Raw genomic sequence first — 56,904 nt, forward strand, 5'->3', positions numbered from 1 at the left:
CTCCCCAGTCCTCCAGCACGGCCCGCACCTCCTGGTGCACCGCCTGCCGGTCCTCCTCGCTGCCGCCGGGCCCGCGGTCGGGGGCGGGCCGCAGAAGCGGCGAGTCCGGGTCGAGCAGCACCCGCAGCATGTCGGACTTGGTCAGGGCGACCGCGACCGGTGTCGTCACCTGGCCGCGGTCCTCGCCGCGCCGGTGGCTGCGCAACTGGACGGCGAGATCCGCGGCGATCTGCTCGGGCGCGGTCTCGCGGGCCGGGAGCAGCGCGCCGGTGTCGGCCAGCCGGTCCCGGACGGGGCGCAGCTGGAGCGGGTCGACGAGCAGGAGGACGCCGTCGGCCGCCGCGAGGTAGGCGGTGTAGCGGTTCATCGCCTCGGCGTTGGCCAGGTCCTCGCCGGCCGCGTCGAAGAAGACCAGCATGGTGTGCCGGCTGCCGCCGCGCCGCCCTGGTATGCCGCGCCGCGGGGTGCTCAGCCGGAAGAGCAGCGGGTCGTTGAGCCGAAGCGCGGCGGGCTGGGTCGGTCCGGGCAGCAGCAACTGGTCGTACAGGGCGCTCTCCATCGCGGTGAAGCGGTCCTGGGTGTGGGCGCCGACGGGGGTGAACGAGCTGCGGTCGGTGCCCGCGCGCTGCTGCATCTCGTGGGCGAGGACGGTCACGTACGTGCTCTTGCCGGCGGTCTTCGGGCCGATGAGGGCGATGATGCGGCTGCCCTGCGCGCAGTATTCGCCGGGCAGATCGGTGTGGCAGTTGCGGCACACCCGTACGGACGTCGCCACACCGCAGTCGGGGCAGGGCACACGGGTGCCGTGCCCCGCGCGGCGCGGCGGGTCGAAGCACGGGCCGCGCAGCGCGGCGCGGGCGGTCGGCGCCAGACCGGTGAAGCGCGCCCACGTCTCGTCCGGGCTCGCCGGGCAGGGCGCCGTTCCGCGCACCCCCGTGGTGGACATCTGGCAGCGGTAGGGAAACGTCCGGGCGGGCGCGGAGGCGAAGCAGAAGGGGCAGACGACCGACGGCATGTCAGCGCACCACCAGGGTGTCGGGCGCGGGGTGGTCGAGCTGCGCGGCCACGGGGTGCGGGCCGAGCAGGAAACCGCGCAGCAGATACGGGCGGGGGCGGTCCCCGAGGTGGAGCTGAACGCGGACGAGCTCGCCCGTGGCGAGCCGCGCGCCCGACAGCCTGACCTCCGCCAGGCCCTGGTCCGGGAGCAGCGGGACCAGGGATTTCCGGCCGACCAGCAGGAAGTCGGGACAGTCCGGCTGCCCGTCGGCCCCGTCCCCCGACGCGGGCACGGCCTGCACCTCCAGCGTCCGGCGGTCGCCGGGCCGCAGGCCGGGGCGGAGCAGCCGGTAGCGGACGAGGACCTGTGGCGGCAGCACGACCCGGGCGCCTTCTCCCAGCACCAGGTCGGCGGTGGTGTCGGCCATCGGCCGGACGGTCACGGTGCAGGCCGCGCCGGACAGCGGCAGGCGCAGCCGGTCCCGCAGGTAGCCGCTGCGGGTCAGCCGCCGTTCGGTGCGCGTCCCGCCCTGGTCCGCGCGCACCTCGACGGCGTGGACGCCGTCCGGCCAGTCGAAGACGACGTCGGCCCCGCCGTCCGGCAGCCGCTCCGCCGTCAGCCTGGTGACGGCCGGCGGCGCGTGAACGACCAGGGACGGCCCGGCGACCGCCCGCCGACCCAGCACGGTGACCGCCGTGACGCGTACCGCCGGCCCCGGCGGTACGGCGAGCCGCACCACGGCGGGCAGCTCGCCGGTGCCGGGCGGTGCGTCGGGCAGGTCGGCGTCGAGCGCGCTGCCGGGCTCGCGCGCCGCCGCTGCCGCGGCGGGCTCGACCAGCAGGCGCACGCCGCCGCGGACGGGTGTGTCCCAGCTGAACTCCGCCTTCTCCCCGTCGGCCCGCACGTCCAGCCGCCGCACGGCCACCGGCCACTCCTCGACGGTGACCGTCCGGCACACCCCGGGTGACGCCACGACCGTTCCGTCCGGTGCGCGGTAGCCGCAGCTGACGCGGTAGGTGTACGTGCCGGGGCCGGGCGCGTCGTCGGTGAAGTGCCCGCTGCCGCACTCCACCTCGCACGTGGCGCCGACGCTGCCGGGGGTGTCGGAGGCGGGGCCTGCGCCTTCCTGCGCTCCGCCGCGGAGATCGGTCCGCGCGCGGGTCACCCGGACGGACACCGCGTCCCGCGGGGTGCGCCAGAGGCCGGAGACCGTGGTGCGGTCCACCGTGAGGGCGACCCCGGCGGGCTCGGGCGCGATGAGCAGGGGGCCGCCGGTCAGCGGCGGGCCCGCGACATGGCTGCCACGGACCGGCAGGGCGGCGTAGCGGACCCGGGTGCCCGGCGGCGGGTCGGGGTCGAGCAGGCCGCGGCCGTCGGCGGCCACGCCTATCCGCACACGCCCTTCGGGGTGCCCCTCGGCGTACCGCACGACGTGGAAGCGGTGGGCTCCGGCGGCCGGGCGCCACGCGGGGGCCGGGGCGGTCTCGCCCCGGCCTATGCCGTCCCAGGGGAAGGTGTCACCGCTGCCGTCCTCGGCGTCGGCCCAGGTGAGCCGGACGCCGTCGCCGTCCGGTGTGATGTGCAGGGCGCCGCCGGGCGGGGCGGCCCGCAGCAGGCCGGTGATGGGACGGGGGTCGTCGGAGACGAGGGCCGCGGCCCGCAGGTAGTGGTGCGCGGCGGGCGCGGGGCGCCCCGTGGCGAGCAGCCGGTCGCCCTCGGCGCGGAGCGCTTCGGCGTCGGTGCGGGCGGCGGCGACCAGGCCGAGGAGGCGGCGCAGCAACGGGTCGCCGCCTGTGGCGGGGAGCCGCCCGGCGAGGTCGGTGGCCAGCCGTAGCCGCCCGCGCTCCCAGGCACCCTGGATGCCCTCGGCGGCCTCGCGGTCGAGTCCGCCGGCCGGCAGGGCCGCGGTGACGGAGGCAGCGAGCGCGGTGGCTTCGGAGGGGTCGACTCCGAGTGCTTCGGCGGCGGTGGCCCGCTCACCGGGTGCGTGCTGCTGGAGCAGCACGGCCAGCTCGTACAGGGTGACACGGCGTACCGCCATGGGGTCGGCGGCGAGTGCGGCGTCGACCCGGTCGGCGAAGTCGGCGGCGGCACGGCCCCTGCCGCGCCGCCACTCGGCGACGTACGGGCGGTCGAGGCGTTGCCAGCGGGTGCCGCGGCCGCGGAACCAGATCCCGTCGAGGACCCGGAAGGTGCCCTCGTCACCGGCCGGGGCGAGCGCCTCGGCGGTGTGCCGTGCGCCGATGCCGCGCAGCTCCGCGGCCCACTGCGGGTAGCTGCCGAGGGCGGGGAACAGCGGCATGCCCGGCACGGCCGCGTCGCCCGTGTCCTGGGGTGCGGAGTCCTTTCCCCCCTGCGGCCCCGCAGGGGGCCGCCCGTCGTGTGCCACTGCCTCCCCCACTTCCCCCGAGAGCCCGTGGCTTTCCCCCCGAAAGCCCGCCGTGCGGGCGACCATTCCACCAGACGAGGTCGGGTGCGGGCCGAGTTTTCGCCAACCCGCGCCCGCCCCGGGCCCCGGGGCGGGCGTCCGAGCGCCGTCCACGGGACCCCGAGCAGCCTACGCACCCTGGCCCCAATCATTCTCATATGACTGTTTTGCGATATTTTGATCACGCGCGTGAGGGCGCGCCGGGCCTCCGAACGCGAGAGCCCCCTGCCGAGGGGCCGAGCGAGACGCGGCCGCGTCAAGAGCACGTCAATGGCGCCGTCGCCCGCGCAAGGGAAGCGTCAACGCAGGCGTCCGCACACCTCCGTGGGGGTGACCGTATGGGCGGGGCCCCGACCGGGGCCCCTGTGCCGTCCTCGGCCGTCATCACGACTGTCACCACCTGGGGTGCCGCGGAAAATGTCCGATCTCGTATTCATCGCCGTGACGATCGCGGTCTTCGCCGTGCTCGCGCTTGTCGCCAAGGGGGTCGGGCGGCTGTGAGCGCAGACAACATCATCGGGCTCGTCGTCGCCGCAGCCCTGCTCGGGTACCTCGTGCTGGCCCTGGTCTTTCCGGAGAAGTTCTAGATGAACGACACTCTCGCGGGCTGGCTCCAGATCACCGTCCTGGTCGCGGCCCTGGCCCTCACCTACCGCCCGCTGGGCGACTACATGGCCCGCATTCTTAACCCGGGCAAGCACCTCGCGGTCGAGAAGGGCCTCTACCGCCTCGGCGGCGTGGACCCGGACGCCGACCAGCAGTGGGGCACGTACCTGCGCAGTGTGCTGGCCTTCTCGGCGGTCTCGCTGCTCCTGCTCTACGGGATGCAGCGGCTCCAGAACCACCTGCTGCTGTCGCTGGGCTTCCCGCCGGTCAAGGCGGACCAGGCGTTCAACACCGCGGCCTCCTTCGTCACCAACACCAACTGGCAGTCGTACAGCGGCGAGGTCACGATGGGCCATCTGGTCCAGATGGCCGGGCTCGCCGTGCAGAACTTCGTGTCCGCGGCCGTCGGCATCGCCGTGGTGGCCGCGCTGATCCGCGGCTTCACCCGCAAGCGCACCGACCGGATCGGCAACTTCTGGGTGGACCTCACCCGGATCGTCGTACGGCTGCTGGTGCCGATGGCGTTCGTCTTCGCGGTCGTGCTGGTTGCGCTGGGCGCGGTGCAGAACTTCCACGGCATCCACGAGATCGGCACGCTGATCGGCGACAAGCAGTCGCTCACCGGCGGACCGGTGGCCTCGCAGGAGGCCATCAAGGAGCTGGGCACCAACGGCGGCGGCTTCTACAACGCCAACTCCGCCCACCCCTTCGAGAACCCGGACGGCACCAGCAACCTCATCGAGATCTACCTGCTGCTGGTCATCTCCTTCTCGCTGCCGCGCACCTTCGGCCGGATGGTCGGCGACAACCGGCAGGGCTACGCCGTCCTCGCCGTCATGGGCCTGATCTGGGCCGTCTCGGTCGCCCTCATCACCGTCAACGAGCTGCACAGCGTCAGCAGCACCGCGGGCCACACCGCGGGCGGGATGCTGGAGGGCAAGGAGCAGCGGTTCGGCATCTGGGCCTCCGCGCTCTTCGCCGCCTCCACCACGCTGACCTCGACCGGCGCGGTGAACTCCTTCCACGACTCCTTCTCGCCCGGCGGCGGCGGGATGACGATCTTCAACATGATGCTGGGCGAGATCGCGCCCGGCGGTACGGGATCGGGCCTGTACGGCATTCTCATCCTGGCGATCATCGCGGTCTTCGTGGCCGGGCTGATGGTCGGCCGGACCCCGGAGTACCTGGGCAAGAAGCTCGGGGCGCGGGAGATGAAGTTCGCCTCCCTCTACATCCTGGCGACCCCCGCCGTGGTGCTCATCGGCACCGGCGCGGCGATGTCGCTCAAGGGCGAGCGCGCCGCGATGCTCAACAGCGGCCCGCACGGCTTCTCCGAGGTGCTGTACGCGTTCACGTCCGCGGCCAACAACAACGGATCGGCCTTCGCGGGCCTGGGCGTCAACACCCACTGGTACAACACCGCGCTGGGCCTGGCGATGCTCTTCGGCCGCTTCCTGCCGATGATCTTCGTCCTGGCGCTGGCCGGATCGCTGGCCAGACAGCAGCCGGTCCCCGTCACCGCGGGCACCCTGCCCACCCACCGGCCGCAGTTCGTCGGCCTGCTCACCGGCGTCATCGTGATCGTCGTGGGCCTCACCTACTTCCCCGCGCTCGCGCTGGGTCCGCTCGCGGAAGGTCTGCACTGATGTCCCTGTCCACCGGCCGGCAGCAGCCGGCCCCGTCCGGCGGCCACGGAGCAGGCGCCGCCCCCGGAAAGCAGGAGCAGCGCCGGATATCGGGCGGGCTGCTGGATCCCAAGCAGCTGCTGGTGTCGCTGCCCGACGCGGCGCGCAAGCTGCACCCGCGGGTCATGGCGAAGAACCCCGTCATGTTCGTCGTCGAGGTCGGCGCGGTGCTGACGACCTTCTCCGCGATCAAGGACCCGGGCGTCTTCGCCTGGGTGATCACCGTGTGGCTGTGGCTGACGGTGGTCTTCGCCAACCTCGCGGAGGCCGTCGCCGAGGGCCGCGGAAAGGCGCAGGCCGAGACGCTGCGCAAGACCAGGACCGAGACCGTCGCCCGCCGGCTGACCGACTGGCGGCACGGCGACAGCACGCTGACGGAGGAGAGCGTCCCGGCGGCGAACCTGCGGCTCGGCGACCACGTGGTGGTCGAGGCCGGGCAGGTCGTGCCCGGTGACGGCGATGTCGTCGAGGGCATCGCCTCGGTCGACGAGTCGGCGATCACCGGCGAGTCCGCGCCCGTCATCCGCGAGTCCGGCGGCGACCGCAGCGCGGTGACCGGCGGCACGAAGGTGCTCTCCGACCGGATCGTCGTCAAGATCACCTCCAAGCCCGGCGAGACCTTCATCGACCGGATGATCGCCCTGGTCGAGGGCGCCGCCCGGCAGAAGACCCCCAACGAGATCGCGCTCAACATCCTGCTCGCCTCGCTCACCGTGGTCTTCCTGCTGGCCGTCGTCACCCTCCAGCCGATGGCGATCTACGCGGGCGCCGAGCAGTCCCTCGTCGTGCTGGTCGCGCTCGTCGTGGCGCTCATCCCGACGACGATCGGCGCGCTGCTGTCCGCGATCGGCATCGCCGGCATGGACCGGCTGGTGCAGCGCAACGTGCTCGCGATGTCCGGGCGCGCGGTCGAGGCGGCCGGTGACGTCAACACGCTGCTGCTCGACAAGACCGGCACCATCACCCTCGGCAACCGCGAGGCGGCGGAGTTCCTGCCGGTCGGCGGGATCTCCCTCGACGAGCTGGCGGACGCCGCCCAGCTGTCGTCGCTGTCGGACGAGACGCCCGAGGGCCGCTCCGTCGTCGTGCTGGCCAAGGAGAAGTACGGGCTGCGCGGCCGTGAGCTGGGCAGCCAGGCCGAATTCGTGCCCTTCACGGCGCAGAGCCGGATGAGCGGCGTCAACCTCACCGAGGACGGCGACCGGCGCGAACTGCGCAAGGGCGCGGCCAGCGCGGTCATGCACTGGATCCGGGAGAACGGCGGCCACCCGGTCGAGGAGGTCGGTCCGATGACCGACGCGATCTCCGCGAGCGGCGGCACCCCGCTGGTCGTCGGCGAGGTCGTGCACCACGCCGACGGCGGCACGACCGCGGTGGTGCTCGGCGTCGTCCACCTCAAGGACGTCGTCAAGGCGGGCATGCGCGAGCGCTTCGACGAGCTGCGCCGGATGGGCATCCGCACGGTGATGATCACCGGCGACAACCCGCTGACGGCCAAGGCCATCGCGGCCGAGGCGGGCGTCGACGACTTCCTCGCCGAGGCCACGCCCGAGGACAAGATGGCGCTCATCAAGCGCGAGCAGGCGGGCGGCAAGCTCGTCGCGATGACCGGCGACGGCACCAACGACGCGCCCGCGCTCGCGCAGGCCGACGTGGGCGTGGCCATGAACACCGGCACCTCGGCCGCCAAGGAGGCCGGGAACATGGTGGACCTGGACTCCAACCCCACCAAGCTCATCGAGATCGTGGAGATCGGCAAGCAGCTGCTCATCACCCGCGGCGCGCTCACGACCTTCTCGATCGCCAACGACGTGGCCAAGTACTTCGCGATCATCCCCGCGATGTTCGCGATCGCCTACCCGGGCCTGGACACGCTCAACATCATGCGGCTGCACAGCCCGACGTCGGCCATCGCCTCCGCGATCATCTTCAACGCGCTGATCATCATCGCGCTGATCCCGCTCGCGCTGCGCGGTGTGCGCTACCGCCCGTCGTCGGCGGGGGCGCTGCTCGGCCGCAACATCCGGATCTACGGCCTCGGCGGGCTCGTCCTGCCCTTCATCGGCATCAAGGTCATCGACCTGGTCGTCCAGTTCATCCCCGGCCTGCGCTGACCGGCGGACCGCACCGAAAGGAGACACACACCATGGCCAACCACCTCCCCACCCCCGTCCGCCGACACCTCGCGGCGCTGCGCATGCTGCTGGTGCTCACCGTGATCACCGGCGTGATCTACCCGCTCGCCGTCACCGGTGTCGCGCAGGCCGCCTTCCACCACCAGGCCAACGGCTCGGTCGTGAAACAGGACGGCAGGACGGTCGGCTCCAGCCTGCTGGGCCAGAGCTTCGACCTGCCGAAGAAGAACCCCGACGACCCCGACGAGGCCGCCCGCCCCGACCCGAAGTTCTTCCAGCCGCGCCCCTCGGCGGGCTCCTACGACCCGCTGGCCTCCGGCGCGTCCAACCTCGGGCCCAACGACCCCGACCTGGTCAAGGCGATCGAGCAGCGCCGCAAGGACGTCGCCGCCTTCGACGGGGTCGATCCCAAGGACGTCCCCGCCGACGCCCTGACCGCCTCCGGCTCCGGTCTCGACCCGGACATCTCGCCCGCCTACGCCTACGAGCAGGCCGACCGGGTCGCCAAGGCCCGCGGCCTCGCCCCGGCGGCGGTCCACGACCTGGTCGCCGCCCATGTGCACGGCCGCGACCTGGGCTTCCTCGGCGAGCCGCGCGTCAACGTCCTGGACCTGAACAGGGCGCTGGAGACGCTCGGACACTGAGGAGCACGCCCCCGGTCCCGCCCGCTCGCCGAACGGGCGGGGCCGGGGGCTCCGGCACGGGCGGCGACGTAGCATCGCTGGCATGGAACAGCGTGTACTGGGCAGGACCGGCCGACCCGTCTCCGTCGTCGGCCTCGGGACGTGGCAGCTCGGCTCCGACTGGGGCGACGTCAAGGAGGCCGACGCCCTCGCGGTGCTGGACGCCGCCGTCGAGTCCGGCGTGACCTTCTTCGACACCGCCGACGTCTACGGCGACGGCCGCAGCGAGCAGCTCATCGGCCGCTACCTCAAGGAGCGCCCCGACGCCGGGATCTTCGTCGCCACGAAGATGGGCCGCCGCGCCGAGCAGCTCCCGGAGAACTACAGCCTCGCCAACTTCCGCGCCTGGAACGACCGCTCACGCGCCAACCTCGGCGTCGACACCCTCGACCTGGTGCAGCTGCACTGCCCGCCCACCGCCGTCTACACCTCCGACGCCCTCTACGACGCGCTCGACACGCTCGTCGAGGAGCAGCGCGTCGCCGCGTACGCGGTCAGCGTCGAGACGTGCGACGAGGCGCTCGCCGCGATCGCCCGGCCGGGCGTGGCCAGCGTGCAGATCATCTTCAACCCCTTCCGGCTCAAGCCGCTGGAGAAGGTGCTGCCCGCCGCTCAGGCCGCGGGCGTCGGCATCATCGCGCGCGTCCCGCTCGCCTCCGGCCTGCTCAGCGGCAAGTACACCCGCGAGACGGTCTTCGCCGAGAACGACCACCGCGCCTACAACCGGCACGGCGAGGCCTTCGACCAGGGCGAGACCTTCTCCGGCGTCGACTACGAGACCGGCCTGGAGGCCGCCGTCGAGTTCGCCGCGCTCGCCCCCGAGGGCGCGACCCCGGCGCAGACCGCGCTGCGCTGGATCGTCCAGCAGCCCGGCGTCACCTCCGTCATCCCCGGCGCCCGCAACGTCGAGCAGGCCCGCGCGAACGCCGCCGCGGCCGGACTGCCCGCGCTGCCGCAGCCGGTGCTGGACGGCGTGCGCGACCTGTACGACCGGCGCATCCGCGCCCAGGTGCACGACCGCTGGTGAGCGCCTGACGGCAGGGCCGTGACGCGGCCCGGGGGCGGCCGATACGGTCATCCGGGTGACGACCTTCACCGACAGCGACAGCCACGCCGAATTCCCCGGGGCCAGTGGCCCCTACCGCACCACGCAGGCGGATCCGAAGGACGTGGGCCGGGTGCGTACCGAATACGCCCCGGTCCACGACGGCGACCCCGACCCGGGCGAGATCGTCTGGACCTGGGTGCCCTACGAGGAGAACGACGGCCGCGGCAAGGACCGGCCCGTCCTCGTCGTCGCCCGCGAGGCGGCCGGCACGCTGCTCGCCGTGCGGCTCTCCAGCAAGCGCCACGACCACGACCGCGAGTGGATCGCGATAGGCGCCGGCCCCTGGGACCGCGAGGGCCGCGACTCCTGGATCGACGTCGACCGCGTCCTGCGCCTGCACGAACAGGGCATGCGCCGCGAGGCCTGCGCCCTGGACCGCGGCCGCTTCAACCTCGTGGTGAACCGGCTCAAGGAGCTGTACGGCTGGAGCTGAGCGGTTCCGGGGGGCCGTAAGGGAAGCGTCAGGACGGGCGCGGGCGCCGTCAGGGGGGTGTCAACGGGGGTCCGGGCGTGCCACGCGGTGCCTAGCGTCGGAGGTGTGCAGCGCGGATACCTTCCCCCGACGGTCCGCCGCCCCTCCTCCCCCGGGCGCGGCGCGGGACCGGTGCGCGGCCTCGACCGCGACCGGCCCGCCCGGCTGCGGCTCGCGGCCGCCCTCTCCGGCGGCATGCTCGCCGCCGCCCTCGTCCTCGGCGCCGTCACCGGCGGGCTCACCTGGCCCGCGGCGCTGCTGTGGGCGGCGGCCGCGGCCGTCCTGTTCGCCGTGCTGGCCCCGCCGCGGATCACCGCGGACGGCGGCGAGCTGACCGTCCGCACCCTGCTGCGGTCGCACCGGGTGCGGCTGGACCGGCTGGCCGCCGCCCGCGTCGAAGGGCACACCGCACAACGGGTGCTGCTGCGGGACACCGCCGGGCGGCGCGCCGAGCTGGACACCTTCCTGCTGGCCGAATGCCCGCTGCTGCGCCACGCGCTCGACACGGGGGTGCGCCGCTCGCACACCGCGGGCCTGCTGCCCGCCGCCGACGCGGGCGCCGTACGGGACCTGGTGGCGGCCGCGGACGCGCGGGACGTGGCGCGGGCCTACCCGACGTGGACGCGGGGCCGCCTGGAGCGGTCCGGCTCGGCCTCGCGCAGCACCTCACGGGTGACCGGCGCGACCTCGCCGTGGCCGAAGAGGAAGAAGCGCAGGAAGTTCGCGAAGGGGCTGCCCTCGGTCCACTCGAAGTAGATGTGCGGCTTGCAGCCGGTGGCGTCCCGTACGTGCAGCAGCAGCGCGGCCAGCGCGTTCGCCACCGACGCGCTCTCCATCGACAGCACCCGGTAGCGCCCGTGCAGCACCTGCCCGTGCACGCTCAGCGCCGACTCGAACTCCGAGGCGTCCGGCACCGTCACCTCCACCAGCACCAGGTCGTCCTCGGCGGGGATGTCGTTGTCCAGCCGGATCTGCTGGAGCTTCTCGCGGTATTCGGTGGCGTCCCGCAGCCCCGGCTCGTTCGCGACGAAGCGCACCTTGCGGGTCGCGATGTCGCGCACGAAGCGCTCGGCGAGCGGATCCAGCTCCACGCTCGTGACGCGCAGCTCGAAGGCCCGCGCGAGCCGGGACAGGATCGACACCAGGATGATCCCGGCGATGAAGCACGCACCGATCTTCACACCGTCGGGCCGCTCGGTGACGTTGACGACCGTCGTGTAGAGGAAGACCAGCGCGATGACCCCGAAGATCACCGTCCAGCGCCGCTGCCCCGCCCGCCGGGCCGCGATCGTCACGGCGATCGCCGCGGAGCTGATGAGCACCAGCACACCGGTCGCGTACGCGCCGCCCTGTTTGTCGACGTTCGCGTCGAAGATCCACGTGACCAGGAAGGCGACCAGGGTGAAGACCAGCACCATCGGCCGCACCGCGCGCGCCCAGTGCGGCGCCATCCCGTAGCGGGGCAGGAAGCGCGGCATCAGGTTGAGCAGGCCCGCCATCGCGGAGGCGCCGGCGAACCACAGGATCGCGATCGTCGAGAAGTCGTAGACCGTGCCGAAGCCGGAGCCCAGGTTCTCGTGCGCGAGATACGCCAGCGCGCGGCCGTTCGCCGGACCGCCCGTCTTGAAGTCGTCCTTCGGGATCAGGACGGTGGTGATGAAGCTCGTCGCGATCAGGAACGCGCTCATGATCAGCGCCGCCGTCGTCAGCAGCTTCTTGGTGTCCCGGATCCGCCCGGCGGGCCGGTCCTCGGTGTCGTCCGGGTCGCCCTTCACATGCGGCATGACCGCCACGCCCGTCTCGAAACCGGACAGGCCCAGCGCCAGCTTGGGGAAGATCAGCAGCGAGACGCCGATCATGACGAAGACGTTGCCGCGCTCGGCCGTCAGCCCGCTCGTCCAGTCCGTGACCAGGTGCCCGGCCGTCACCACGTGCCACAGGCCGTTCACCACCACGACGACGTTCAGCGCCAGATAGACCCCGACGAGCACGACCGCGACGCTCACCGCCTCCAGGAAGCCCTTGAGGAAGACCGCGCCCAGCAGCGCCACCAGCACCAGCGTGATGAGCATCTGGTGGCTGTGCAGCGCCGACGAGAAGTGCGGATTCTCCACCAGGTGGGTGGAGGCGTCGGCCGCCGAGAGCGTGATCGTGATGAGGAAGTCCGTCGCCGCGAAGCCCAGCAGGGCGAGCACGAAGAGCTTGCCCTTCCAGAACGACAGCAGCCGCTCCAGCATCGCGATCGAGCCCGCGCCGTGCGGGCTCTCCTCCGCCACCCGGCGGTAGACGGGCAGCGCGCCCGCGAGCGTCACGATCACCAGGACGACGGTCGCGACGGGGGAGAGCAGACCGGCCGCGAGCGCGGCGATACCCGGCTGGTAGCCGAGAGTGGAGAAGTAGTCCACGCCGGTCAGGCACATGACCCGCCACCAGGGCTGGCCGTGCGCCTGCGGCTTCTCCTCCGGGGCGGGGGCGGCCTTCCGGCCCGCGGGCTCGTCCTTGGCCATGTCGGACAGGCCTTCGAGCATCCAGGCGCGCAGACGTGTCCGATGCGGGTGCGCGTCCTGATCCTTCGCCCCGACGGTGGTGGACATGGTGACCGGGCTCCTAGAGGTGCAGCGCCGTCGTGGGGCGACAGGGCGTGGTGAGGCGGGTCATCGGTGGGATGACCTGGTCATTTACGCAGTCTGGTCGCCGTCGACCGTGCGCGCCACCGCGCGCGCCGCGGGCCGGTGGGGCCGCGGCGCGTACGGAAGCCTCGGTCAGAGTGCGGTGCCCGCGCGGCTCGTGGGGAGCCGCGCGGGGTTTCCATACGCGTTCTTAACGCGTGCGGGAGGGATCTTGACGCCGTACGGGCTTGCCGGACGGCGGTGGTTCATGCGGTGCGCTTGCCGCGGGGCTTGGCCGACTTGGCGGGCTTGGCGGGCTTGAGGGGCTTGTCGGCCGTGAGGCCGGAGGCGGGGGTCTCGTCCGCGGTCGCGGTCTCGGGCTCGGCGTCTGCGGTCGCCTCGGTGTCGGCTTCGGGGTCGGTGTCGGCTTCCGCCGTCTCCGTCTCCGCCGTGGTGTCCGTGTCCGTGTCCGTGGTCTCGGTCTCCGTCGCCTCGGGCTCCTCGGCCGTCTCGACCTCGGTCTCAGCCTCGGCTTCGACCTCGGCCTTGGCGTCCGGGTCCTCGAAGTGCTCGTCGAGGACGGCGTCCAGCTCGGCCGTCCAGGTCTTGAGCAGGCCGCGGGACTTGGCCTCGACGTGCGCCTCGAACCACCGGCGCGGGCCGGTGTAGACGGTCACCTTGAACCGCTTGCCGAAACGCGGCGTGTCGATCTCGACGGCGCCGATCTCGTCCCAGGTGAAGTCCGCTTCCTCCTCGTCGAGGCGGAAGACGATGCCCACCTTGTCGGCGAGGATCGTGGCGCGGCGGTCCGAGACCTCGAACAGCGGCTCGCCGCGGTCCTGTTCCTCGTCCGTCTCCACGTCGTCGGCGTCCTCGGCCGCGGCCGGTTCCTCGGCCGCCTCCGCCTCGGGCTGCTCCTCGGGCACGGCGGACGCGGCGCCCGCGGAGGCGTCCTCCGCCGCCGGCGCCGTGGTGCCCTCCGGCGCATCCGTGTCGGCCGCTTCCGGGGCCGACTCCTCGGCCGCGTCGGAACGCGGGGGCAGGAGACCTGGCACGAATGCCGGATCGGTCCCTGCGGGGTGTATCGCCGGTGTGATCGAACCTGTGCGCTGCTCCACGGCGGGCAGTATTGCCGATAAACCTGTGCTGTCAACAGCCGGGCACGCTTATGGGGGACGCGCACGCGGGCGCCGTACGCTTTTATACGACCTTGCGCCGCACCAGCGCGCCCAGCATCACCGCTGCGGGCAGCGCGGGGAGCCACGCGGTGATGATCCGGTAGCCCAGCACCGCCGAGGTCGCCGTTGCGGCTGGCGCCCCCGCGGCGACCAGCGCGACGCCGAGCGCCGCGTCCACCGAGCCCATGCCGCCGGGCGTCGGCACACCCGCCGCCAGGCATGTCGCGGCCAGGTACGCGATGGCCACGTGCGCGGCCGGTACGGGCAGCGCGAGGGCGTGCGCCACCGCGACCAGCGCGGCCGCCTGGAGCGCCGGGAAGGCCAGCGACCCGCCCCACAGCGCGAGCGCCCGCGCGGGCCGCAGATGCAGCGAGCGCGCGTCCGCCAGCGCGGTGGCCAGGAAGCCGCGCAGCAGCCGCCGCAGCGGGCGTACGGCCACGGCGGTGACCACGGCGAGCACGGCGGCGGCCGCGGTCGCCGCGACGACCACCAGGACCGTGCCGCCCGTCGGGACCAGCCCGTGCACCCGCAGCGCGTGCGGGAAGGCCAGCAGCAGCGTCGCGAGCAGCGTCACCCGGGCGACGGACTCCGCGAGCGAGTACAGCGCGAGCGCGGCGGAGGTACGGCCCAGGGGCAGGCCGCAGCCGCGCAGGAAGCGCAGGTTCACCGCTCCGGCGCCGATGCCCGCGGGGGTGAGCTGGTTCGCGGCCTGCGCGGCGAACTGCGTCGCGAGCAGGCGCCCGGCGGGCAGCGGCTCCAGCACGGTGCCCTGTCGCGCGAGTGCGACGGCGACCCAGCCGAGCGCGGTCGCCGCGAGTGCCGCGCACAGCCAGGCCCGGTCCGCCGCGACGAGGTCCCGCCACCCGGTGGCGAGCAGCGCGCGGTGCGCGAGGGCCCAGCCGCCGAGGGCGGCCCCCGGTACGAGTGCGGCGGCGGCCCGCCAACCCTTTCCCACGGCCGTCACTCTCGTGCCCGCGTACGACGCGGGGGCGTCCGCGGGGCGACCCGGAGGTGACGTCTCCTCTGCGGAGGGCGGCGCCCCGCGCCCCCGGGGTTGCCCGGTGGGGCGGGGGCGCCCCAGGCAAAAGGGGTGCCCCGCAGGGGGGAGGCATAAGGTCAGGTCAGCGAAGGGAGAACGTCAATGTCTGAGCCCACCACGCCAGTGGCCCTGGCGTCCGGGAGTTTTCTGCTGGGCGGGGATCTGCCCGTCACCCGTCTGGGGTACGGGACGATGCAGCTGACCGGGCCGGGGGTGTGGGGGGACCCCGCGGATCCGGACGAGGCGGTGCGGGTCCTGCGGCGTACCGCGGAGCTGGGCGTCAACTTCATCGACACCGCGGACGCGTACGGGCCCTTCACCGCGGACCTGCTGCTGCGCAAGGCGCTGCACCCTTACGCGGACGACCTGGTCATCGCGACGAAGGCGGGCTTCACCCGGCCCGCGCCGGGGGTGTGGGTGCCGGTGGGGCGGCCGGAGTACCTGCGGCAGCAGGTCGAGCTGAGCCTGCGGCACCTCGGGGTCGAGCGCATCGACCTGCTCCAGCTGCACCGCATCGACCCGAAGCTGCCGGTCGCCGAGCAGGTCGGGGAGCTGGCGGCGCTCCAGTCGGAGGGCAAGATCCGGCACATCGGGCTGAGCGAGGTGACGGTCGCGGAGATCGAGGAGGCGAGCCGCACGGCGACGATCGTGTCCGTGCAGAACCGTTTCAACCTGGCCGACCGCGCCTCCGAGGACGTCCTGGACCACTGCGAGGCCCGCGGTCTGGGCTTCATCCCGTGGTTCCCGCTGGCGACGGGCGCCCTCGCGGGCACCGACAGCCCGCTGACCCGCATCGCGATCGAGCACGACGCGGCCCCCTCGCAGCTGGCCCTCGCCTGGCTGCTGCGCCGCTCCCCCGCCATGCTCCCGATCCCGGGCACCTCGTCGGTCGCGCACCTGGAGGAGAACACCGCGGCGGCGGGCATCCAGCTCACCGACGAGCAGTTCCAGGCCCTGGAGGCGGCTGCCTCCTGAGCGCGGGCCACCTCACCGGGGCCGGGCCGAGCCCGGCGTGACGAGGCCGGACTCGTAGGCGGCCACCACCGCCTGGGCGCGGTCGCGCAGGCCGAGTTTGGAGAGGATGCGGGTCACGTGGGTCTTGACCGTCGCCTCGCTCACGCCCAGGCCCGCGGCCAGTTCCGCGTTGCTGAGGCCGCCCGCGAGATGGCGGAGGACCTCGGATTCGCGCGGGGTCAGCGCCGCGAGGTCGCGGTGGACGGGGGAGGCCCCGCCGGGGTTCGCGGCGAAGCGTTCGACGAGGCGGCGGGTGATGGCGGGGGCGAGGAGGGCGTCGCCGGAGCGGACGAGGCGCACGGCGGCGACCAGGTACTCGGGGGTGACGTCCTTGAGCAGGAAGCCGCTGGCCCCGGCGGCGAGGGCGGCGTAGACGTAGCGGTCCAGGTCGAAGGTCGTGAGGATCAGGACCTGCGGGTCGTCGGGGGCGCCGCCGAGGATGCGGCGGGTGGCCTCCAGGCCGTCGAGTCCGGGCATGCGGATGTCCATGAGGACGATGTCCGGGCGGGTGCGGCGCACCGCCGCCACCGCCTCCTCGCCGTCGGCGGCCTCGGCGACGACCTCGATGCCGGCGGCGGTGAGGATCATCCGGAAGCCGGTGCGCACCAGGCCCTGGTCGTCGGCGATGACGACCCGCAGGGGCCCTTCCGCTGCTGCGTTCACGCGTCCCCCACCGGGATGACGGCCCGGACCCGGTAGCCGCCGGATATGCGGCGTCCGGCGTCGAGGGTCCCACCGTAGACGGCGAGGCGTTCGCGCAGGCCCAGCAGTCCCCGGCCGTTGCCGGTGGAGGCGGCCGGGGAGGGGGCGCCGCCGGTGTCGGCCACCTCGACCTGCACCTCGCCGGGGCGGTAGGCGATGCTCACGGTGACGCTCGCGCCCGACGCGTGCTTGACGGTGTTGGTGAGCGCCTCCTGCGCCACCCGGTAGGCCGCCAGGTCCACGCCCGCGGGCAGCGGGACGGGGGTGCCGGTCACGGTGAAGGCGACGGCCACGCCCGTGCCGCGCACCCGGTCGGCGAGCGCCCCGACCTGCCCGAGTCCTGGCTGCGGGGCCAGCTCCGCCTCGGGCACGGTGCCGGATCCGGCTGCGCCGGGGGTGTCCGGCGCGGTGGTCGTCATCGACAGCAGGCCCATGACGTGCCGCAGTTCGGCCATCGCGGCGCGACCGGCGGCCTCGACAGCGAGCAGCGCCTCGCGGGCCATCTCGGGCTCCTTGTCCAGTACCGTGCGGGCGGCTCCGGCCTGCACGGTCATCATGCTGACGTTGTGCGTCACGACGTCGTGCAGCTCGCGGGCGATCCTGGCCCGTTCGTGCTCGACGGCGAGCTGTGTGGCGGCGGCCTGCTCGGTCTGCATGGTGCGCATCCGCTGGCGCCAGATGTGCACGGTGTTGGCGGCGAGGCCGAGCGGCAGCAGCAGCATGAAGGGCAGGAAGCTCGGTGAGACGGACGGCAGGGCCTGCTGGCGGGCTATCAGCAGCACGACGCCGCCGGTGAGCAGCGCGCCGATCGCGCGCCGCCGGTAGGGGCTGTGCAGGGCGGCGGCGTAGGCGGCGAGCACCGTCGAGACGAAGGTGAAGAAGGTCGCCGGATCCTCCACCCCGTTGACCGCCCAGGAGTGCGCGGTCAGCGCGTGGAAGAGCAGCGAGGAGCAGAGCACCGCGGTGAAGGCGCTCAGCGGCCACCGGCGGCGTACCGCGAGCGGCAGTGCGGTGAGCGCCCCCAGGACGATCAGCCACAGCGCGGGCTCCGGCGCGCTGTGGACGAGCGTGTGCGGATCCACCAGCAGCAGGCGCTTGCCGGGGTGCGGCGGCGGGACGGGCACGGGGGGCACGCCCGGGGGTGCGGGGGAGAACTGTGCGCCGGAGCGGATGGGGCCGTCGCCCGTCGCGCCGTTGGCCGTGGCGTACGCGGTGGCGGCGGCCAGCACGACGGCGGCGATCACGTCCGCCGTCCAGGCCCAGCGCGACAGCGGCTGCGGCGGCGACCGGCGGGCGGTCGGCCCCGGGCCCAGCAGCTCGGCCAGGGCGGCCCTGACGCGGGCTGCCCCGGCGGCGACGCCCTGCGGCGTCCTGCTGACCGGCCTCACCGGCTCCGACGTGCTCACGCGTTCAGTGTGCCGGGCTCCCACCGCCCCCCACATCCCCCCTCCGTCGCGTCCCGCACCCCCGTTGTACGACCGGCCGCGTACACCCCCGGGATGACGCCGAACGGGGTCCGACCACCGCGGTAGCCGCCTTCCACACGGCGGCCGACGCGCTGCCGCGGGCCCCGCTCCTAGCGTCTTGGGCACTGACCGAACAGCTCGGGGGAGGACCCGGATGAACAGTGCACCCCTCATCGACATCCGCGAGGTGCGCAAGAGTTACGACGACGGCCCCGCGGCCCTGGACCGGCTCGATCTGACCGTCCGCGCCGGTGAGGCGCTCGCGGTCCTGGGGCCTTCGGGAAGCGGCAAGTCGACGCTGCTGAACATGGTCGCGGGCCTGGACCGGCCGACCGAGGGCAGCGTCACGGTCGACGGCGTCCGCGTCGACACGCTGAGCGAGACCGGGTCCGCGCGCTACCGGCGCGAACGCATCGGCATGGTCTTCCAGTTCTTCAACCTGCTCGACGACCTGACGGTGCTGGACAACGTGCTGCTGCCCTCGCAGCTCGTCGGCGCGGGCCGGGCGCAGGCCCGGGTCCGGGCGGGGGAGCTGCTGGACTACCTCGGCATCGCACGGCACTCGCGCGCCTACCCCGGGCGGCTGTCCGGCGGCGAGCGGCAGCGGGTCGCGGTGGCGCGGGCGCTGATGAACCGTCCGGCGCTGCTGCTCGCCGACGAGCCGACCGGCGCGCTGGACACCGCGTCCGGCGCGGAGGTGCGCGCGCTGCTCACCGAGCTGAACGCGGACGGCCAGACGATCCTGCTGGTCACCCATGACCTCGCGCTCGCCGAGGCGTGCGCGACCCGCACGATCGAGCTGGTCGACGGCCGGATCGTGCGGGACGTCAGCGGCCGCGGCCCGGCGAACGGCACCGCGGCGGTGGCGCGATGAGCGTGCTCGGCAAGGTGGTGCGGGCCGGGGTCGGGCGGCGCCGCGTCCAGACGGTCGTGATGACGCTGACCACGATGCTGGCCGTCACGGCGTCGATCATGGCCGCGGGGCTCGTGGTCGCCTCGCGGGCGCCCTTCGACCATGCCTTCGCGCAGCAGCGCGGCGCCCATCTGACGGCGCGCTTCGACGGCGCCAGGGCGACCGGGGCGCAGGTCGCCGCGACCGCGCACGCCACCGGGGTCACGGCCGCGGCCGGGCCGTTCGCCGTGGTCACCGCGTCCCCGCGGGTCACCGGGAGCGGCGGCGGGACGGTCACCTCGCAGTCGGCGCCGCTGACGATCGCGGGCCGGGCCGACCGGGGCGGCCCGGTGGACGCGCTCACGATGCTCAAGGGCCACTGGCTGACCGGCCCCGGCCAGATCGTGCTCGCGGCGCAGGACGACGGCCCGAGTCTCTTCCAGCCGGGTGCGACCGCGCAGTTCACGAGCCTGCCCGGGGCGCCGAAGCTGACGGTCGTCGGCCTCGCGCGTTCGGTCAGCAAGACCGCGGACGCCTGGGTGGCGCCCGCGCAGCTCGCCGCGTTCGCCGGGCCGGGCAGCACCCCGTCGTACGAGATGCTCTACCGCTTCGCGCACGCCGGGACGAGCGGGCAGGTCGCGGCGGGGAAGGCGGCGGTGGCCGCGGCGGCGCCGAAGGGGGCGCTCACGGCGGGGCTGTCGTATCTGACGACCAAGCATGTCGCTGACGAGCACAGCGCGACGTTCGTGCCCTTCATCGTCGCCTTCGGTGTGCTGGGGCTGGTGATGTCGGTGCTGATCATCGGCATCGTGGTGAGCGGCGCGGTGAGCGCGGGCACCCGGCGGATCGGGGTGCTCAAGTCGCTCGGGCTGACGCCCGGCCAGGTGGGGCGCGCGTACATCGGGCAGGCGCTGATCCCGGCCTCGGTCGGCACCGCGCTGGGCGTGCTGCTCGGCAACCTCGCGTCGCTGCCGCTGCTCAAGCAGGCCTCGGACGCGTACGGCGCGGGGTCGCTGGCGGTGGCGTGGTGGCTGGACCTCGTGGTGCCCGCCGGGGTGCTCGCGCTGGTGGTGGCGAGCGCGCTGGCGCCGGCGCTGCGGGCGGCCCGGCTGCGTACGGTCGAGGCGCTCGCGATCGGCCGTACGCCGCGGGTCGGGCGGGGGCGGCTGGCCGCGCGGGTCGCCTCCCGGCTGCCGCTGCCGCGGGCGGTGACGATGGGGCTGGCCGGGCCGTTCGCGCGGCCGGGGCGCTCGGCGACGATCTGGGTGGCGGTCGCGTTCGGCGCGGTCGGTGTGACGTTCGCGTTCGGCCTGGGGTCGTCGCTGTCGGCGATCCAGGACGGCCTCAACCGCGACACCCCCGGCCAGGTCACCGTTCCCGTGTACCCGCCGCCGACGGACGCGCAGCCGCCGGTCGCCGCCGGCGGTGCGCCGCCCGCGCCGGTGGCCCGCCCCGAGGCGGTGGACCGCGGCAGGCTCGTGAGCGCGATCACCGCGCAGCAGGGCACCGCGGGGTACGTCGGCACCAGCGAGGCGCAGGTGGGTGTCGCCGGTGTGCCGGGAGCGGCGCGGGCGGCGGCCTACCAGGGCGACGCGTCCTGGGCGGGCTTGCAGATGGTCTCCGGCCACTGGTTCACCGGCCCCGGTCAGATCGTGGTGGGGCACCGCTTCCTGGAGGCCACCGGTACGCAGGTCGGCGGGACGGTCACGCTCGAAGGCGACGGGCGCAGCACGCGGGTGACGATCGTCGGCGAGGCGCTGATCGTGGACGACGCCCTGCGGTTCTCCACCGACTACCGGACGCTCACGGCGATCGGCGTCGAGGCGCGGCCGGAGATGTTTCACGTGAAACTCGCCCAAGGGACCGATATCGGCGCCTATGTGTCGGCCCTCGACACGGCACTCTCCCCGCTCGGCGTCGAGGCGATCCCGTCGAGCAGCGGCACCAGCGCCACCATCGTCGCGATGGACACCCTCATCGCCACCCTCACCCTGATGCTGGTCCTGGTCGCGGGGCTCGGCGTGCTCAACACCGTGGTGCTGGACACCCGCGAACGCGTCCACGACATCGGGGTGATGAAGGCCCTGGGCATGTCGCCGCGGCAGACGATCGCGATGGTCGTGACGTCGGTCGCCGGTCTCGGGCTGCTCGCCGGGGTGGTCGGTGTCCCGGCCGGGATCGCGCTGCACGGGGTGATCGTCCCGTCGATGGGCTCGGCGGCCGGCACCCGGATCCCGCACGCCGACATCGCCGTCTTCCACCCGGGCGTCGTCACGCTGCTCGCCCTCGCGGGACTGGTGATCGCCGCCGTGGGCGCGCTGCTGCCCGCGGGCTGGGCCGCCCGCACCTCGACCGCGACGAGCCTCAGGACGGAATGAGCCGGGCGGCCCGGAGGGTCGGCCGGAAAAAGGACGGAAAGGGGATGGCGCCCCCGCATATCGTGGTGTCGGCTTCGTACGGCACACTCTGCTGAGACAGGCAATCCCGTTGTGTGGGGGGACTCATGATCATATTCGGTACGCGGACCTATCTCTATGCGCTGGCCATGCTCACGCTGGTCTGCGGGCGCTGCGGAAATCCGGCGGCGCACTCGCTCAAGAAGCGCGTCACGAAGTTCACGCTCTTCTTCGTGCCGCTTTTTCCGCTGAACACCAAATACATGACGCAGTGCACCTTCTGCGGTGTCGCCCAGGAGATCTCCAAGGAGCAGGCCGAGCAGCTCCAGGCGGGCGGCGTGCAGCCGCAGCCGGCCATGGGCCAGTCCCCGGTGCACGACCACCAGCGCCCTACCGCCTGAGCATCCGCCTCAGGACTGCCTGACCACGTCAGCGGCCGCGGGCCCGCCCTCCCGGGCGCCCGCGGCCGCTGCCGTGCGCGCGGGTCCGCACCGGGGCGTTCCCACCGGGCCGTACGAGGACCGCGTGCCGGTTGTTGCCGGGCCGTTGCGCGGTCGTTGTACGGCCTTGGTGCGCTTCCCCGTTCCTGGGGGCAGACTTCGGTACGCGGGGGCCCGACCCGGCGGTGCGCCGGGGGCGGGAGACCGGGAGGCCGGGTGCCCCGGGGCAGGAGGTGGTGTGCGTGAGCGACAGCCCGCTGCTGGCCGTGCGCGGAGTCTCCAAGCGGTTCGGCGCGGTGCAGGCGCTCCGCGAGGTCGGCCTGACGGTCCGGGAGGGCGAGGTCGTCGGCCTGGTCGGCAGCAACGGTGCGGGCAAGTCCGCGCTGGTGAAGGTTCTTTCCGGGGTGACGCCGCCGGACGAGGGCGTGGTGGAGTGGCGTGGCAGGCCCGTCGAGCTGCGCCGCCCGCAGGACGCGCTGGACCTGGGCATAGCCACGATCCACCAGGACCTGGCGCTGTGCGACAACCTCGACACCGTCCAGAACCTCTTCCTTGGCCGGGAGTTGCGCACCTTCGGGATGCTCAGCGAGATCCGGATGGAGAAGCGTGCCCGCGCCCTGCTGGACAGCCTGTCGGTGCGGATCGAGAGCCTGCGCACGCCTGTCGCGTCGCTGTCCGGTGCGCAGCGGCAGGCGGTCGCCATCGCGCGGGCGCTCATCGGCGAGCCGCGGCTGATCGTCCTCGACGAGCCGACGGCCGCGCTCGGCTCCCGGCAGGCCGCCCGGGTGCTGGAGCTGGTGCAGCGGCTGCGCGAGCAGCACCTCGGGGTGCTGCTGGTGAGCCCGGAACTGGATGAGGTGCGGGCGGTCGCCGACCGGGTGGCGGTGCTGCGGGTCGGCCGCAACACGGGCCTGTTCGACACCAGGTACAGCACCCAGGAGCAGATCGACTCGGCCATCACCGGCAACACCACGATGGCCGCCGACCTCCAGCAGAGCCTGCTGCCGCACGGCCTGCCCGACCAGAACGCGCTGGACGTCGCCTACCGCTACCTGCCCGCCCAGGCGAGCGTGGGCGGCGACTGGTTCGACGTCATCCCGCTGCCCGGCGCGCGCGTCGCGCTGGTCGTCGGCGACATCGTCGGGCACGGCATGCACGCGGCGGCCACGATGGGCCGGCTGCGGACGGCGGTCTTCAACTTCTCGATGCTCGACCTGCCCCCGGACGATCTGCTGGCCCACCTGGACGACCTGGTCGGCCGGATCGACAAGGACGAGACCGACGACGGGCCGGGGCAGCCCGGCGGCGCGGCCCCCATCACCGGCGCGACCTGCCTGTACGCGGTGTACGACCCGGTGACGCGTATGTGCGAGATGGCCAGGGCCGGTCATCTGCCGCCCGCGCTGGTCGGCCCGGACGGCACGGTCGAGCTGCTGGACGTGCCCGCGGGTCCGCCGCTGGGCCTGGGCGGACTGCCCTTCGAGGCCGCCGAGTTCCGCCTGGACGAGGGCAGCCGGCTGGTCCTCTACACCGACGGGCTGGTCGAGGACCGCAGCCGCGACATCGACGTCGGCCTGGACGCGCTGCGCGCCGCGCTCGCCGGGCACCCGGAGCGTACGGCCGACGAGACGTGCGACGCGGTCGTGCGCGCGCTGCTGCCCGCCGCGCCCACCGACGACATCGCGCTGCTCGTCGCCGGGACGCGCGCGCTGCCCGCGAGCCGTATCGCCCGCTGGGACGTGCCCTCCGACCCGTCCGCGGTGGCCGCCGTGCGCAACGCGGCGACCGACCGGCTGGCCGCGTGGGGCCTGGAGGACCTGGCGTTCACCACCGAGCTGGTGCTCAGCGAGCTGATCACCAACGCGATCCGCTACGCCGGCGGGCCCATCGACGTACGGCTGCTGCTGGACCGCACCCTCATCTGCGAGGTCGCCGACGCCAGCAGCACCAGCCCGCACCTGCGGTACGCCGCGACCACCGACGAGGGCGGGCGCGGGCTGTTCCTGGTGGCGCAGCTGGCCGAGCGGTGGGGCACCCGCTACACCAAGGACGGGAAGATCATCTGGGTCGAGCAGCGCATCCCCCGCGCCGCCCGACCCTGAACACCCCCGTGACCGGGCGGATTCAGCCGACCAGCAGCTGCCGCCGCAGGTCGCGCACGTCGCGGCTGTCGAAGCCGAGCGCCTTGCCGAGGTAGCGGTCGAAGGAGCCGTACTTCTGAGCGACCTCGTCGAAGCCGGCGTTCAGGTACTCCGGGCGGACGTCGAGCAGCGCCTTGTACGCCGGGCGCATCGCCTCGGGGAGCTGGGCGAGGGCGGCGGCGTTCTCGGCGGCCCGGTAGGTGTTGCTGGCCAGGTAGTCCTGCATGACGGTCGCGCGCGGCACGCCGAGCGCGGTCAGCAGCGTGGCGCTGGCCCAGCCGGTGCGGTCCTTGCCCGCGGTGCAGTGGTAGACCACGGCGGCCTCGCGCGGGTTCACCGCGGCGTCGACGAGCGTGGTGTAGGCCTTCTTGGCGTTGTCGCCGGAGACCATGGTGCGCTCGCCCTCGGTCATCATCTGCACGGCCGCGTCCTCGGTGGTCGGCAGCGCGCCGGACAGCGCGTCGCCCAGCACGTCGGCGACGACGTACCGGGTACCGGCCGGGAGGCGGTCGGGGGCGGTGGAGCGCTCGGTGGAGGTGCGCAGGTCGATGTCGGTGCGGATGCCGAGCCGGTGCAGGGTCGCGAGGTCGGCGTCGGTGAGGGTGCTCAGGTCGCCGGAGCGGTAGAGGACGCCCATCCGCACCCACTGGCCGTCGGTGGTGCGGTAGCCGCCCGCGTCGCGGAAGTTGGGGGCGGAGGCGAGGTGCAGCGAGCGGTCGGCGAGCGTCAGCGGCTGCCCGTGGTCCGGGACCAGCTCGAACCACCAGCGGTCGGCGGTGCCGGGCGAGGGCACGGTGACGGTCGCGGTGCCGCGGCCGGTCGCGACGGCGTGGACGCGCGCGATGTGCTGCTGGTCGCGCCCGGCGTAGACGGAGACGCGGCCGACACCCGGGGCGGAGGTCCAGCTGAGGGTGAACGAGCCGTTCGCCTGCCGCGTGACGGTCGCGGCGGTGAAGGGGATCGCGTGGTGCGCGGCGGGCTTCGCGCTGTGCGCGGGCTTCGACGCACGCCCCGGGTGGGCGGAGGCGGCCGCGGTGCCGCCCGCGAGGGCGCCCAGGGTGAGGGCGGCGGTCACGCCGGTGGCCAGGACGCGACGGCGGCTGAGGTCGGACATGCGATATCTCCTGAGGTCAGAGGTGACATCTATACGTCTAGATTTCGCGGATGACGCCCCGGACCCGCCCGCCGTACGCCCCGCCGACGCCCAGGTGAACTCCAGGTGCGCGACCGTACGGGCGGGCCTTGCGCTCTAGACTCCGTACGGTGTTGCAGCGCCACGGCACCGTCCCCCTCTACCTCCAGCTCGCGCAGCGGCTCCAGCGCCGGATCGACGCGGGGGAGTTCCGTGCGGGCGCGGCCCTGCCCAGTGAGCCGGAACTGGCCGCGCACTACGCCGTCAACCGGCTGACGGTGCGGCAGGCGATGGGCGAGCTGGACCGGGCCGGGACGATCGAGATCCGGCGCGGCATCGGCACCTTCGTCCGCACCCGCGTCCCGCAGGTCTCGGTGCACGTCAACCCGCGCACCCAGGCCGTGGACGCGCCGCCCGGCCCGGACGGGGCGCCGCCGCCCGACCCGCAGGCCGCCCGCGTCGAGCGGGTCCTCGGCACCGCCCCCGCCGACGAGGGCGGCGAGGCCGTCCGCGCGCTGGAACGGCCCGCGGCCGAGCTGGGCCGGATCGACACCCTGGTCGCCCCGGACGACCGGCCGCTCGCGGTGTGCAGCTACTGGCTCGGCGCGGAGCTCGTCCCCGAGGTGCTGCCCGCGCTGGAGGCGACCGCCAACCTGGCCGCGGCCCTGCACCAGGTGCTCGGCCACCCCGTGGAGTACGACTGGCGGGCCTTCTCCGCGACCGCCGCCGACCTCACCGACGCACCGCTGCTCGGCGTGCCCACCGGCCACCCGCTGCTGGTCCGCGAAGGGGTGAGCTGCGCCCCGGACGGTAGGCCGCTGTACTTCGTCCGCCGCCGGATCCGCGGCGACGCGCTGCGTTTCGTGCTGCACTACCGCGACTGAGCCGGGTGAAAACGCAGGAGCCGGGCCCCGAGGGACCCGGCTCCTGCGTCGAAGAACGGTCAGTGGCGGCCGAAGGACCGCAGGTAGGCCAGCGTCGGGGTGCCGAGGCCGGTCGCGTCGTCGTAGCCGCGGACGGCGTTGAGCGAGGTGTCCTGGCCGAAGGCGACGAGCCGGACGGTCAGCGCGCCGTTGACCTCACCGAAGTCGACGATGCTGCTCAGCGGGGTCTTGGCGTGGTGCGCCGCGTTCTCGTCGACGACGTCGCGCAGCAGGTTCGGGTGCGCGTAGAGCACCGGGTTGGCGAAGCCGATCGCGTGGTGGCGGGCCTGGATCGCGTCGGCCTGGAGCGCGGCGAACTCGGGCGAGCTGACGCTCGTACCGCCGTAGCCGCCCTCGCTGTAGTCGGCGCCGTCGGAGATGCCGACCAGGACCGAGGTGTAGAGGTCGCCGTTCATCGACACGTCGGGGGTGACGCGCTGCGCGGTGCGGCTGTGCTCGCCGGTCATCAGGGTGTGCGCGAGCGCGGACGGGACGGCGCCGCGCTGGTAGGCGGGCTGGGCGAAGTCCTCGCTGGTGCCGCCGCCACCGCCGAAGTAGAAGGGCGCGGGCACCGAGGGCACCCAGCTGGTGCCGTCCGCCGACAGGTTGGAGCGCAGCGTGCCCATGTCCGTCTCGAAGCCGTACGTGCCGGACTTCGAGGAGATGCCGAGCGCGGTGCCGCCGACCGAGGTCACCCACGGGTCGGAGTCGGGCCAGTTGGCCTGCGCGCGCGGGGTGTCCTTCTGGCAGTTGGCGCCGGTCGCGGCCGCGGTCGGGCCGGAGTCGCCGCAGTCACCGGCGGAGAAGCCGACGCCGATGCCCTCGGCCGCCGCCTGCTGGAAGACCTGCTCGTAGGCCGCGATCTCGGACGCCGACACGTCGGCGTTGTCCGTGGTGTGCATGATCTCGCCCCACGAGTTGGAGATCACGTCCGCGAGGTGGCCGTCCACGATCGTGGTGATCGCGCCGAGCAGATCGGTGTCGTTGCAGGAGTTGGCGCCCACGTAGACCACGTTCGCGTCCGGCGCGAGGCCGTGCGCCATCTCGACGTCCAGGGCCTCCTCGGGCGCCCAGCCCTCGGGCCCGCCGCACAGGTCCTGGTCCTCCCACTGCGACGGGTCGACGACCTCGCGGTACTGCCCCGGCCGGAAGGCCTTGTCGCCGTGCGCGGTGGCGTACTGATCGGCGTCGGCGAGCATCGTCGAGGAGGCGTAGGCGTCCACGATGGCGACCGTCGCGCCCTTGCCGGTCAGGCCCGAGGCGGTGATGCCGTAGGCGTTGCGCAGCTGGGAGGGGTAGAAGGAGCACTGGTCGAACGGCACGGCGCCCTTGGCGTATCCGGCCGGACCGGCGGTCGTCGTCTTCTGGCCCCAGTAGTCCGAGCATGTCGCGGTGGTCGGCAGCTGGTCGGCGGGCTCGTTGTGCCCGGCGGTGGCGGTCGTCGGGCCGCCGTCGTTCGTGCGCACGTAGTCCGGGCGGACGACGTTGTCGCCGGCCGAGCTGAGGCCCGTCACACCGAGGACGGCGGAGGCGACGGACGCGGGCACGGTGACGTTCCGGGCCGGGGCGTGCCGCAGCGTGCCGCTCACCCGGTAGGTGTGGATGGCGGTGCCGAACGCCTTGGTGATCGCGGAGTTGGTGCCGCGTACGGTCACGGCGTGCGTGGTGCTGCCGAGCACGGTGAGACCGGCGCCCTTCGCCCACGTGGTGACGGCCTTGACCTGCGCGGCCGTGGCGCCGAACCGCGCCTGGTACTGCGCCGGGGTCAGGAACTGCCCGTAGGCGGCGTTCGCCGGGTCGGACACCGCGGTGGCGTACGCGGCCAGGCCCGCCGGGTCCTGGCCGGCGAGGTAGACGGTGCCGGTGATCTCGGTCGAGGAGGACACGGCGCCGGTGTCACCGGCCGCGGTCGCCCACGCCGGGTGGCTGTCGGCGATGGTCTTCGCGGTCGGCGCGGCGGCGCCGGAGGCGGCCTGCGACGGGGCGGCGATCAGCAGCGAGCCGGACGCCAGGGCGAGCGAGGCCGCCGCGATCACGGCGGCCCGCACTGCACGGGGGGTGGATATGTCGGTGATGACGACTCCAACGTGAGGTTCGGTGAGCGGACTTGGCCGTTCGGTAACCGCTCATGGCGGCACCGGGCTGTAGTGTGCACGCCAACCGAACCCCGGGGGAACCGTCGCAGGCGGTCCTTAGCTGGACCTTTAACTTCCGGCCCGCCGCGGGGACGTCACTTGTAGACCTTGCCCGGCTGCGGATTCCCCGGCGCGAGCAGCTGCTTGACGGTGACGAAGGTGTAGCCCTGCTGCTGGAGCGTGGCGATGATGCCGGGGACGGCCGCGACCGTGCCGTTGTAGCCCTTGTTCGTCGGATCGACCAGATCGTGCAGCAGGATGATGCCGTCCCGCTTGGTCTTCTTCAGGATCCGCTGCTGTATGAGCTTGGAGTCGGTGGTCTTGTAGTCCGCGCCGTCCGCGCTCCACACCACCTCCGACATGCCGAGGTCCTTGGCGATCGCGGTGACCGTGGAGCTGGTACGGCCCTGCGGCGGGCGCAGCAGCGTCGGCCGCACGCCGATGACCTTCTCGACGGCGTCCCGCCCCTCGGTGATCTCCTTGCGGACCTCGTCCTTGCTGATCTTCGTCAGGATCTGGTGCGACCAGGTCAGCGTCTCGACCTCGTGGCCCTGCGCCGCCATCTCCTTGACCATCTCCGGGTGCTTCATCACGTGGTTCTTGCCGAGCGTGAAGAAGGTGGCGTGGACGTGGTACTTCGCGAGGATGGCCAGGATCTGCGGGGTCCGCACGCTGGGGCCTGCGTCGAAGGTGAGGGCCACGCACTTGGCCTTGCGGCAGTCGACGGTGCCGCCGTCGGAGGTGGCGGCGAAGGCCGCGGGGTGCGCGCCGGTGTTGCTGCGGGCGCTGGAGGGGTAGGTCGCGTCGTAGCCGTTGCAGCCGGTCAGGGCGGTGCCGAGGGCGGCGGTGCCGAGCAGGGCGGCGAGAGCGCGCTTGCGGGTGCGGCCGGTGGTGCGTATGAGATGCGCGAGGCGCATGCGGAAGTCCTCCCCGTTGACGGTGGATTCGCCCACCGCGGGCGGACCGCGTGGAACTATACACATCGCGTATAGCTGGCCCCGCGCGGGGGCCGGGGCGCCTGGGCCCCGGCCCCGTTCGCGGACGGTACGCGTACGGTGCGCGGAACGTTCGCGGACGGTGGGCCGCCCGTACGACGCCCGTACGCCGCCGGTACGACCGTACGTCAGGCCGCGTTCAGCTCCGCCACCGCGTCCGCGGGCAGCACCAGGTCCGCCGCCGCGATGTTCTCCCGCAGGTGCGCCACCGAGGACGTGCCCGGGATCAGCACCATCGCCGGGGAGCGCTGGAGCAGCCAGGCCAGCGCGGTCTGCTGCGGGGTCGCGCCCACCCGCGCCGCCACGGCCTCCAGCGTCGCCGACTGGAGCGGGGAGAAGCCGCCGAGCGGGAAGAACGCGGCGAAAGCGATGTTCTCCCGCGCGGCCCGGTCCACCAGGGCGTCGTCCACGCGGTGGGCGATGTTGTACAGGTTCTGCACCGTGACGACCGGCGCGATGGCCTGCGCCTCGGTGAGCTGCGCGTCGTTGATGTTGCTCAGGCCCAGGTGCCGGATCTTGCCCTGCTCGCGCAGCTCGGCGAGAACACCGAAGCCCTCGGCGATCGACCCCTCCGCGGGACCCTCGACGTCGCCGACCCGCAGGTTCACCACGTCCAGCGCCTCGACGCCGAGGTTGCGCAGGTTGTCCTCGACCTGCGCGCGCAGGCTCTCCGGCGACAGCGCCGGCAGCCACGCGCCCTTGTCGTCGCGCCGCGCACCGACCTTCGTGACCAGGACCAGGTCCTCGGGGTACGGGTGCAGGGCCTCGCGGATGATCTCGTTGGTGACGTGCGGGCCGTAGAAGTCGCTGGTGTCGATGTGGGTGACGCCCAGCTCGACCGCCGTCCGCAGCACGCGGACCGCCTCCGGCCGGTCCTTCGGCGGCCCGAACACGCCGGGCCCCGCGAGCTGCATCGCGCCGTATCCCATCCGGCTGAGGACCAGTCCGGGCGCGGGCGTGAACGTCCCTCCGGGGATGCTCGTCATTTCTGCGTGCCGCCTTTCACTGCGGTGGGGGCTTACCGTTCTCACCCTCCCTCGCCGGGGGCGCCGCACCCAGAGCCCTCCGCTTCCTGGGACTGAGAGTCCCCCCTTGCGGAGGCCTGCGGCCCGCGGCGGGGCACCGCGCGCGCGACCACCCACCGGGGGAAGATCCCGGCGCGGCAGAATGGGGCAGCCCGGAGGGTTGAGCCAACCCCGGGGCAGGGCAGGTTGCGGGGAGCGGTAGCGAAGGAGAGCTCATGGCGGGGGTCGGCCGGCGGACGGGCCGGGCAGTGGTGATCGGCGGCAGCCTCATGGGCATGCTCGCGGCGGCGGCCCTGTCCGAGACGATGAACGTCACGATCGTCGAGCGGTACGAACTCCCGCACGGCCCCCTCCCCCGCCAGGGGGTCCCGCAGGCACGGCACGCCCACCTGCTGTGGTCCGGCGGCGCCCGCGCCCTCGACACGCTGGTGCCCGGCGCCTCGGACGCGCTGCTCGCGGCGGGCGGCCGCCGTATCGCCGTCCCCTCCGACCTCGTCGTGCTGACCTCCGGCGGCTGGCTCACCCGCTTCCCCGAGCAGCAGTTCTTCCTCTCGGCGACCCGCGACCTGCTGGACTGGGCGGTACGGGAACGGGTCACCCGGCTGCCCGGCGTGCGGACGCTGGCGGGCCGCTCCGTCCTGGGCCTGCGCGGCACCGCGACCGCCGTCACCGGCGTGCTCGTACGGGACGGGCGGCGCGACGAGACGCTGGAGGCCGACCTCGTCGTGGACGCGAGCGGGCGCGGCTCCTCCATGCCGCGTTGGCTCGACCGGCTGGGCCTGCCCACGGTGCGCACCGACGTCGTCGACTCGGGCCTCGGCTACGCCAGCCGCTTCTTCCGGGCACCGCGCGGCACGGAGTCCTTCCCGGCGGTGAACCTCCAGGCCGACCCGCGGCAGCGGGTGCCCGGCGTCAACGGCACGATCCTGCCGGTCGAGGACGGGCGCTGGCTCGTGACGCTGTCCGGTACGCGCGGCGCGCAGCCGACCGCCGACCCCGACGCGTTCGAGGCGTTCGCCCGCACCCTGCGGCACCCGGTGATCGCCGACCTCGTCTCCCGGATCACCCCGCTGAGCGACGTGACCGTCTCGCACAGCACCGTCAACCAGCGGCGCCGCTACGAGCGCATGCGGGTGTGGCCGGAGGGCCTGGTCGTGCTGGGCGACGCGCTCGCGACGTACAACCCCCTCTACGGGCACGGGATGTCGGTCGCCGCGCGGCACGCGGTGGTGCTGCGCGACGAGGTCGCCCGCCGCCCGGGGCCGGGCCTGGCCCGCCGGGTGCAGCGCGGGGCCGCGCGCGCGGCGGACGCGGCGTGGGCGCTGGCTGCGGGGCAGGACCTGCGCTACCCGGAGGCGGAGGGCCGTGCCCCGGGGCCGCTCGGCGCGGTGATGACCCGCTATTCCGACCGGCTGATGCACACCGCGACCCGCCGCCGCGGTGTGAGCCGGGCCTTCCTCGACGTCATGAGCCTGTCCGCCCCGCAGGCCGCCGCCCTGCGCCCGGACGTCCTGGCTACGGTGCTCAGCCCCGTCCACCCGGCCCCGCTGGAGGACCCGCCCTTCACGGCGGCGGAGCGCGACCGGATGATCCCGCTCTTCACGGGCAAGGACGATCAGCGCGGCTGACGATCAGGCGGCCTGAGCGGGGGGGCCGGGCGCGCCGCGCCCGCGCCCGTGGGGCTGACGATCAGTGGCGCTGACGGTCAGGGGTTCGCGCGCGTCCGCGGTGACGATCAGCGGCGCTGACGGTCAGGTGGCCTGCGCGCGGCCGCCCCCGCCCCGCGACCGGCGGGCTGATGATCAGCCGCCCTGACGGTCAGGCGGCCTGCGCGGGCCCGCGCCCCCGCGCCGCCCTGACGATCAGCTCCGCTGACGATCACGGATGCTGCGTCGCACGCCATGACTCCACCGGGGTCCCGGTCGTGGCCGTCGCGCAGGCGGCGAGGTCCTGGAGGGTGCCGTGCTGGGGGCGGCCCGAGGCGGTGACCGTGACGGGGAGGGGGGTGGCGTCCGGGGAGAGGACGGACTCCGCCGTGGCCGCCGTGCAGACGATCTGGTCGACGGCGGCCGGGGGAAGCCGTCCCACGTCCGGGCCGAGGTCGACGGCGACGCCGTCCTCCGTGCGGTCCAGGCGGACGGAGCCGGGCGGCGGGAACACCAGCGTGATCAGGTCCAGCAGCTTGCCCTCCATCGGATCGGGGCCTTTGAAGAGCAGCTCCAGCGCCCCCTCCGCCCCCATCGGCACGCTCTCCCGGCGCTGGACGGTGGTCAGCGTGCCGTCCGTCGCACGGACGAAGTACAAGGTGACCACGGGGCGGACCCCGCTCCCTGGCTCCCCCGCCTCCACCACCCCCGTGGTGGGGATCCCGCACCCGGCGAGCCCGACGAGCGCGGCGAGCGCGGCCGCCACCGCGAGCCCCCGCCCACCCCGGCGCACCGGGCGGCGCACCCCGCCGAAGAGCCCGCTCATGAGTCGCGGCGCAGCGGCAGCGTCACCGTGAAGGTGGCGCCCGCGCCCGGCCGGTCCGCGGCGGTGATGGTGCCGCCGTGCAGGTGGACGTTCTCCGCGGTGATGGACAGGCCCAAGCCGCTGCCCTCCGTCCGGGTCCGTGAGGTGTCGGACTTGTAGAAGCGGTCGAAGACGTGCGGCAGCACGTCCGCCGGGATGCCGGGTCCGTGGTCGCCGACCTCGATGACGGCCTCGTGGTCGCCGCCGGGCCGTGCGCGCACGGTCATCGTGAGGGTGACGGGCGGTGCGCCGTGCCGCAGCGCGTTGCCCGCGAGGTTGGCGACGATGACGTCGAGCCGCCGCGGGTCCACGCGTCCGCGGGCGGTGTCGGGCGGCGGGAGGTCGGTCGTGACGGCGTCCTGCCAGCCGCGGGTGGCGAGGGTGCGGCGTACCGACTCGGCGAGGTCGACCTCGTCGAGGTGCAGGTCGGCGGCGCCGGCGTCGAAGCGGGAGATCTCCATGAGGTCGTCCACGAGCCGTACGAGTTTGACGGTCTCCTCGCTGATGAGCCGGACGGCGGTCGCGGTGTCGCCGTCGAGGCGGGCGGCGTCCTCGTCGAGGACGTCGGTGACGGCGGCCATCGCGGCGAGCGGGGTGCGCAGTTCGTGCGAGACGTCGGCGGCGAAGCGGCGGGCGCGGCCCTCCATGCGGCGCAGTTCCGCGACGGAGCCCTCCAGCGCGGCGGCGGTGTCGTTGAAGGTGTGGGAGAGGTCGGCGAGTTCGTCGGAGCCGTGGACGGCGAGCCGGGTCTCCAGGTGTCCTTCGGCGATCCGCCGGGTGGCGCGGCGCAGTTCGCGGACCGGCCGCAGCACCCCGCGGGCGGCGAGCAGCGCGAGCAGGACGGCGACGAGCAGCGCGGGCACGGTGGCGCGTTCGACGGCGGAGACCAGCGCCTCCACGTAGCCCTGTTCGTCGACCTGCGAGACGGTGAGGAAGACGGCGACGCCGGATGGCTGCCGGGCGGTGCCGGGCGGGCCGGGGGAGGCGAAGTCGACGGGGAGGCCGACGACGAGCGCGGGTCCGTGGTCGGTGGCGACCCGCTGGAAGACGGTCGCGGCCTTGGTCCGGACGGACTCGCGGATCTCCGGGGTGAGTTCGGGGAAGGTGTCGCCGGGTTCGGAGGTCGCGTCGATGCCGTCGTAGGTGGCCAGGACCCGCCAGTTCACGGTGCGCTGGGCGTGCGCGAGGTTCTCGGCGAAGGCGGCCAGCGCGTCCTTGTCGGGCGGGTAGGAGAGGGTCACGGCGAGGCTGTCGACGTCGTCGCGGAACTGCGTGATGACGGTGTCCTGGCCCTGCTGGAGCAGGCCGATGCGGGCGGCGCGGAAGGCGAGCCCGCCGGTGGTGAGCGTGGCGACGACGGCGACGAGCGCGAAGGCGACCAGCAGCCGCATCCGCAGGCCCCCGCGCGGCAGCCCGCCGCGCCTCGGCCCCGTGCGGCCGGCCGCCGTCACCGTGCTGCCCGCGCCCTCAGCGCCCACCGTGCTGCCCGTACCCACCGTGCTGCCCGCGCTGCCCGCACCCACCGGCGTGCCCGCCGTCACCGCGGTGTCTGCCGGGCGGCCGCGGGGACGCGGCGGAACTGGTAGCCGAAGCCGCGCACGGTCTGGATGCAGCGCTCCTCGGCGGGCTCGTCCAGCTTGGTGCGCAGCCGCTTCACGCAGGCGTCCACGAGCCGGGCGTCACCGTGGTAGCTGTGCTCCCAGACCGCTTCGAGCAGTTGCTGACGGCTGAAGACCTGGCCGGGGGAGGCGGACAGCAGGAGCAGCAGCCGCAGTTCGGAGGGCGCGAGCGGGACGGGCACGCCGTGCCGGGTGACGGTGAGGGCGGCGCGGTCGATGGTGAGGTCGCCGTGCCGTTCGGGGCGCGGCACCGGGCCGGTGCCGCCGGGGCCCGTGCCCGCGCCGGTGACGCGGCGCAGCACGGCGCGGATCCGGGCGTCCAGCACCCGCGCCTGCACCGGCTTGACCACGTAGTCGTCGGCGCCCGCCTCCAGCCCGACGACGATGTCGACGTCGTCGCCGCGCGCGGTGGCCATGATGATCGGCACCTGGTCGTCGGCGGCGCGGATCCGCCGGCAGACGTCGAGGCCGGGCATCCCGGGCAGCATGAGGTCGAGAACGACCACGTCGGGGCGCTGCGCCCGCAGGTGCGTGAGCCCTTCCTCGCCGGTGGGGACGGCGGCGACCTCGTGCCCCTGGCGCCGCAGCGCGAGCAGAAGCCCTTCGCGCACCGCGCGGTCGTCCTCGATCAGCAGCAGCCGTGCCATGCCCCTCAGTATCCGGACCTCTGGCCCCGGCATCCGTTTTTGTTACGGGACGATCACATAATCCGGGTCACACGGCGTGCCGCCCGGACGTGCCCCCCCCCGCGACCGCGCACGGCCTCACTTCAGGAACGTCGACCAGTCCGGCGACTCCGCCGGGTCCAGCGTGCGCAGCTTCGCCAGCACCGCCGGGTCCTGGGCGTCGAGCCAGTCGCTCAGCTCCTTGAAGGACACGCACTGCACGTCCTTGCGATGGCACACGTCCTTGACGACGTCCTCGACGGCCTGCATGTAGATGCCGCCGTTCCACGTCTCGAAGTGGTTGCCGATGAAGAGCGGGGCCCGGCTGCCGTTGTAGACGCGCTCGAAACCGTTGAGGTACGCCTGCCGCGACTCCTTCTCCCACGTGGGGAACTGGGCCGGGTCGCCCTGCGTGACGTCGCCGCCGGACTGGTTGTAGAGGAAGTTGAAGTCCATCGCGAGGATCTGCCGGTCCTTGCCCGGGTAGGGCATGAGCTGGAGCGGGAAGTCCCAGATCCCGTCCTTCTTCGTCGGCCACATCTGGAAGTCGCCGGGCGAACTCGCGTCGTAGCGCCAGCCGTTGGCCTTCGCGGCGGGCAGCAGGTTGGTCTGCCCCTCCAGACAGGGGGCGCGGCCGCCCGCCAGCTCCTTGGAGTAGTCGAAGGGCAGCGGCGGGATGTCGGTGAAGCCGGTGTTCGTCTTCCAGTGCTCCACGAAGGAGTAGGCCTGCGCGATCTCGCTCTCCCAGTCGGCGGTGCTCCATGTGCCGCCGCCGCCCGGGTCGGGGGCGCAGAAGTGGCCGTTGAAGTGGGTGCCGATCTCGTCGCCGTCCTGCCAGGCGAGCCGCAGTTGCTGCAGCGTCCAGCGGATGTGCTGGTCGGTGGGGAAGTCGATCGCGGAGTCGCCGCGGCCGTGCCGGGGCGGCTGGTAGAGGCTGCGCTTGTCCTTCGGGACGGTGTAGATGCCGCTGAGGAAGAACGTCATGTGCGCGTCGTTCTGTTCGGCGACCTCGCGGAAGCGGGAGAAGAGGTGGTCGTCGTTCTCCAGCGCGCCGTCCCACGAGAAGACCACGAACTGCGGTGGCTTCTCCCCGGGTTTGAGCTTGTGCGGGACGAGCTGGTGCGGCTGCGGGCCGGTGTCGGAGGTCGAACCGTCGCCGATCACCCGGGTCTTGCCGTCCCACGGCGACGGGCTGCTGCTCGGCGCCGTCGTCGCGGGGGTGCTCCCGGACGGTACGGCGGCGGCCCGCGCCTTGTGCGCGGCGCCGGCGCCCTTGCCCGTTCCGGCGCCGTCCGAACCGTCGTGCGTGAAGGCCACGGTGACGGCCCCCGCGGTGCCGAGCAGCCCCGTGCACACCAGGCCGCACACGGCGGCGGTACGGCGCCGCCCCCGCACCCCGGCCCGCCGGGCGAGCCTGCGCAGGGCCGGGAAGCGCTTCCTCGCGGTAGTCATGCGGCCACCGTCCGGCGGCCACATGACGGCCCCTGGCCCGATTCGTCACAGGACGGCAACGGGCCCCGCGCCGACGGGACGGACCGGGGCGTGGCGACGGGACGGACCGGGGCCCGGCGACCGACGGACCGGGGCGCGGTGAACGCGCCCTCCCCGTACGGCTGTTACACACCTGTCGCGAACCGGTCCCGGTCCGGTCCCGTTGCGCTTCCTACGGTGACGCCCGCCGCGGGCGTTCCGCGGCGTCCTCGGACGGGAGGCGGGCAGCGTGCGGAAAGCGACCGACGTCCTGCGGCGGCTGCGCGTCCCCCGCGTGCGGTGGAACGGCGTACGGAAGCCGGCACGCGCCCTGCGGGCGGCGCTGCGTGTGCTGCGCCCCCGCTACCCCCGTCCCGGACGCCGCGGGGTGCGGCGCTGGCTGCCCTCGCCGCGGCAGACCGTGCTGGCCTTCTGCTGGGCGCTGGCCCTGCTCGCCGGACTGATCGGCTACGGCTACGCGCACACGAAGATCCCCACCGACCTCAACGCCTTCGCGACCCAGCAGGACAACGTCTACTACTGGGCGGACGGCACCGAGATGGCCCGCGTCGGCCCGGTGGACCGGCAGTCGATGCCGCTCAGCCGGATCCCGAAGTCCCTCCAGTCGGCCGTCCTCGCCGCCGAGAACGCGTCCTTCTACACCGACTCCGGCATCTCGCTGCGCGGCATCACCCGCGCGGTGAAGGACATGGCGACCGGCGGCGAGGCGCAGGGCGGCTCGACGATCACCCAGCAGTACGTCAAGAACGTCTACCTCAGCCAGTCCCGCACGCTCTCCCGCAAGATCACCGAGATCTTCCTGGCGGTGAAGCTGGACCGCAAGCTCAGCAAGGACGAGATCCTCGACGGCTACCTCAACACCAGCTGGTTCGGGCGCGGCGCGTACGGGGTGCAGCGGGCGGCGAAGGCGTACTACGGCAAGGACGTCTCGCAGCTGACGGTGAGCGAGAGCGCGCTGCTGGCCGCGGTGCTCAAGGGCGCGGGCATGTTCGACCCGGCGCTGAGCCCCGCGAACCACAAGCGGGCGGTGGACCGCTGGTCGTGGGTGCTGGACCGGATGGTGCAGACCGGCCACCTGTCGCCCGCGGCGCGCAAGGCCATCACCGTCTTCCCCGAGCCGCAGGCCCCGCCCCGCCCCGCCGGGCTCGGCGGGCAGACCGGCTACCTGGTCGACACAGCCCGCGCGTACGTCTCCGCGCACAGCGGCATCTCGGACGCCGACTTCGACCGCGGCGGCTACCAGATCTGGACGACCTTCGAGAAGCCCCGCGTCACCGCCCTCGCGACCGCGGTCAAGGACCGGCTCGCGACCCTGCGCCCGGCGTCCCGCCCCGCCGACCGGGACGTACGGGTCGGCGCCGCGTCCGTCGCCGCCGACGGCCGGATCCTCGCGCTCTACGGCGGGCCCGACTACGTGACCCAGGGCTTCGACGACGCCAACATCGCGATCGTCCCCGTCGGCACGGTCTACGCCCCCTTCGTCTACGCGGCCGGGCTGCGCGACGGCGTCCAGCTCACCCGCGACGCCCCCCGCACCCCCGTCACGCCCGGCACCCTCTACGACGGCGACGACAAGGTGGCCGTCCGCACCCCGGAGGGCCCGTACTGGAGCCGGGACGGCAAGATCGTCCGGGTCGCGAACGACGGCGACCGCTCATGGGGCACGATCCCGCTGGGCAAGGCGGTCGCCGAGGGCGTCAACACCCCCGTCGTGCAGCTCGGCATGGACGTCGGCATCGACCGCGTCCGCCGCGCCTCCGTCGACGCGGGCCTGCTGCCCGAGAGCGGATTCGCCGAGCAGATCCCGCAGTTCTCGCTCGGCACCGCCACCCCGAGCCCGATCCGCGTCGCGGGCGCGTACGCCACCTTCGCCGCTCACGGCACCCACACCGACCCCTACTCCGTCCTGCGCGTCACCCGCGACGGCGACCCCGCCCCCCTGCACACCCCCGCCGTGACCCACCCCTTCACCCCCCAGGTCGCCGCCGACGTCGCCACCGCCCTCGACCGCGGCCCCGGCCGCACGGGCCTCGCGGGCACCGCCCCCGACAACACCTCCGCCTGGTACGCCGGCTGGACCCCCGGCGCCTCCACGGCCGTCGCCCTCTTCCGCATCAACCCCAAGACCCAGCAGACCGAACCCCTCACCGCCACGACGGGCACCCGCCCGCACGAACACACGGGCAGCACCTTCCCGACGTCGATCTGGTCGGCGTACGCGTCAGCGACGGGCTGAGCCAGTTCGTCGACAGGGCGCGCCTACTGCGGATGCCTCCTGCTGCCCACCAGCCCTGTTCTCGCCCCGCGCAGTGAGAGCGTCGACGGCTCGGCGGCCCTTCACAGGATCGGGGGGCGCCCCAGCCGTGTCATACGCCAGACGGTGCGCCACTTCATCGCCTTGCGCGGAGGGCACGACGTCCGTACGCCTTCGACGAAACCGCCCCACCACGCCTTCAGCCCGGCCACAGACCGGATCCGCGCCATGGTGAGCAGGATCCACACCCCGAGGTAGACCGGGATCAACGGCCAAGGAAGCCGCCGACGTGCCAGCCACACCCGGTTCCGCGCCGTGAAGCGGTAGTAGACCGCGTGCCGCGCCGGGGACGTCGCCGGGTGCTGAAGGACAAGCCCGGGTTCGTACAGGATCTTCCAGCCCTCATCGAGCGCGCGCCACGCCAGATCGGACTCCTCGTGCCCGAAGAAGAATTCCCCCGCCCACAGGCCGGTTTCCCTGAGCATCGGCATGGAGAAGGCGTGGCCACCGCCGAGGAACGCGGTCACCAGGCCACCACGCATCGGATCGTCGGCTCGCAACCGGGGCACCCACCTGCGCTCGGTGTGCCCGTGTTCGTCGGCCACCCGGAACCCGACGATGCCGAGCCGCGGGTCCGACGCGAACAGTTCCTGGATCCTTCGGAACACCCCCGCGTCGACGAGTAGACCGTCGTCGTCCAACTCGACGACCACGTCCACCTTGCCGGAGTCACGCAGCATCTCCAGCCCGACGTTGCGCCCTCCTGGGCAACCAAGGTTGTCCTCAAGCGGAACCTTGGTCACGTACTCCGCCACGTCCACGTCAGCGAGAGGCGTCGAGTTCCCGACCAGCATCACCCGCGCGGCCGGCACATCCTGCTTCTCCACCGAAGCGAGCAGAGCATCCAGCTCCCGCGGACGAGTGCCCATGGTCACGACGACAACTCCGATACGCGGCAACGACATAGCAGCGAACTCCAGGGGACGGCAAGGTGCCGATGCTAGCGCCACCCCGTAGGTCACCTCGCCACCTCGCACATCGTCTACCTGGGGGTAGTGGCCCGCGCCCGAGATGCGGCCGGGCTGCCGTCCGCGCCCGTCACCCGAGGCGTACGTCTCGGGCCGTCAGCCCGGGAGCCGCAGTCCGGCGATGACGGAGGTGCCGCGGGTGGGGCGGGGGCGGACGGTCCAGGTGGTGGCGAGGTGGTCGAGGAGGAGGCCGCGGCCGGTTTCGGCGTCGGGGGTGGGGTGGGCGAGGCGGGGCGTGCCGTTGCCGGGGTCGGAGACGGCGAGCCAGTAGTGGCCGTCGGCGGGCCACAGGACGAGTTCGACCAGCTCGTCCTCCTCGGGGCGGGCGCCGTGCCGGATCGCGTTGGTGAGCAGCTCGCTGGTGAGCAGGCCGAGGTCGTCCCCGAGGCGGGGCCGCAGGGCGTGCGGGAGGGTTTCGGCGACGACCCGGCGGGCGCGTACGACGGAGGCGGGGTGCGCGGGGAAGCGCCACAGGGAGGACACGAGGGGGATGTCGGGCATGGTGAACTCCATGGTGAGGGTGAGGTGTTCGGTCCCGCCGGTGGCATGCCGCCCTGGTCGCGGGCACACCCGTCCCAGGGCGGACGGGCACGCTCGCGCGGTGCGCTTCCGGCGTCGCGGTGCATAGCAAGTGCGGCTGGACTCACGAACACGCATCATCGCCACGCGCTGATGAGCCACTGCTGTGAGTAGCCACATTTCGAGTATGACACTGTGACTTCCGTCATGTAAACCCAACCATTGAACTTCAATAGAGCGCCGGTCGGCCGCGCCCCGTCGACGGCCGCATTTGCTCCGCGCTGAGACGGTCCCTGAAACTGGCCGGACACAAGGGAGGACCGGATGGACGCGTCAGCGCCGAGGCGGATGCAGATCGCCAGAGGCCTGGAAACGTTGCGGAAGCGCGCAAACCTGACTCAAAGCCAGGTGGCGGACCGCGCAGGCCTCTCCACAGGGACGGTGAGCCGGTACCTGGACTGGCGCACCACCGCCAAGCTGAAGGCCGTGACAGTGCGAGCGCTGGCCATGGCCTGCGACGGCACCCAGTCCGAGGTGGACACCCTCGCCCGACTCGCGGACGCCACGGCCGAAGGCTGGTGGGTAGGCAACGAAGCCGTGCCGGCGTGGCTGAACCCGCTCTTCAGCCTGGAGAGCGAGGCTGCCGGAGAGTCCGTGTTCGCTACCTCAGCCGTACCCGGCCTGCTCCAGACCCGCGCCTACGCCATGGCACAGCACCTCGCCGAGCAGGTGCGCGAGAACCCGGATGCCGTCGAACCGGCAGTCGACGCACGCATCACGCGGCAGTCGATCCTCGACCGCACCCCGCCTTTCCACCTGAGTGCCGTACTCGACGAAGCCGTCCTGCGCCGAGTCGTCGGCAACCGTGAGGTGATGGCCGGGCAGATGGACCACCTCCTCGACCTGGCGGCCCGCCCCACCGTCGACGTGCGGATCCTGCCCTTCACCGCCGGTGCCTACAGTGCGGTGAACGGTGCCTTCCTCATGCTGGGATTCGACGGCACCTCCGTGATCTACGTCGAGATGCCCGGCGGCGGCACCTACCTGGACCAGGCCGCCGACGTGGCCCGATATACCCTCGCCTGGGAGCACGTACGCGGCCAGGCGGCCGACGCCAAGACCACAACGACGATGTTGGAAGCGGCACGCAAGGAGTACCGACGATGAGTTCACCCCAGCGCCCGTCGCTCGCAGAGCTCGCAGCCGCGCCCTACCGCAAGTCCAGCTACAGCGGCGCGAACAACGAGTGCGTCGAGATCGCAACCCTGGACCAGTGGGTCGGCGTCAGGGATTCCAAGGACCCCGACGGCCCGAAGCTCTGCTTCACGGCCGCCAACTTCGCGATATTCCTGGCCGATCTCAGGACCGGACACCTCACGCGATGACGGCGCCAGCAGCCGCCGCTTGACGTGGACGGCGCGGCTGCCGAGGACGCGGCAGAGCGCCTGTTCGCCGGACGTGCCGGCAGCGGGTGTCCGGACATCCGCGTACGGACAAGGTGCCCTCAACCTCACTCGAACGTGAGCCGGGCAATCGCCTCGATGTCGATCCCGTACCGGCGGTAGACCTTGGTCGTGTTCTCGCTCGTCAGCTCGGTCAGCGGAAAGCCGAGTGCGCGCGCTGTCGCGTGGACGTGGTCGGCGCTGTTCCCCTCGATCTCCAGGTACGGGGGGATCAGCGGCCATTCGTCGATCTCGACGGCCGCGCCGTTCAGGGACCAGGAGGAGCGGCGGTTCTCCTGGTACGCCTTCGGCCGGTAACCGAGCTTGCCGAGAAGGGCGTTCATGACGTCGAAGTCGCCGACGGTCGTCTCCGTCTCGGCGACGCCGTCGATCGCGTCGGAGTGGATCTCCTTGACGCACAGCGTGATCTCGCTGCCGGTGTCGCGCAGCCGGACCCACGTACCGGACTGGCCGGGGATGTCGTAGACGTAGCGCCGCTGGAGGCGTTCGCACAGGTGCTCGGCCCCGGCGGCGGTCAGCAACGCGCGGAACTCCTCCGGCTCGACGTCGAGGACCTTCGCTTCGAACTCGGTAACGGTCATGGCGCGCTCCCCTCACGGCGGGGTTCGGGGCACGTAGGAACGAAGTGCCGAGAGGTCCAGTAGGCCGCCGCGCCGTCCACGAACAGCCGCACCACCGCCGAGCCGTGCACCCAGCGTACGGAGGCGACTGCGGGGCGTCCACGCGCCGCCGCGGGGTTGGCCCCGAGACGTAACAGGACTCGTTATGCCGGAGCCGGGGGAAGGTCCGCGAGGACGCGCTCCCGCGCGCGGAAGCCGAGGCTGATGAGGGTGATGCTCTCCCCGGCACCGAGCGGGGTCCGACCGTGCGGTGTGCGTGCGCCGTCGAAGACGACTCCGCAGCCCACACCGAGGTCGTACGCGAGGTAGCCGTCGGCGTTGATGAAGACCGTGGTACTGGCAGGGGCTGCCCCGGGACGGCGAGTGTGCCTGAGGCAGACGATCAGGTTGGCGTCGCCGAACCCGGCCTCATCCACGTGGAAGTCGAGGAACTGCCCTTCCGTGTAGCCGATGTAGACGCCGGTGTGCGGTTGCTCGACATCCAGGCCGGTGGACCGTGCCACCATCGCCGCCAGGTCGATCTGGGCGGTGAAGTTGTTCGCGGCCTCGCCGACGGCCGCGTTCCGCTTGCCGTTGTGCCGGTACCCGTCAGCGGAAAGGGCCTTCTCGGCTTCCGCCGCCATGGCGGCGACCAACTCGGCGGCAAACGGCTGGTCCCGCAGGTGCTGGGGCTGCACCCGCTGGTGCACGACAAGGCTCCGCACTGCCTCCTGGACGGACGAGGCCCCCTCGTGCCACCGCGCCGGGTCGCCAACGGCGGTGTGGGTCTGGAGCCACGTTGTCCATCGGCGGCTCCACCCACGCGTTGCCGTGACGGCCGACGCCGATACGGCGGCGTTGCCGATCATCGCATCGACCCGTTCGAGCGCGGCTTGCGTGGATTCGATCAGTTCGGCGTTCCCCTTGGCGATCCGGAGCCGGAGCGCCTCTTCCAGGTGCACGTGGGCACCGGTGAGGTCGCCGTGCTCCATGAGGTGCTTGCCGAAGTGCTGGAGCGCGAAGTCGACGAGTTCCGGGCACCTGCTCCGCGCGGTGTGCAGGGCGCTGCGGTAGAACGTCTCTGCGGCCCCGGCGTCGTTGGCGTAGCGGTGGGCATCGCCGAGGTTGAGCTGGGTGGCGACGACGGCCCGGATGTTCCCGCTGGTGGTGGCCAGTCCGAGCGACTGGCGGAGGAACGCGCGGGCCTCGCGGTAATCCCCCAGGCTCATTTGCGCGATGCCGATCCACCGGGTCAGGACACGGATGCGGTCGGGGTCGGGCCCGGTGGACAGCTCCTCGCGGAGCTGGTCCACCGCAGCGGTCAACTCGGCCCGGTCGGTGGGGACCATGCGCAGGTCGGCGTCTTGTGTGATGAGGTGCTGGAGCACGGGACCTTCCCTCACTCGGTTCGGCTCAGCGTGGTGCTACAGCTCGTCGATCTGCCGGCGCAGGCCGGTCAGCAGTTCCACTCCGTGCCGGGTGAAGTGCTCGCCCAGGGTATCGAGTTCACGCGTCAGGTAGCGGGCAGCCGACAGCCCCTCGTCGTAGGCGCTCTGAAAGCTCGCACGCTCGTTGGCGGTCAGATCGTCGCGGTCCAGTTCGGACCGGCGGAATTGCAGCAACTGGCCGTAGACGCAGGTCGCGTGGAAGGCACGATCGATCTCCCAGAACTGGTTGCGGGCAATCCCCTGACCGGCCCGCCAAGCGATCTGGATCTTCGGGGAAGCTTCGGACGAGTACCCGTCGGCGAAGACTTGGTGCTGGTGGATGTGCAGCGCGACCGACTGGTGCGTTCCCTCGTGCAGCAGGTTCTCCGCGAGGAATCGGGGAGACGGATCCGTGCTGACCGTGTTCGGAGGGATGTGGTGCCGGGCCTTGTCGGAGAACATGATGACGTACGGGAGCGCCGGGTCGCTGGAGCTGGTCAGCGACGAGGCGTGAACACCGGGCCTGAGGCCCACCCACAGCATGCCGCGAACAAATTCACGCATGCGGCCGAAGCCCTTGGGGTGAACCACCGACAGGCGGACCAGAGCGGCCGTCAGCTCTGCTCGCCGCTCGTCGGTGTGCTCCATGATTCGGTAGTCCGCCAGGTTCACTTCGTCGGCGATCTCGCGGGGCAGCTCGGCGTCGTACCAGTCGAAGGTCGCCCCGGCTGCCGTCAGACGCTCGCTGCGCAGAGCGCGGGCGTGCTCCGCGTACGAGGTGTCCGAGCGCAGGATGCGGCCCATCAGTGCGAACGGGAGGGCCTGCGCGGCCCCCGCCTCGCGGAGCTGAGCCAATTCCGGGTCACTGCGGGTGAGGTCGAAGAAGGAGCCGGGCGGTACGCGGGTAGCGATCGTGGTCGACACGGTGGACTCTCCTCGGGCGGAACGAGCGGATGGCGGATCGAGAGGGGATCGGGCCGGCTCGGCTGGTCACGCCGAGCCGACCCGCCATGCCGTCACCAGACGGCGTCACTGCGGGGCCGGATCAGCTCTCGGCTCCCGTGGGCGCGAAGTCGCCGTCCGGGACCATGTGGTCCAGGGCCCGGGTGAGGCCGGTGACCGTCGGCGCGAAGTCGCCGTCCGGGACGGAGTGGTCCAGCCGCCGCGTCAGGGCGGTGATCTCCGGGGCCTGCTCGATGTCGCTGCTCATGTGCTTCTCCCCTCAGGTTGGCTCTGCTCGTCCGGAGATGGGCGGGCAGTCTCCTCGGTCTGGGCCGGCCGTCGTGCAGGTGTGTCGTTGCGCCGGGGTGAGTGGCGGCCCAGGCGTGCGGGTGGAAGCCAGCGTGGCTCACGCCCAGTCAGCCGGGAATGAACGGGCGTTGCACCTTCGTGGCACTTCCGTGGTCCCTCGGTCGCCGTCCGTGATTTCCTGTCGGCAGGAAGGGGGCGCCCCGTGGCAACCGTGAGGCGATGGACCGGCCGCGAGGCGGGCTTACTCCGGCAGGCACTGCGCATGAGCGTGCGCGTCTATGCGGCACACCTCGGCGTCGGGGTCCGGACCGTCTCCAAGTGGGAGAAATTCGGAGCGGCCACCTGTCCCTGGCCTGACACCCAGGCCATCCTCGACGAGGCTCTCGCCCGTTCGGATACCACCGCCCAGGCCCGCTTCGAAGAACTTCTCACGGAGGGCTCACCGCCGCGCCGATCGAGCGGTACGTCCTCCCTCGCCATCGCCGACCACGAGACGTGGACGGAGGATCTGGAGCGGATTGCGATCTGCCTGGACCGTCAGGACTTCGCTTTCGCCGCCACCTTGCTGAAGCGCCGGCTCAGTCACGCCCAGCCCCGCGCCCTCGACGATCAAGGTCTGTACCTGTATGGGCGTTCATTGGTCCTGTCCGGGGACCTGCGCCGCCTCCAGGGCACCTTCCAGGACTTGCTGACCGCGAAGAGGCTTTATCACGACGCACATGACGTGTTCACCGAACTCGGCATCCCCCGCCGAGCCGCACAGGTCGAACTCTCTCTCACCGTGGTCACCGAAATGGCCGGACGCCTCACCCTGGCCGCCACCCGCTACCAGCAGCTCACCACCGACGAGAGACTCGGCTCGGCCGACCGCGCCCGCGCCCTCCTGTGGGTCGGCACCGCCCTGGCCAAGGACGGCCGCAACGAGTTCGCCATTCACGTCATGGGGCGAGCAGCCCGGTGGTTCGAGGAACTCGACGAACCGGAGGACTGGGCGGCCGCCCAGCAGAAGCTCGCGCTGGCCCACCGGGGCACCGGCGATCTCACCCGGGCTCTGGCCTACATCGACACCGCCCGCCGCAACGGCCGCTTCGACACCCCGCTCCAGCGTGTGCAGATGGAAACCGCACACGGCCACATCCTGCTCACCGACCCGACCTCGCACAGCGCGGGACATGCCGTACTCGACCGCGCTTCGGATGTGGCCGTCCGGTACGGCCTCGGACACCAACTGAGCAGCATCACGAGGATCCGCGAGAGCGAGGAGTACACGTAGTGGGCCATAATCCGATCAACGACGCGGACCGGGCTGACGCCCGTACCCTCTGGGACTTCCACCAGATGGGCCACGAGCCGCGGACCTGCTCCGCCGCGATCGCGCTCGGCAGCCTCGATCTCGGGGTTGCTGCTGCCGCCGCCGAGCTGTACCACGCAGGCATGTTCCCGGTCGTGGTCTTCACCGGCGACACCAGTGACGCGACCAGGGAGCGGTTCCCGCGGGGCGAGGCCGTCCACTACCGCGAGCACGCGCTGTCGCTCGGGGTACCGGACGCGGCGATTCTGCTGGAGCCGAAGGCCACCAACACCGGGCAGAACATCGCCTACTCCCGGGAGGCGCTGGAGAACGCGGGCGTCCCGGTGACCACCGTGCTGCTGATCTCCATGCCCTACATGCAGCGCCGCGCCTACGCGACCTGCCGCAAGCTGTGGCCCGGCGTGGAGCCGGTGTGCGTCTCCCAGCCGTTGCCGTTCGAGGAGTACGCCGCGACGCACGACGACGAGAAGCAGCTCATCGACATGCTCATGGGCGACATGGAGCGGGTGATGGAGTACCCGAGGCGCGGCTTCTCCGTCGAGCAGCATGTCCCGGAAGACGTTCGTGAGGCCTTCGAACGGCTCCGCGCCCGCGGCTACGACACCTGGCTCCTCCCCGCCTGAGAGCACGCCGCACCGGCATGCCCACGACGCAGCCCACGCGCTTCTGCGCGATCCATCAGCCCAACCTTCTGCCGCGTCTTTCCACGATGGCGAAGCTGTACGTGTCCGACGTCTGGGTGGTCCTTGACGATGTCCAGTTCGTCCGCCGCGACTACCAGCACAGGGCCCGCCTCGCCGCCCTCCGCGACCCGCGGCAACAGCAGTGGCTGTCTCTGGAAACCCATCTCCCGCACGGCCGTGCGACGTTGATTCGCGATGCCCAACTCGCCGACCGGCGACGCGCTGCGCTTCGGCTGGGCTCCTTGCCGTCCCAGAGCTATCGCACCAGCCGCCACTGGCGGGAGTTGGACGCCGCGCTCGAACTGGTCGTCCACACCGTCGCCGGGACCGGCCGCACAGCAGCCGTTGCCGAGGCCACAACACGGGTCCTCCTGGACGTCATGGGCTGGCGCGGCACCATCGTGCGCAGCAGCGACCTCGCTGCTTCCCCGGAACGCTCGCTGCGTCTGGCCGACCTCACGACAGCCGTCAGCGCCGACACCTACCTCTGCGGCACCGGTGGCCTGCGCTACCTCGATCACCGCCCCTTCGCCGATCGCCGGCTCCACGTCCATCCCTTCCAGCCACCCGTAACGGCTGGGGGCCTGTGGACCGGGGCGGCGAAGGTCTCTGCGCTGTGGGCCCTCGCCGCGTACGGGCCTTCTGCCGTGAGAGTCGCGTTCGACGAGCTGCGCACGGCCGTTGTCACATCGCGGCAGAGCGGTTCCGCCGACGCGGCTGAGGCGGGCTGAGGGCCCTGCCGCCGGGAGGTCACCGCTGCCGGGGCGGGTCCGTGTAGGTGGCCTTCGCGCGGAGGGCCGCGGCTGTTTCGCGGATCCAGGGGAGGTCGTCGTAGAGGGCCTGGCCGGGGCAGTCGGTTTCGTAGACGTCGCGGTGGCCGGAGATCACGTTGACGGAGACGGACGTGCCCTTCGCGAAGCGGCTGCCGCCGTTGGAGGAGACCAGGCGGACGTGGCCGAGCGGGGTCTCGGCGGGGTCGAGTTTCCAGGCGGCTATCTCGGCGATGGACCGGAGCATCGCCTGGGGGACCTGCTTGCCGGGGCCGAAGTTGCCGAGGGCGGCTATGCCGATGGTGTCCGCGTTGAAGCCCTCGGTGTGGGCGCCGCGCACGTCCCGGTCGATGCTGCCGGTGCGCCCCTCGTAGATGCCGCCGCAGCGGTCCACGACGAAGTTGTAGCCGAGGTCGTCCCAGCCCGCCGCGATGTGCTGCTGTTCGAGGACGAGCAGCATGCCGGGGACGTCCTTGACGCAGTCGTAGTCGTTGGGGTTGTCCGTGTGGTGGATGAAGACGGCCTTGACGTCGTGGTCGTAGATCAGGCCCGGACGGACGGCCGCCTGGTCGGCGTGCCAGGCGGCACGGCCGATGACGACGGGGCGCAGGGCGGCGGGGTGGAGCACGGCATGGGGGTGCCTCGGCTCCTGCACCGGACGATCCGGTACCGAGCAGGCCCCCAGAAACGCCAGCGCCATGATCACCGGCACCGACGTGGTCCTGTTCGACCGCATGCCGTCCAGCCTCGGGCCTCGGCGGGCCCGCGGCAGCCGGTGTGGGCCGGTCGGGTGAGCGAAAGGCCGCTGACCTGGGCTTCTACGCCGCCCGGCAGCTACGGGCCGGACCCGTGAAATGCCACCCGCGGGCGCTCAGCCGCGGCAGCAGCGCCGCCACCGCCTCGACGGTCTGCGAACGGTCGCCCCCGCCGTCGTGCAGCAGCACCACCGCGCCCGGCGTCAGCCGCGTCTCGACCCGGTGCACCAGCTCCTGCGTGCCCGGCGGCTCCCAGTCCTCGGCCGCCACCCGCCAGCCCAGCGGCACCATGCCGAGCCGCCGCGCGACCGCCGGGGTACGCCCCCAGTTGCCGAACGGCGCCCGGAAGTACGGGACGGCCGCGCCCGGCACCGCGGCCCGGATCGCCGCCGAGGTCTCCTCCAGGTCGGCGCGCACGCGCTCCTCGTCCCAGTCGGTCATGTCGTCGTGGTGCATGCCGTGGTTGCCCAGCGTGTGGCCCTCGGCGACGATCGCCCGGACGATCTCCGGGTGGGCGAGCGCGTGCGCGCCCCACAGGCAGAACACCGCCGTGACCCCGTGCTCACGCAGCACGGACAGCAGACGCGGGGTGTGGACCGGGTGCGGCCCGTCGTCGAAGGTCAGGGCCAGGTACGAACCGACCTGCCGGGTGGCCTCGACGACGGACGTGCTCCGGCCCAGACGGCCGGCCGGTTCCTCTGCTGTGGTGGTCACGGCGGTGCTCCTGTCGTGCGGTACTACGGGGTGGTGCCACTGGTTCGGATGGTATGTCCCTACCCGGTCAGCTGGTGGTGCAGCTGATGGTGGGGCTGGGGGCTGTGCCGTTGCCGGTGAAGCCGTAGGTGGTGCTCGCCCCGGCGCCCAGGGCGCCGTTGTAGGAGGCGTTGGTGACGGTGACCGCGCCGCTGGTGCCGGTGCTGGTGCCGTTCCAGACCTGGGTGATGCTGCTCCCGGAGGGCAGGGTGAAGGTGGTCTTCCACCCGGCGATCGCGGCGGTTCCGGTGTTGGTCACCGTGACCTCGGACTGGAAGCCGCCCTGCCAGGAGTTCACCGTCTTGTACGTGGCCGAGCAGCCCGAGCTGTTACCCCCGGTGGAACCGGAGGTCGAACCGGCGGTGGTCCCGGTGGACGTACCGGTCGAGGTCCCGGTGGACGTACCCGTGCTCGTACCGGACGACGTACCCGACGAGGTCCCGGTCGACGTACCCGTGGACGTACCCGACGACGTACCGCCCGTCGTGCTGCCCGAGCCGTCCAGGCCGAAGAAGGCGATGGCCTTCGCCGCCATGCCGTTCGTCGGCAGGGAGTGGCCGACGCCCGCGATGCTGAAGGCCTCGACCGGGGCCTGGGAGGTGTTCGCGCCGTAGCGGGTGTGGGTCCAGCCGGACTGCGGGGTGTCGGTGACGACCGGGGTCTGGCTGACGCCCAGCACGTTCGTCCACTGCTTGATCTCTTCGCCGAAGTTGTTGTAGTTCAGCGTCGTGTCGGCGGTGCCGTGCCACAGCTGCACGCGCGGGCGGGGGCCGCTGTAGCCGGGGTAGGCGGCGCGGACCATGTCGCCCCACTCCTGCGGGGTGTGGCTGATCTGGCCGTTGGCGCAGGCGTTGTTCCAGCCCGAGGGGTCGTTGGTGGCGAAACAGCCGAAGGGCACGCCCATGAAGGCGGCGCCGGCCTTGAAGATGTCGGGGTAGTCGCCGAGCAGGACGTCGGTCATCATCGCGCCGGACGACGCGCCGGTGACGTAGACGCGGCTGGCGTCGGCGTTGTTGTGCTGCTCGACGTAGCTCACCATCTGGGCGATGCTCGCCGGGTCGCTGGTGCCGTTGTGGGTGAGCGCGCCGGAGGAGGAGACGTCGAAGCACTGGCCGCTGATGTTGGCGTCCGGGTAGACGACGATGAAGCCGTACTGGTCGGCCAGGGCGTGGAATTCGGTCGCGGAGTAGAAGCCGGGGCCGGTGCCGGTGCAGTAGTGGACCGCCACCAGGACGGGCGGGTTGGCCTGCACGGAGGTGGGCACGTACTCGTACATCCGCAGGTTGCCGGGGTTGCTGCCGAAGTTGGTGACCTCGGTGAGCGAGGCGGCGCTCGCGCTCTGCGACGTGACGGTGACGGTGGCCGTGATCGCGGCGACGGCGGCGCCCAGGGCGACGAGGAGCGTCCGCAGCCGGGTGGTGGTGCGTTTCGGGTCGTTCGGCCCGCGTGTGGGGGGCATGGCCTGCTGTCCTTCCGATGAATCCGGATGTGCCGCCCTCGTGGAGGCTCCCTCTCCGCAGGGGGCGGTGGCACGGGTGGGACCCGTGTGACACATTGCGAAAGTTTTCGACCCTGTCGCGAATGTTTCGGGCACCATAGGCCCGAAAAGTGACCGAGTCAATACATCCGGCCACGGTCCGCCCTTCCGCCCCCGCGCCGCCGGGCACCCCTGTGTACCCCGCGCCGCACACCGGAAAACCGCCCACCACGAGGGACCTCGCGGCTCCGTGCGACGGGCCGTCAACTGCCCTTTCCCGCCCTCCGGTTGTTTCGGAAAGGAGTCGTTGACGTTTCGAACCCCAGGGTCCACACTGGCGGACGATCCACCCTCCTCCCGGCCACGCCGCATCCGCGGCACAACTCCCGTGGCTGACACCACCCTCGCGAATGGACCCCCACCCGTTCGGACGGTGCGCACCGCGCTGTCCGGACTGCCAGCTGAAGAGGAAAGAAGAGGTTGGAAGTGTTCAGTCATTCCCTCCGGGACCGCGGGCAGGTCCGCAGACGTACCGGCACCGGTGTGCGCGTCGCCGTCGCGGCGGCCACGGCCGGCGCGGTCGCCACGTTCGGCCTGATGGCGACGGCCGGCACCGCCCACGCGGCCAGCAACCTCGGCGACGCGGCGGCGGCCAGCGGCCGCTACTTCGGCACCGCGGTCTCGACGGCCCACCTCGGCGAGGCGCAGTACGCGTCCACGCTGGACGCCGAGTTCAACGCGGTGACGCCCGAGAACGAGATGAAGTGGGACACCATCGAGGCGTCCCAGAACTCGTTCAACTTCGCGCCCGGCGACCAGATCGTCGCCCACGCCCAGGCGCAGAACATGCTGATCCGCGGCCACACGCTGGTGTGGCACTCCCAGCTGCCCGGCTGGGTCTCGAACCTCAGCGCGACCGCGCTCGACGCCGCGATGAAGAACCACATCACCACGGTGATGAACCACTACAAGGGCAAGATCTACGCCTGGGACGTCGTCAACGAGGCCTTCAACGACGGCGGCGCCGGCACCCACCGCAGCTCGCCCTTCCAGGACAAGCTCGGCGACGGCTTCATCGAGGAGGCCTTCCGCACCGCGCGGGCCGCCGACCCGAACGCCAAGCTCTGCTACAACGACTACAACACCGATGGCATCAACGCGAAGAGCACCGCCATCTACAACATGGTCAAGGACTTCAAGGCGCGCGGTGTCCCGATCGACTGCGTCGGCTTCCAGGGCCACTTCAACCCGCAGTCGCCCGTCACCTCCGACATGCAGGCCAACCTCCAGCGCTTCGCCGACCTCGGCGTGGACGTCCAGCTGACCGAGGTGGACGTCGCGGGCTCCGGCACCGCGCAGGCCACCAACTTCAGCAACATCGTCAAGGCGTGCATGGGCGTGACCCGCTGCACCGGCATCACGGTGTGGGGCATCACCGACAAGTACAGCTGGCACAGCCAGGACACCCCGCTGCTCTTCGACGGCAACTACCAGAAGAAGCCCGCCTACGACGCGGTGATCGCCGCGCTCGGCGGCGGCACGGGCACGACGGGCGGTACGTCGTCGGGTACGTCCTCCGGCACGTCCACGGGTACGTCGACCGGTACGTCCACGGGCACCTCGTCCGGCACCTCGTCCGGCACCTCGTCGGGTACGAGCACGGGTACGTCCACCGGGACCTCGACCGGTACGTCCACCGGGACCACCGCCGGGTCGACCTCCGGCTCCACCGGGGGTAACAGCTCGGGCTGCTCGGCCACGTACAAGACGGTGAACTCCTGGCAGGGCGGCTTCCAGTCCGAGGTCACGGTGACCAACACCGGAACCGCCGCGATCGCCGGGTGGAAGACCACCTTCACGCTCCCGTCCGGGAGCAGCATCACCCAGGTCTGGAACGGCACCAACACCGGCACCAGCGGCGCGGTCACCGTCACCAACGCCTCCTACAACGGCGCCCTGGGCGCCGGGGCCGGCACCACCTACGGCTTCACCGGCAACGGCACAGCCCCCAGCCCCACCATCAGCTGCACCACCAGCTGACCCGCCCGCGGAGGGGTAAAGCGCCCCATCCGTGGACAGGATGAAGACAACAGGCGGCGCGGCAGCACTCCCTGACTGCCGCGCCGCCGCCGTGACCGGCTCCGGAGCCTGCCTTGTCCGGGCTCCGGGGCTACCCGGGGGCGCGCTGCGGCGCGCCCCCTCGGCATGTCCGAGGCCGACCGGTCTCCGTGGCCGGTTCCCCGTGGGCGATCCCACGTGGCCGGTCTCAGCGGGCGTCCTCCCGGCGGGTGGGCGCGAGGTGGCCGCACATGCCGAGGACGTCCTGCGGCGGGGCCGCGGCCCTGACGACCGCGGCGTCCGCGAGGTGCCCGGCGGCGCCCCGGCGCAGGGCGGCGATCTGCTCGCCCGTGCGCGCGGCGGCTGTCGCGGCCCGCTCCCGCCAGGCGGCCTCCCACGCGTCCAGCCGCGGGGCGACGAGCGCGGCCGCGGCGGCGTGGAAGGCCTCCAGCGCCTCCGGCCGCCCCGCCCCGTACTCCGCCGCGAGCTGCCGGAAGCCGCTGACGGCCAGGTCGCGGCGGGCTCGGGCGCGGGCGGTGCGCTCGGCGGGGGTGCCGTCGCCGAGGGAGGCCGCGGCGGCGTAGGCGGCGGGGCTCGCGAGGTGCTCGGGCGGGAAGGTCATGACGGCGTCCCCCGCCTCGGGCAGACCGTCGTTCTGCATGACGACCAGGACGTCCAGGCCGCCGGTGTCGACGGCCCGGTGGATGGTGCCGGGCGTGAACCACACGGTGTCGCCGGGCGCGAGCGGGGTGCGGCGCAGCCCCTCGGCGGCGGTGAGGGTGTGCAGTTCGCCGCTGCCGCCGACGACGTAGTACGCCTCGGTGCAGGTCAGATGGAGGTGCGGGGAGCCGCCGTGCAGGTCGTCGGCGGTGGCCCAGGGGTAGACGCGCAGGCGCGACAGGCCCACGCCTCCGGGTAGCAGCGGTATGTCGCGCGTCATGCGGGCATCCCTTCGACGGGCGGGCGGGTTCCCTGCGGGGCCGGTGCCCCGGATTCTCCCCTTCCGGGGTGGGGTCCGGGCGTTCGGGCCGGTCGGAGGGGGCGGGGCCGGGTCTGGTGGCGGCGCACCGCGACCGTATATCGTTCGGAAAGCTTTCCGAAAGAGCGGCCCCGGAGCGGCGGGGCGGAACCGCAGGAGGACGTGTGCCCGTCAGCAGCACCGGCGGAATCGGCAGCGCGGACGACGGCGAGGGCGTCCGCGCGGACGGCCGCGCCCCCGGCAGCCGGGACGCAGCCGGGGGCGGCGAAGGTCCGGCCCCGGAAGGCCCCGGCACCGTCCCGGCCGCCCCCGGCCGACCCGTACGCGTCGCGATCGTCGGCACCGGCGGTATCGCCGGGATCCATGCGCAGAGCCTGGCCGCGCTCGGCGGGCGGGCCGAGATCGTCGCCGCCGCGGACGTCGATCACGCGCGGCTGGACGCCTTCTGCGACCGCTGGCAGGTGCCCGGCCGCTTCACCGGCCTGGACGCGCTGCTCGCGGAGTCCCGCCCCGATCTGGTGCACCTGTGCACGCCGCCCGGCCTGCACAAGGAGCAGGCGCTCGCGTGCCTGGCCGCCGGGGTGCCGGTGCTGTGCGAGAAGCCGCCGACGCTGAGCCTCGCCGACCTCGACGAGATCGGCGCCGCCGAGCGCGCGGGCGGCGCCTTCTTCGCGACCGTCTTCCAGCACCGTTTCGGCTCCGGCGCCGCCCGGCTGCGGGCCGCGATGGCGTCGGGGGCGCTGGGCCGTCCGCTCGTCGCCGTCTGCCACACGCTCTGGTACCGCCCGGACGCGTACTTCGCGGTGCCGTGGCGCGGGCGCTGGGAGACCGAGGGCGGCGGCCCGACGATGGGCCACGGCATCCACCAGTTCGACCTGCTGCTCGCGGTGCTGGGCGAGTGGCGCGAGATCACGGCCGTCGCGGCGCGGCTCGCGCGACCCACCGCCGCCGAGGACGTCTCGTGCGCGATCGCCACCTTCGACGGCGGGGCCGTCGCGACCGTCGTCAACTCCCTGCTCTCACCGCGCGAGACCAGCTACCTGCGCTTCGACTTCGAGCACGCCACGGTCGAGCTGGAGCACCTGTACGGCTACGGCGACGCGGACTGGCGGGTGCACCCCGCGCCCGGACACGAGGACGCGGTGGCCGCGGCGTGGGAGGCGGGCCCGAGCGGGCGGCCGTCCGGGCACTCCGCGCAGTTCGCGGCGGTGCTGGACGCGGTGGCGGCGGGGGCCGCGCCGCCCGTGACGCTCGCCGAGGCGCGCCGCACGCTGGAGTTCGTCGCCGCCACGTACGCCTCGGCCTTCGAGGGCAGGCCCGTCGCCCGCGGCACGATCGGGCCCGCCGACCCGTACCACCGCCGTATGCAGGGCCCCGGCGCCCCCTGGCCCCCCGAGGCCGCAGCCTCCGCCGTCCCCGCCGTGTCCGCGAGCCCCGAGGAGCCGTCCCGGTGACCGACGTCCGTACGCCAGAACCGCCCGCCGGACCGGCGGAAGGCACCGAACCCGTGCCCGGCGGGCTCGGGCTCACGCACGAGGTCGGCACGTCCCTCGGGCTCACCTACCGGGGCCGCCCGCTGGCCCGCTACGTCTACCGGCCGTGGGACGCCCGACTGGAGTCGCCGCGGCCGTACTTCCACCCCCTCCGCACCCTCGGCGGGGACGCCGTCAGCATCTACCGGCCGCACGACCACATCTGGCACAAGGGCCTCGCGCTCTCCCTCCCCAACGTGGACGACGACAACTTCTGGGGCGGGGTGACGTACCGCCGCGGCACCGGCTACCGGCAGTACGACAACAACGGCTCCATGGACCACGTCGGCTTCCCTGAGCTGGACCTCGGCGGCGACGGGCGGCTGCGCGTCACCGAGACGCTGCACTGGCACGCCGCGAGCGGTGAGCGCCGCTTCACCGAGGAGCGGCGGCTCGTCGCGGCCCTGCTGCCCGGCGAGGACGCCTGGGCGCTGCTCTTCCGTACCGCGCTCACCAATGTGCGCGGCACCCGTACCGTCATCGGCAGCCCCACCACCGAGGGCCGTCCCGACGCCGGTTACGGCGGCCTGTTCTGGCGCGGGCCGCGCGACTTCACCGGCGGCACCGTGCACACCCCCGGCCGCAGCGGCGGCGACGAGCTGATGGGCGTACGCGCCCCCTGGCTCGGCTTCACCGGTACGCACGACGGCCACGGCCGCTCCTCCACGCTCGCCTTCGTGGACGCCCCGGACAACGAACCGGGCGGCGCGGACGTGCGGTGGTTCGTGCGCTCCACGCCCTTCGCGGCGGTCTGCCCGGCGCCCTTCTTCGACCGCGAGGTCACCGTCGAGGACGGGGAGACGCTGGTCAGGTCCTATGCCGTGGCCGTCGCGGACGGCGACCGCGGCCCCGCCGGGACCCGGGCCCTGGCGCTCGCGGGCGCGGCCCTGCTGGCGGAAGAGCACAGGGACGTTCCGTAGCATGGGTAGGTGACAGGTCAGACCCCGCGCACCCGGCGGAAAGCGGGCGCAGCCAGCGAGCCGAGGCCGGGCGACGGGCCGTCGCCGACCGGCGGACCGGCCGCGACCGGTGGATCGGCCGCGACCGGTGGATCGGCCGCGACCGGCGGACCCGCGTCGGCCGAGGCGCCCGCGTCGGCCGTTGGACCCGTGTCGGCCGGTGGGCCCGTGTCGGCCGGTGGCCAGGCGGCGGGCGGCGGATCGGCCGGCAGGGCGAGGACGTCCGGTGCGTCGACGGTCCGCGGGTCGAGGACGGCCGGTGGGCCGAAGTCGGCCGGTGGGGCGCGAACCGGCGGGGGTTCCGGGGCCGCCGGGGGTTCCGGGGCCGCCGGAGCGGCCGGGCCCGCCGTGCCCGCGACGCTCGCGGAGATCGCCCGCCAGGCGGGCGTGTCCGCGCCGACCGTCTCGAAGGTCCTCAACGGCCGCGCCCACGTCGCCCCGGCGACCCGCGACAAGGTCGAGGCGCTGCTGCGCGACCACGGCTACCGGCGCAAGCGCGGCGCCGCGCGCCCGCGCCCGTCCGGCCTGCTGGAGATCGTCTTCCACGAGCTGATCAGCATGTGGGCGACCGAGATCATCCGCGGCGCGGAGAACGTCG

The 56,904-nt window shown here is 73.0% G+C and carries 48 protein-coding genes and 2 pseudogenes (2 of these 50 running past the window's edge); 24 read left to right on the forward strand and 26 right to left on the reverse strand.

The window, feature by feature from the left end; genetic code table 11:
* Both ACWERV_RS02990 and ACWERV_RS02995 read right to left on the reverse strand, forming a co-directional pair.
* Positions 1-1,015, reverse strand: partial view of a TRAFAC clade GTPase domain-containing protein gene (locus tag ACWERV_RS02990; RefSeq protein WP_452927926.1) — the 5' portion only. The gene continues 206 nt to the left of window position 1, outside the view; 1,015 of the gene's 1,221 nt are visible here — the first part of the coding sequence; it begins with the start codon at positions 1,013-1,015; its stop codon lies off the left edge, out of view.
* A 1-nt stretch (position 1,016) separates the two neighbouring features.
* On the reverse strand, positions 1,017-3,299 hold the full coding sequence (locus ACWERV_RS02995; protein ID WP_452927929.1) for a hypothetical protein: 2,283 nt from the start codon (positions 3,297-3,299) through the stop codon (positions 1,017-1,019).
* Positions 3,300-3,922: 623 nt separating this feature from the next.
* Between ACWERV_RS02995 and kdpF the strand changes: the two genes are divergently transcribed.
* The 6 genes from kdpF (at position 3,923) to ACWERV_RS03025 (ending at position 10,075) form a co-directional block, all read left to right on the forward strand.
* The gene (gene kdpF, locus ACWERV_RS03000; protein ID WP_398174683.1) at positions 3,923-4,012 is read left to right on the forward strand and encodes a K(+)-transporting ATPase subunit F; all 90 of its coding nucleotides are present in this window, start codon (positions 3,923-3,925) and stop codon (positions 4,010-4,012) included.
* The gene (kdpA, locus tag ACWERV_RS03005; RefSeq protein ID WP_452927933.1) at positions 4,013-5,677 is read left to right on the forward strand and encodes a potassium-transporting ATPase subunit KdpA; all 1,665 of its coding nucleotides are present in this window, start codon (positions 4,013-4,015) and stop codon (positions 5,675-5,677) included. It abuts the gene before it with no gap.
* Positions 5,677-7,830: a potassium-transporting ATPase subunit KdpB gene (kdpB, locus tag ACWERV_RS03010; protein ID WP_452927935.1), complete on the forward strand. Its 2,154-nt coding sequence runs from the start codon at positions 5,677-5,679 to the stop codon at positions 7,828-7,830. Before kdpA ends, kdpB begins: the two co-directional genes overlap by 1 nt.
* A gap of 32 nt (positions 7,831-7,862) precedes the next feature.
* Positions 7,863-8,495, forward strand: a complete 633-nt coding sequence (kdpC, locus tag ACWERV_RS03015) for a potassium-transporting ATPase subunit KdpC (protein WP_452927938.1) — start codon at positions 7,863-7,865, stop codon at positions 8,493-8,495.
* 82 nt (positions 8,496-8,577) lie between these two features.
* The gene (locus tag ACWERV_RS03020) at positions 8,578-9,561 is read left to right on the forward strand and encodes an aldo/keto reductase (protein WP_452927941.1); all 984 of its coding nucleotides are present in this window, start codon (positions 8,578-8,580) and stop codon (positions 9,559-9,561) included.
* 55 nt (positions 9,562-9,616) lie between these two features.
* Positions 9,617-10,075, forward strand: a complete 459-nt coding sequence (locus ACWERV_RS03025; protein WP_398174667.1) for a type II toxin-antitoxin system PemK/MazF family toxin — start codon at positions 9,617-9,619, stop codon at positions 10,073-10,075.
* A gap of 647 nt (positions 10,076-10,722) precedes the next feature.
* On the opposite strand, the gene ACWERV_RS03030 is transcribed toward ACWERV_RS03025, so the two are convergent.
* From ACWERV_RS03030 to ACWERV_RS03040, 3 genes are all read right to left on the reverse strand, one after another.
* Positions 10,723-12,708: an amino acid transporter gene (locus ACWERV_RS03030; RefSeq protein WP_452927945.1), complete on the reverse strand. Its 1,986-nt coding sequence runs from the start codon at positions 12,706-12,708 to the stop codon at positions 10,723-10,725.
* Positions 12,709-12,989: 281 nt separating this feature from the next.
* Positions 12,990-13,778, reverse strand: coding sequence for a hypothetical protein (locus ACWERV_RS03035; protein WP_452927948.1), 789 nt, complete (start codon positions 13,776-13,778; stop codon positions 12,990-12,992).
* Positions 13,779-13,923: 145 nt separating this feature from the next.
* Positions 13,924-14,856, reverse strand: coding sequence for a lysylphosphatidylglycerol synthase transmembrane domain-containing protein (locus tag ACWERV_RS03040; protein ID WP_452927951.1), 933 nt, complete (start codon positions 14,854-14,856; stop codon positions 13,924-13,926).
* Positions 14,857-15,042: 186 nt separating this feature from the next.
* On the opposite strand from ACWERV_RS03040, the gene ACWERV_RS03045 reads away from it, so the two are divergent.
* Positions 15,043-15,915 carry an aldo/keto reductase gene (locus ACWERV_RS03045; protein ID WP_398174655.1) on the forward strand — a complete coding sequence of 291 codons (873 nt, stop codon included), beginning with the start codon at positions 15,043-15,045 and terminating at the stop codon, positions 15,913-15,915.
* 12 nt (positions 15,916-15,927) lie between these two features.
* Here the strand turns inward: ACWERV_RS03045 and ACWERV_RS03050 are convergent, their stop codons facing one another.
* Together ACWERV_RS03050 and ACWERV_RS03055 are read right to left on the reverse strand one after the other, a co-directional pair.
* The gene (locus tag ACWERV_RS03050) at positions 15,928-16,542 is read right to left on the reverse strand and encodes a response regulator (RefSeq protein WP_452928076.1); all 615 of its coding nucleotides are present in this window, start codon (positions 16,540-16,542) and stop codon (positions 15,928-15,930) included.
* A gap of 71 nt (positions 16,543-16,613) precedes the next feature.
* Complete coding sequence (locus ACWERV_RS03055) at positions 16,614-18,062, reverse strand: sensor histidine kinase (RefSeq protein WP_452927955.1); 1,449 nt, start codon at positions 18,060-18,062, stop codon at positions 16,614-16,616.
* A 214-nt stretch (positions 18,063-18,276) separates the two neighbouring features.
* On the opposite strand from ACWERV_RS03055, the gene ACWERV_RS03060 reads away from it, so the two are divergent.
* The 5 genes and pseudogenes from ACWERV_RS03060 to ACWERV_RS03080 all read left to right on the forward strand — a co-directional run.
* Positions 18,277-18,996, forward strand: a complete 720-nt coding sequence (locus ACWERV_RS03060) for an ABC transporter ATP-binding protein (protein WP_452927958.1) — start codon at positions 18,277-18,279, stop codon at positions 18,994-18,996.
* A complete protein-coding gene (locus tag ACWERV_RS03065; RefSeq protein WP_452927960.1) occupies positions 18,993-21,392 on the forward strand; it encodes an FtsX-like permease family protein in 2,400 nt (799 codons plus the stop codon). Before ACWERV_RS03060 ends, ACWERV_RS03065 begins: the two co-directional genes overlap by 4 nt.
* A 125-nt stretch (positions 21,393-21,517) precedes the next feature.
* The gene (locus tag ACWERV_RS03070; RefSeq protein ID WP_452927963.1) at positions 21,518-21,811 is read left to right on the forward strand and encodes a zinc-ribbon domain-containing protein; all 294 of its coding nucleotides are present in this window, start codon (positions 21,518-21,520) and stop codon (positions 21,809-21,811) included.
* 335 nt (positions 21,812-22,146) lie between these two features.
* Positions 22,147-22,596, forward strand: a pseudogene (locus ACWERV_RS03075) (ATP-binding cassette domain-containing protein); the annotation flags it as partial.
* 198 nt (positions 22,597-22,794) lie between these two features.
* Positions 22,795-23,952 (forward strand): annotated as a pseudogene (locus tag ACWERV_RS03080) (ATP-binding SpoIIE family protein phosphatase); the annotation flags it as partial.
* A 22-nt stretch (positions 23,953-23,974) separates the two neighbouring features.
* On the opposite strand, the gene ACWERV_RS03085 reads toward ACWERV_RS03080, so the two are convergent.
* Positions 23,975-25,105 (reverse strand): tyrosine-protein phosphatase, encoded by a 1,131-nt coding sequence (locus ACWERV_RS03085; protein WP_452927964.1) that lies wholly within the window; start codon positions 25,103-25,105, stop codon positions 23,975-23,977.
* Positions 25,106-25,254: 149 nt separating this feature from the next.
* On the opposite strand from ACWERV_RS03085, the gene ACWERV_RS03090 reads away from it, so the two are divergent.
* Positions 25,255-26,007 (forward strand): GntR family transcriptional regulator, encoded by a 753-nt coding sequence (locus ACWERV_RS03090; RefSeq protein WP_452927967.1) that lies wholly within the window; start codon positions 25,255-25,257, stop codon positions 26,005-26,007.
* Positions 26,008-26,066: 59 nt separating this feature from the next.
* On the opposite strand, the gene ACWERV_RS03095 is transcribed toward ACWERV_RS03090, so the two are convergent.
* The 3 genes from ACWERV_RS03095 to ACWERV_RS03105 form a co-directional block, all read right to left on the reverse strand.
* On the reverse strand, positions 26,067-28,094 hold the full coding sequence (locus ACWERV_RS03095; protein WP_452927970.1) for a S53 family peptidase: 2,028 nt from the start codon (positions 28,092-28,094) through the stop codon (positions 26,067-26,069).
* A gap of 182 nt (positions 28,095-28,276) precedes the next feature.
* Positions 28,277-29,098, reverse strand: coding sequence for a polysaccharide deacetylase family protein (locus tag ACWERV_RS03100; protein WP_452927973.1), 822 nt, complete (start codon positions 29,096-29,098; stop codon positions 28,277-28,279).
* 206 nt (positions 29,099-29,304) lie between these two features.
* Entirely contained in the window at positions 29,305-30,162 is an 858-nt protein-coding gene (locus ACWERV_RS03105; protein ID WP_452927976.1) for an oxidoreductase, read from the reverse strand.
* 254 nt (positions 30,163-30,416) lie between these two features.
* On the opposite strand from ACWERV_RS03105, the gene ACWERV_RS03110 reads away from it, so the two are divergent.
* Entirely contained in the window at positions 30,417-31,829 is a 1,413-nt protein-coding gene (locus ACWERV_RS03110) for an FAD-dependent oxidoreductase (protein WP_452927979.1), read from the forward strand.
* Between the two features lie 250 nt (positions 31,830-32,079).
* Here ACWERV_RS03110 and ACWERV_RS03115 read toward each other — a convergent pair whose 3' ends face one another.
* From ACWERV_RS03115 to ACWERV_RS03130, 4 genes are all read right to left on the reverse strand, one after another.
* Positions 32,080-32,673 carry a hypothetical protein gene (locus ACWERV_RS03115; RefSeq protein WP_452927982.1) on the reverse strand — a complete coding sequence of 198 codons (594 nt, stop codon included), beginning with the start codon at positions 32,671-32,673 and terminating at the stop codon, positions 32,080-32,082.
* Positions 32,670-34,103 carry a sensor histidine kinase gene (locus tag ACWERV_RS03120; RefSeq protein ID WP_452928079.1) on the reverse strand — a complete coding sequence of 478 codons (1,434 nt, stop codon included), beginning with the start codon at positions 34,101-34,103 and terminating at the stop codon, positions 32,670-32,672. Before ACWERV_RS03120 ends, ACWERV_RS03115 begins: the two co-directional genes overlap by 4 nt.
* Before the next feature lie 146 nt (positions 34,104-34,249).
* Positions 34,250-34,978: a response regulator gene (locus ACWERV_RS03125; protein ID WP_398174617.1), complete on the reverse strand. Its 729-nt coding sequence runs from the start codon at positions 34,976-34,978 to the stop codon at positions 34,250-34,252.
* Between the two features lie 117 nt (positions 34,979-35,095).
* Positions 35,096-36,448, reverse strand: a complete 1,353-nt coding sequence (locus ACWERV_RS03130; protein ID WP_452927984.1) for a hypothetical protein — start codon at positions 36,446-36,448, stop codon at positions 35,096-35,098.
* Positions 36,449-36,716: 268 nt separating this feature from the next.
* On the opposite strand from ACWERV_RS03130, the gene ACWERV_RS03135 reads away from it, so the two are divergent.
* On the forward strand, positions 36,717-38,723 hold the full coding sequence (locus ACWERV_RS03135) for a transglycosylase domain-containing protein (protein WP_452927987.1): 2,007 nt from the start codon (positions 36,717-36,719) through the stop codon (positions 38,721-38,723).
* A gap of 101 nt (positions 38,724-38,824) precedes the next feature.
* On the opposite strand, the gene ACWERV_RS03140 is transcribed toward ACWERV_RS03135, so the two are convergent.
* Positions 38,825-39,706: a glycosyltransferase family 2 protein gene (locus ACWERV_RS03140; RefSeq protein ID WP_452927990.1), complete on the reverse strand. Its 882-nt coding sequence runs from the start codon at positions 39,704-39,706 to the stop codon at positions 38,825-38,827.
* Positions 39,707-39,865: 159 nt separating this feature from the next.
* Positions 39,866-40,270 (reverse strand): ATP-binding protein, encoded by a 405-nt coding sequence (locus ACWERV_RS03145; RefSeq protein WP_452927993.1) that lies wholly within the window; start codon positions 40,268-40,270, stop codon positions 39,866-39,868.
* Between the two features lie 342 nt (positions 40,271-40,612).
* On the opposite strand from ACWERV_RS03145, the gene ACWERV_RS03150 reads away from it, so the two are divergent.
* Both ACWERV_RS03150 and ACWERV_RS03155 read left to right on the forward strand, forming a co-directional pair.
* Positions 40,613-41,455, forward strand: a complete 843-nt coding sequence (locus ACWERV_RS03150; RefSeq protein ID WP_452927995.1) for a helix-turn-helix domain-containing protein — start codon at positions 40,613-40,615, stop codon at positions 41,453-41,455.
* Entirely contained in the window at positions 41,452-41,673 is a 222-nt protein-coding gene (locus ACWERV_RS03155; RefSeq protein WP_452927998.1) for a DUF397 domain-containing protein, read from the forward strand. Before ACWERV_RS03150 ends, ACWERV_RS03155 begins: the two co-directional genes overlap by 4 nt.
* Positions 41,674-41,798: 125 nt before the next feature.
* Here ACWERV_RS03155 and ACWERV_RS03160 read toward each other — a convergent pair whose 3' ends face one another.
* From ACWERV_RS03160 to ACWERV_RS03175, 4 genes are all read right to left on the reverse strand, one after another.
* Positions 41,799-42,332, reverse strand: a complete 534-nt coding sequence (locus ACWERV_RS03160; protein ID WP_452928000.1) for a class IV adenylate cyclase — start codon at positions 42,330-42,332, stop codon at positions 41,799-41,801.
* A gap of 182 nt (positions 42,333-42,514) precedes the next feature.
* On the reverse strand, positions 42,515-43,738 hold the full coding sequence (locus tag ACWERV_RS03165; RefSeq protein WP_452928003.1) for a tetratricopeptide repeat protein: 1,224 nt from the start codon (positions 43,736-43,738) through the stop codon (positions 42,515-42,517).
* Positions 43,739-43,774: 36 nt separating this feature from the next.
* Positions 43,775-44,701: a hypothetical protein gene (locus ACWERV_RS03170; protein ID WP_452928005.1), complete on the reverse strand. Its 927-nt coding sequence runs from the start codon at positions 44,699-44,701 to the stop codon at positions 43,775-43,777.
* A 121-nt stretch (positions 44,702-44,822) separates the two neighbouring features.
* Positions 44,823-44,987 carry a hypothetical protein gene (locus ACWERV_RS03175; RefSeq protein WP_452928008.1) on the reverse strand — a complete coding sequence of 55 codons (165 nt, stop codon included), beginning with the start codon at positions 44,985-44,987 and terminating at the stop codon, positions 44,823-44,825.
* 303 nt (positions 44,988-45,290) lie between these two features.
* Between ACWERV_RS03175 and ACWERV_RS03180 the strand changes: the two genes are divergently transcribed.
* The 3 genes from ACWERV_RS03180 to ACWERV_RS03190 are packed head-to-tail and all read left to right on the forward strand — an operon-like array spanning position 45,291 to position 47,754.
* Entirely contained in the window at positions 45,291-46,301 is a 1,011-nt protein-coding gene (locus ACWERV_RS03180) for a hypothetical protein (protein ID WP_452928011.1), read from the forward strand.
* Positions 46,301-46,963: a YdcF family protein gene (locus ACWERV_RS03185; protein WP_452928013.1), complete on the forward strand. Its 663-nt coding sequence runs from the start codon at positions 46,301-46,303 to the stop codon at positions 46,961-46,963. The genes ACWERV_RS03180 and ACWERV_RS03185 overlap by 1 nt, the downstream gene beginning before the upstream one ends.
* A gap of 17 nt (positions 46,964-46,980) precedes the next feature.
* Positions 46,981-47,754, forward strand: coding sequence for a WbqC family protein (locus ACWERV_RS03190; protein WP_452928016.1), 774 nt, complete (start codon positions 46,981-46,983; stop codon positions 47,752-47,754).
* Between the two features lie 19 nt (positions 47,755-47,773).
* On the opposite strand, the gene ACWERV_RS03195 is transcribed toward ACWERV_RS03190, so the two are convergent.
* The 3 genes from ACWERV_RS03195 to ACWERV_RS03205 all read right to left on the reverse strand — a co-directional run bounded on the left by ACWERV_RS03195 (position 47,774) and on the right by ACWERV_RS03205 (position 50,760).
* Entirely contained in the window at positions 47,774-48,529 is a 756-nt protein-coding gene (locus ACWERV_RS03195) for an N-acetylmuramoyl-L-alanine amidase (RefSeq protein WP_452928018.1), read from the reverse strand.
* Positions 48,530-48,611: 82 nt separating this feature from the next.
* Positions 48,612-49,262: a polysaccharide deacetylase family protein gene (locus ACWERV_RS03200; protein WP_398174558.1), complete on the reverse strand. Its 651-nt coding sequence runs from the start codon at positions 49,260-49,262 to the stop codon at positions 48,612-48,614.
* Positions 49,263-49,329: 67 nt separating this feature from the next.
* A complete protein-coding gene (locus ACWERV_RS03205; protein WP_452928022.1) occupies positions 49,330-50,760 on the reverse strand; it encodes an extracellular catalytic domain type 1 short-chain-length polyhydroxyalkanoate depolymerase in 1,431 nt (476 codons plus the stop codon).
* Positions 50,761-51,375: 615 nt separating this feature from the next.
* On the opposite strand from ACWERV_RS03205, the gene ACWERV_RS03210 reads away from it, so the two are divergent.
* Positions 51,376-52,818 (forward strand): endo-1,4-beta-xylanase, encoded by a 1,443-nt coding sequence (locus ACWERV_RS03210; RefSeq protein WP_452928081.1) that lies wholly within the window; start codon positions 51,376-51,378, stop codon positions 52,816-52,818.
* Between the two features lie 226 nt (positions 52,819-53,044).
* Here the strand turns inward: ACWERV_RS03210 and ACWERV_RS03215 are convergent, their stop codons facing one another.
* The gene (locus ACWERV_RS03215) at positions 53,045-53,776 is read right to left on the reverse strand and encodes a cupin domain-containing protein (protein WP_452928025.1); all 732 of its coding nucleotides are present in this window, start codon (positions 53,774-53,776) and stop codon (positions 53,045-53,047) included.
* A gap of 203 nt (positions 53,777-53,979) precedes the next feature.
* Between ACWERV_RS03215 and ACWERV_RS03220 the strand changes: the two genes are divergently transcribed.
* On the forward strand, positions 53,980-55,269 hold the full coding sequence (locus tag ACWERV_RS03220) for a Gfo/Idh/MocA family protein (RefSeq protein WP_452928028.1): 1,290 nt from the start codon (positions 53,980-53,982) through the stop codon (positions 55,267-55,269).
* Complete coding sequence (locus ACWERV_RS03225) at positions 55,266-56,267, forward strand: DUF6807 domain-containing protein (RefSeq protein ID WP_452928031.1); 1,002 nt, start codon at positions 55,266-55,268, stop codon at positions 56,265-56,267. Before ACWERV_RS03220 ends, ACWERV_RS03225 begins: the two co-directional genes overlap by 4 nt.
* Before the next feature lie 17 nt (positions 56,268-56,284).
* On the opposite strand, the gene ACWERV_RS03230 is transcribed toward ACWERV_RS03225, so the two are convergent.
* A complete protein-coding gene (locus ACWERV_RS03230) occupies positions 56,285-56,725 on the reverse strand; it encodes a hypothetical protein (protein WP_452928035.1) in 441 nt (146 codons plus the stop codon).
* On the opposite strand from ACWERV_RS03230, the gene ACWERV_RS03235 reads away from it, so the two are divergent.
* A protein-coding gene (locus tag ACWERV_RS03235; RefSeq protein WP_452928037.1) for a LacI family DNA-binding transcriptional regulator crosses the window boundary here: on the forward strand, positions 56,694-56,904 show its 5' portion. The gene runs 764 nt beyond the window's last position; only the first 211 of its 975 coding nucleotides appear in the window; its start codon is at positions 56,694-56,696; the stop codon falls past the right edge of the window. The two genes, ACWERV_RS03230 and ACWERV_RS03235, sit on opposite strands and share 32 nt — an antisense overlap.

Source organism: Streptomyces sp. NPDC004031 (assembly GCF_053604375.1).

Bases quoted from the DNA above. Each gene is read 5' to 3' on its own strand.
- ACWERV_RS03020 (WP_452927941.1), top strand. From the start codon at position 8,578: ATGGAACAGCGTGTACTGGGCAGGACCGGCCGACCCGTCTCCGTCGTC.
- ACWERV_RS03215 (WP_452928025.1), bottom strand. From the start codon at position 53,776: ATGACGCGCGACATACCGCTGCTACCCGGAGGCGTGGGCCTGTCGCGC.
- kdpB (WP_452927935.1), top strand. From the start codon at position 5,677: ATGTCCCTGTCCACCGGCCGGCAGCAGCCGGCCCCGTCCGGCGGCCAC.
- ACWERV_RS03085 (WP_452927964.1), bottom strand. From the start codon at position 25,105: ATGTCCGACCTCAGCCGCCGTCGCGTCCTGGCCACCGGCGTGACCGCC.
- ACWERV_RS03065 (WP_452927960.1), top strand. From the start codon at position 18,993: ATGAGCGTGCTCGGCAAGGTGGTGCGGGCCGGGGTCGGGCGGCGCCGC.
- ACWERV_RS03130 (WP_452927984.1), bottom strand. From the start codon at position 36,448: ATGACTACCGCGAGGAAGCGCTTCCCGGCCCTGCGCAGGCTCGCCCGG.
- ACWERV_RS03205 (WP_452928022.1), bottom strand. From the start codon at position 50,760: ATGCCCCCCACACGCGGGCCGAACGACCCGAAACGCACCACCACCCGG.
- ACWERV_RS03115 (WP_452927982.1), bottom strand. From the start codon at position 32,673: ATGAGCGGGCTCTTCGGCGGGGTGCGCCGCCCGGTGCGCCGGGGTGGG.
- ACWERV_RS03030 (WP_452927945.1), bottom strand. From the start codon at position 12,708: ATGTCCACCACCGTCGGGGCGAAGGATCAGGACGCGCACCCGCATCGG.
- ACWERV_RS03210 (WP_452928081.1), top strand. From the start codon at position 51,376: ATGGCGACGGCCGGCACCGCCCACGCGGCCAGCAACCTCGGCGACGCG.
- ACWERV_RS03100 (WP_452927973.1), bottom strand. From the start codon at position 29,098: ATGCGCCTCGCGCATCTCATACGCACCACCGGCCGCACCCGCAAGCGC.
- ACWERV_RS03175 (WP_452928008.1), bottom strand. From the start codon at position 44,987: ATGAGCAGCGACATCGAGCAGGCCCCGGAGATCACCGCCCTGACGCGG.
- ACWERV_RS03050 (WP_452928076.1), bottom strand. From the start codon at position 16,542: ATGATCCTCACCGCCGCCGGCATCGAGGTCGTCGCCGAGGCCGCCGAC.
- ACWERV_RS03070 (WP_452927963.1), top strand. From the start codon at position 21,518: ATGATCATATTCGGTACGCGGACCTATCTCTATGCGCTGGCCATGCTC.
- kdpA (WP_452927933.1), top strand. From the start codon at position 4,013: ATGAACGACACTCTCGCGGGCTGGCTCCAGATCACCGTCCTGGTCGCG.
- kdpC (WP_452927938.1), top strand. From the start codon at position 7,863: ATGGCCAACCACCTCCCCACCCCCGTCCGCCGACACCTCGCGGCGCTG.
- ACWERV_RS03150 (WP_452927995.1), top strand. From the start codon at position 40,613: ATGGACGCGTCAGCGCCGAGGCGGATGCAGATCGCCAGAGGCCTGGAA.
- ACWERV_RS03190 (WP_452928016.1), top strand. From the start codon at position 46,981: ATGCCCACGACGCAGCCCACGCGCTTCTGCGCGATCCATCAGCCCAAC.
- ACWERV_RS03155 (WP_452927998.1), top strand. From the start codon at position 41,452: ATGAGTTCACCCCAGCGCCCGTCGCTCGCAGAGCTCGCAGCCGCGCCC.
- ACWERV_RS03105 (WP_452927976.1), bottom strand. From the start codon at position 30,162: ATGACGAGCATCCCCGGAGGGACGTTCACGCCCGCGCCCGGACTGGTC.
- ACWERV_RS03160 (WP_452928000.1), bottom strand. From the start codon at position 42,332: ATGACCGTTACCGAGTTCGAAGCGAAGGTCCTCGACGTCGAGCCGGAG.
- ACWERV_RS03145 (WP_452927993.1), bottom strand. From the start codon at position 40,270: ATGCCCGACATCCCCCTCGTGTCCTCCCTGTGGCGCTTCCCCGCGCAC.
- ACWERV_RS03140 (WP_452927990.1), bottom strand. From the start codon at position 39,706: ATGTCGTTGCCGCGTATCGGAGTTGTCGTCGTGACCATGGGCACTCGT.
- ACWERV_RS03180 (WP_452928011.1), top strand. From the start codon at position 45,291: ATGAGCGTGCGCGTCTATGCGGCACACCTCGGCGTCGGGGTCCGGACC.
- ACWERV_RS03110 (WP_452927979.1), top strand. From the start codon at position 30,417: ATGGCGGGGGTCGGCCGGCGGACGGGCCGGGCAGTGGTGATCGGCGGC.
- ACWERV_RS03060 (WP_452927958.1), top strand. From the start codon at position 18,277: ATGAACAGTGCACCCCTCATCGACATCCGCGAGGTGCGCAAGAGTTAC.
- ACWERV_RS03120 (WP_452928079.1), bottom strand. From the start codon at position 34,103: ATGCGGCTGCTGGTCGCCTTCGCGCTCGTCGCCGTCGTCGCCACGCTC.
- ACWERV_RS02995 (WP_452927929.1), bottom strand. From the start codon at position 3,299: ATGCCGCTGTTCCCCGCCCTCGGCAGCTACCCGCAGTGGGCCGCGGAG.
- ACWERV_RS03195 (WP_452928018.1), bottom strand. From the start codon at position 48,529: ATGCGGTCGAACAGGACCACGTCGGTGCCGGTGATCATGGCGCTGGCG.
- ACWERV_RS03125 (WP_398174617.1), bottom strand. From the start codon at position 34,978: ATGGCACGGCTGCTGCTGATCGAGGACGACCGCGCGGTGCGCGAAGGG.
- ACWERV_RS03045 (WP_398174655.1), top strand. From the start codon at position 15,043: ATGTCTGAGCCCACCACGCCAGTGGCCCTGGCGTCCGGGAGTTTTCTG.